Here is a 57,671-nt window from a genome sequence, read left to right as displayed (position 1 = left end):
CGAGGGACAGCTCCGGGTCTGCGGCAAGGACGTCGCCAACATGACGGCAGCCGAACTGCGCAGCTCTGTCGGTGTGGTGTTCCAGGAGCCTGCCCTGTTTTCGGGCACGGTGCGGGAAAACATTGCTTATGCAAAGCCCGACGCCACGGATCAGGAGATCGAGGACGTGGCCAAGCGCGCCTTCGCCCATGACTTCATCATGCACTTCAAGGACGGGTACGACACTCTCATTGGAGAGCGCGGCCTGCGCCTTTCCGGTGGTCAAAAGCAGCGCATCGCCGTTGCCCGAGCCATGCTTAAAGACGCTCCGGTGCTGATCCTCGACGAAGCTACCTCCGCGCTTGATACCAAGGCCGAGCGCGTGGTGCAGGCCGGGCTGAATGAGCTGATGGTCGGACGCACCACCATCGTTATCGCCCACCGCCTGTCCACAATTGCCGACGTTGACAAGATCGTCACACTAGACAAGGGACATGTCTGCGAAGTCGGCTCCCCCGCGGAACTTGCGACCAGTGGTGGCATCTACAACGAGCTGCTGCAACTCACCAGCTCCTCCTCCGCCGCCGACCGGGCACGGTTGAAGCGCTTCGGTTTCAGTGACTTTGCGTCTGAAGACGACGACACGGAGGAGTAGCCTGGGAGAATGACTGAATTCCCCCCTAACATCACCGAGTTCACTACCTTCGACGGCGCACGTGTTGGCGTCGGCACCGAAGAAGCACAAGCCGCAGAACAACAGGTACGCGACAACGACAGTAACTACGTTTTCCACAGCTGGTCGGCGCAGGAAAAGATCAACCCGCAGCCGCTTAGCTATGCCGAAGGCCCGTGGATTTACGATTACCAAGGCAACGGCTACCTGGATCTGGGCAGCCAGCTCGTGAGCGCCAACCTGGGTCACGCGCACCCGAAGTTGGTAGAGGCACTTCAGCACCAGGCCAGCCGTATCACCAACCAGAACCCCGCGTTCTCGAATGATGTGCGCAGTGAACTGGCTAAGGAGATCGTGGAGCAGGCGCAGGGCGAGTTCTCCCACGTGTTCTTCACTAATGGTGGCGCCGACGCCATCGAGCACGCCATCCGCATGGCTCGTCTTACCACCGGCAAGTCCAAGATCCTGACGGCTTACCGCAGCTACCACGGCGCCACCGGCTCCGCGATTATGGCCACCGGCGAAGCGCGCCGCCACGGCAACCCCACGACCGACGGCGACGTGAAGCACTTCTGGGGTCCATTCCTGTACCGCAGCGCCTTCTACTCCACCACACAGGAGGAAGAATGCGCTCGTGCTCTTCAATCGCTGGAAGAGACGCTGGTCTACGAGGACAACGTAGCTGCAGTTTTGATCGAGTCCGTTGTGGGCTCTAGTGGCATCATCGTCCCGCCGGAGGGCTTCCTGCAGGGCGTGCGCGAGATCTGCGACCGCCACGGCGCGCTGTACATCGCGGACGAGGTCATGGTCGGCTTTGGCCGTACCGGCAAGATGTTCGCCTACGAGCACGGCGGCCCGGATCTGCAGCCGGATCTTGTTACCTTCGCCAAGGGCGTGAACTCCGGCATGGCACCGCTTGGTGGCGTGATGATGAACGAGGCCGTTTACCAGCGTTTTGCAGAAAAGCCCTACCCGGGCGGGCTGACCTATTCTGGCCACCCACTGGCGGCGGCTCCTGGCCTGGCCGCGCAGAAGGTGTACCGCGAGGAGAAAATCTTCGAGCAGATCGCCGACCTAGGCGAGCGCGTTATCGCCCCGGCCATGGAAAAGATCGCGGAAAACCACCCAAGCGTGGGCAATGTCCGCGGCAAGGGCTTCTTCTGGGCCATCGAGTTCGTCAGCGACCAAGAGGCCAAGACCCCGATGGGTGCCGAGGCTATGGGTGCATTCGGCGCGGAGCTCAAGAAGGCTGGCATCTGGCCGATGGTTTCCGGGCACCGCCTTCACTTCGCGCCTCCGCTGGTTACCACCGAGGAGCAGCTGGACTGGGCGCTGGAGGTTGTCGATCGTGCTGCGTCCGTCGTTGACCAGGCGCTATAAGCACCCCATCACTTCTGCCCCTGACTTTAAAGGGGCATAGCAAAAGTCCCGGCTGAAAGTTTTTCAGCCGGGACTTTAGGCTTTTAGCCTTTAGCTTTTTACTTCTGAGCGTCGCCCAGAACCTTGTTGACAGCGTCCGAAGCCTTGTCCTTCAGCTCGTTGGCCTTGTCCTTGATGTCGGACTTGGTCTGATCCGCACGACCCTCGTTGGCCAGGTCGTTGTTGTCGGTAGCCTCGCCAGCAGCCTCCTTGGCCTTGCCTGCGGCGCCTTCTGCCTTGTTCTTCAGATCGTCGATAGACATATGTTGACCTTTCCTTTCGTCTGGTTTCGCTTGGCTAGGTAGGGCGAAATTTGTAGCCCTTATTTACCTATCAAGCGCTGTGCGATTAATTGTACTCGTAAAAGCCCTTGCCCGACTTGCGTCCGGTGTGGCCCGCGGTGACCATACGACGCAGCAGCGGCGGGCAGGCGTAGCTCGGGTCGCCGAACTCCTTGTACATGACGTCAGCGATGAAGGCGCAGGTATCCAAGCCCACCATGTCGGCCAGGGTCAGCGGGCCCATCGGGTGGTTGGCGCCCAGCTTCATGCCGGTATCGATATCCTCCGGGGTTGCCACACCGTTTTCCACCATGCGCACGGCGGAAAGCATGTACGGAACCAGCAGGAAGTTCACGATGAAGCCAGAACGGTCCTTCGCGCGGATGGCCTGCTTGCCCAGCTTCTCGGTGGCGTAGGTCTGCGCGATCTCAACAGCGTCCTCGTCGGTGGTCAGCGCAGGGATGACCTCCACCAGTGGCAGCACCGGAACGGGGTTGAAGAAGTGCAGACCCAGTACGCGGCCCGGGTTCTTGGTGGCACTGGCGATCGTCTGGATCGGCAGAGAGGACGTGTTGGAGCACAGTGGTGCCTTCTTGTCCTCGACGATCTCGTCCAGCTTTGCGAAGACATCCTTCTTGATGTCTTCGTTTTCAATGATCGCTTCCATGACCAGCTCGCGGTCTGCGAAGTCCTCTAGCTTGGTGGTAAAGGTCAGGCGGCTCAGCGCAGCGTCACGATCCTCCTCGGATAGCTTGCCACGGCTCACAGCCTTCTCCAGGGACTTTTCGATGCGTGCCTTACCCGCATCGGCAAACTCCTGCTTAGCCTCCCACACCAGCACGTCGCTGCCGGCCTTGGCGGCAACCTCTGCAATGCCAGATCCCATCAGACCTGCACCGATAACACCTACACGCTGAACCATGGTCACTCCTTTTTTATAGGCTTATTCGTACTTGATCCAGCCTACCGATGTTGCTCGTACGGATGTGCCCAATACCATTCCTCGGCTCTGTTCTTATTGCCTACTGCCTATTGACGCCCTTATCCTCCGCTGCGTCATCGTCAGCAACTGGCTCTTCCGTGATCAACTCGCCTTCCTGGTCGTACATCGGGCGGGCGGGAGAGCTTTCCGCATCGTGATCTACATCGCCCACAACTCCCAGGTCACCTTCAATACGCACATTGCCAGGGATAATGAGGTTTCCTTCCGCATCATATTCGAAGCGTGCATGCTCCTTACCCTCGTTGTCGTAACCAGGAGCAGGACGCGACTCGTGCTCGGCCAGCTTCTCCGCCGAGTCAGTCTTACCCCACTGGCGTGACGGCGGTTCGGGGCGTGCCGCGGCATCGTCATTCATGCCTTTAACGAGCGAGTACATCATGACGAAGTTAAAGAGTACGAATGGGAAGCCAATGATGATAACGGTCTGCTGGAGCGCATCGATTCCCGCATCGGGCGCCATGATCAGGATGGAGCCTGCGACTGCACCGATCATGATGCACCACAGCAGTCGGTAGATCAGCGGAGTCTTGCCCTCTTCACCGGCAGCGAACATGTCGTTGATCAGTGCTGCAGAGTCGATGGAAGTGACGAAGAAGATGGTGATCACGAAGAGCGCCAGGATACTGGTGGCCAGCGTCCACGGGAAGTGTTCCAAGAAGACAAACAATGCCGTAGCTGGGTCGCCCTGTTCCACAATGGGGTTGGTCAGTACGCCCGGCTCCTTCTTTTCAATATCCAGACCCGAGTAACCGAAGACAGCGAACCAAAGAATCGTGAAGGCCGTCGGAAGCAGCAAAACGCCACCGATGAACTCGCGGACAGTGCGACCACGGGAGATGCGGGCAACGAACATGCCCACGAACGGGGACCAGCAAATCGTCCATGCCCAGTAGAAGACCGTCCACTTACCCTGCCAGCCAGGGTTCACCTGCTGAGAATCGGACCAGAACATGATCTTCGGCAGATATTCCGCATACAGGCTGGTGGCATCCATAGTGCCGCGCAAAAGCAGCAGCGTCGGGCCGGTCAAAAGCACAAAAGCCATCAGCAGAGTCGCAGCGAGAATATTGATATTCGACAGCCACTTAATGCCCTTGGACAGACCGGTGGATACTGAGATTGACGACGCCACAACAATGACCACCAGAATAAGAATCTGTACCCATGCGACAGTCTGTGCGCCGAAAACCTTGGACAGGCCAGAGTTGATCTGCAACGTACCGAGGCCGACCGACACCGCAATGCCGAAAACGGTGCCGATGATAGACAGGGCGTCGATTAGCTTTCCGGGCCAAGAGTAGATACGGACGCCGAGGATCGGTGCGAAGATACTGGATACACGCGGCGGTAGGTGACGCTTGTAGATGAAATACCCCAGGGCAAGGCCGGGCAGGGCGAAGATAACCCACATGTGCAGGCCAAAGTGATACAGAGTGAAGCCCATCGCCTCACCGATAGCTTCGGAGCTCATCGGTTCAGCATCCTGCATGGGCACGTTGACAACGTGGTTCATGGGTTCAGCCACACCGTAGAACATCAGCACAGCACCGAGGCCACCGGCGAAGAGCATGGCGAACCACGAGAGGGTTCGGAAGGCTGGTTCTTCTCCCTCAACGCCAAGTCTCATGCGACCGAAGCGCGAAACGAACAGCACCATGAGGAAGATGAAAGCCAGCGAGATGCTGCCGATGTAGAGCCAGTTGAAGTTTTCCAACAACCAGTTCGACCCCGTCGACAGGCTCGCAGCAGCCTTGTCCTTGAAGATGATGGCGTAGGCCACGAAGCCCACGATGAAGCCACAGGCGACCCAGAAGATCAGTGGATCAACTTTGACCTTTTCTGCATTCGCCACTTTGGCTGCGTCGGAATCCTTGCTTGTGCTGCCTGCCGAACCTGCAGCCGTAGAAGTAGACTTTGCGCCTTCCATTGCGGGATCACACCCCATTTTCTTTTCTGTCGTATGTAGAGGAAGCTCGAGCCTCAACCCTAGCGTCTTGACCAGACTCATTTGCTCGCAACGTACCTTTAACCGGAAAGAGAGGCCTTCAAAGAGCGTTTTTATGCTCTCGAGCCTGTCGGCGAAACAATAAACAATGCGTAGAGAGCTTGCAGATCACACACAGGTAGTTTCCAGGAAGGCTGTTTAGATTAGTTACCAGCGGTCGACAGAAAGGATCCAAATACGAACGGTCATTCTCCTCTTGAAACGTCAGCAAGAAACCCCCAGGTTGTAAGTTCGCCTGGGGGTTTCTTGTGTTCGTTTTTGCCGATCGTTTGCCAGTTACTAGACGGGCTGGAGCTAGCTCGGGATTCCCGAAGGCTCGATGGGATTCTCGCTGAGGCTGCTCATCAGATCCTCGAGGTCACTTAAATTGTCGTCCAGCATGTCCTCAAATTCCGAAAGATCAGTGCCGTACGTCGGACTGTATTCGGTCGGCAACGGAAGGTTAGGCGCCGATGTCTTCTGCTCTGGCGAATCGGAGTCACCGTTGTCGCCCTCCCCTGTCGTGTTCGTGGGCTGGGACTCCGATGTGCTTGGCTTTTTCTCTCCCCCTTCATCGTCGCCGGAGACTGCGTTATAAATCAGCACACCGCCAACCACGAGGGCGATGAGGACTAAGAGGCCGATCACGATTTTGGCTACGCCACCGTTGCCGCCCTGTGGGTTGGGGTTGCCCTGTCCATAAGGCTGGCCAAATGGCTGCGCAGCCGGGCCAAATCCCTGCTGGCCTGGCTGCCCGTAGGCACTCTGTCCGTAACCTTGCTGACCATAACCCTGCTGGCCATAGCCTTGCTGGCCATAGCCTTGCTGGCCGTAACTCTGCTGGCCACTGCCGACCTGGGGGTTATATCCCTGGTTACCGTAAGGATCATTTCCAAATGTATTGCCCGGCGCGCCTGCCTGGGCACTCCCCTGTGCCCCAGCGCCATTCTGCGTGCCGAACGAACCTGCGTACTGGCCACCCTGCCCATTGTTGGTTCCAGAGGATCCAAACACCTGAGTGCTCTGGTCATCCTGGCGCCGATACTGCGGCGGCTCAGGCGCATTTGCCCCGTTGCTATCTGCGGCACTGCCACCGTTGGGCGCAGAGTACGGAGATGCGTTTGCTGCGCCCATGTATTCGGTACGGTCATTCGGGTTGTTCCCGTTCGTTCCGCCACCGCCACTATTAAAAGGATTGTTGTCCTGTGGTGCCATTCTTCTTAAAAACCTTTCGTCAACCGTTTGCGATCAGCCCGAGACAAGAGCTCTCTCAGGCCGATCTATACGGCCTCTAGGCTTCGAGCCTTAAGACTAGCGTAGGTAACGCGCCGCTGCGCGAGTATCTGCGTTCTGTACTGCACGGTCGCCCCAGGAGAAAGAAGCGACGGTATAGCCATTACCGAACGATGCTGAGGCCAGGGTCTGCGGACCGTAATCGGACCATCCCCATTTTGTGCCATTGACGCCCGGCAGGTGCACCGTGCCCCAGTTTTGGCGAGTGCCATCTGCTGCTACCGGGCTGGCGGTGCGCATCCAGTGCAGTACCAAAGATCGCGGGTGGCGGATGCGAAGCTTGTGGAGGAAGTTCGCGGTATCAGTAGCAGACGTGTAGGAATTACCCCAGTGTGCGGCCGCTCGGGTATTACGTAGGCCGTATTCACGGGCGATAGTGCTAATTGCTCGAGGGTACTTCCGGTTGATCTTGGAAGCAGCTCCATCATCGGAGAAGCGGATCATACGCTCAGCCAGGTAGCGATCCGAGTTGCTGTGGTCGCCGTAGCGCAGTACGTAGTCAGCCATATACAGCTTCACAATAGATAGGCCCGGTCGTGCCTGGTCTGCGTTCGGAGTCTTTGCGATGCCGTTGTTAGTGACAACAGCCAATGAGGTGCGAGCTGGAACGTTGTGGATCGTGCGCACCTGGTAACCGCGGTTCGGGCCTGGCGCGGGGCGGTGCGGAGCTGGTGCCGGGCGGTGCGGAGCCGAGGAACCTGGGATCTGATTGGCCGACATGCCCAGCTTGTTCAGGGCATCTTCCACAGCCTGCGGAACCGGCGGCAGCTTTGGCGCCGGTGGAAGCGGCGGCAGAGCCGGCATCTGAGAACCCGCGGGCGGGCCAGCGGGGGCAGCGTTAGCTGGAGCGGCGATTCCTGCCATGCTCACGGTTGCCGTGAGGGCGGCGGTAGCAACGCCTTTAGTCAGGTGAGAGCGAGAATCCTTGGCCGCATGCCGTGGCCGATAGGTGTACTGGGAAAAGTTGAACGTCATAACCTCTAGTCCCGATTGTTCGTTTCGTCGTGCGCTGACGAGTGGGCGTCATAAAAATCCACCTAGGACACCTAGGCGAGAAAACACAATATGAATATACATAAGCGACGACTTATGCACGGGTTAAAGGCTATGCGTCGCGGTAAAGCAGCTCCATTACCTGCTCGTAGGGGGCGGGCTGCAGATTCCATGCATCGACGCCAACGTCAACCTGCCCAGGGCCAGTAATTGGAGCAGCGGAATGCAGATGCCCGTGAATTACATATGGCACATCGAGTCGTAGATAGTCGTAGCGGGATTCCATCCCCTCGTGATCCTGGCCGGGGCGCGGGAAATGGCACAACCAGGCAACCTCGGTGTCTGCCTTCTTGGCAAGATCCTCGTTGTCCGCCACTCCGTCGCCGTCCGGGTCCCATGGCACCACACACTGATAGGGCTGAACAGAATCGAACACCTCAAGGAACCTCCGCTGACGTCGGGCACTGTTGGCATGCAGCGGATGGCACGTGTCGTGATTGCCCGCGATGAGGTGAGCAGTTATGTCCAGGTCAGCAAAAGCGTCCCGTAGCAGGTCTAGCGCCCTTTCCTCCTGCGGACCCCACCCGGAGGAAATATCTCCGAGCACCCACAGCGTATCGCCAGAGCGCAATGCCGCCGTGAGATTGGCGAGGATCGTGTCGTCGTGCCGGGCGACTTCTTCCTCTTTCTCGCCGAAGCCACGCAGCCCAGCGACGAACGGATGGCCAAGGTGTAGGTCGCTGGTAAACCAAGTGCGGGGTTGGCTCATGGTCACTCCTTCGGGGGCTGTGCAAGGTCTCGGTATCTGTGTGTAACCACTGTAACCCGTCCGCTTGCTTGCCTCTTATAGCCACCAATACCAGCAAATTTCATATTTTGAGACTTCTATCCCATATAGTGAATGCATGACGGTCGAAGAGAAGCAGAGAAGCAACACAACCAACTCATCCGAGGAACGCTCCGCAACCATTGCCGTATGGGCCTTCCCCGCGTTTATCTTGATCGGCGCAGGCCTAGCACTGGCCAGCCCGGGCACCTTCACTCCCCTGGCAGCGCACATCTCCACGATGATCGCCATCATCATGCTGTGCATGGGACTGACCCTGAGGCTGCCTGACTTCGCGCTGGTTGCGAAACGTCCCATGCCAATCGTCATCGGCGTGATCGCCCAGTTCGTCATCATGCCGCTGGGTGCTGTGGCCGTAGCCAAGCTGCTGGGGCTGAACCCAATGCTGGCGATTGGCCTGCTGATGCTGGGATCCGTACCCGGCGGCACCACCTCCAACGTGGTCTCCTATCTAGCTAAGGGCGATGTTGCACTGTCCGTGACCATGACCTCCGTCTCCACTATCCTGTCCCCGCTGGTCACCCCGGTTATCATGCTGCTACTCGCGGGTGAGGAAACTCCGGTGGATGGCAAGTCCATGGCGTGGAGTCTGGTTCAGACCGTGCTGCTGCCCGTCATCGGCGGCCTGGTCATCCGTGTGATTTTCGATCGCATCGTCACGTTTCTGCTGCCGGTTCTGCCGTGGTTGTCCATTGTCGCTATCGGCGGAGTCGTCTTCCCTGCCGTCGCTAAGTCTTCGGACACCCTGATGAACATCGGCGTCACCGTGCTTGTCGCCGTCATCATCCACAACCTCATCGGCTATGTCCTGGGCTACTTCGCTGCCCGCGCCACCGGCGAATCCCCCGCTGTCTGCCGCACCACCGCCATCGAGGTCGCCACTCAGTCTGCAGGCTTGGCCTCCGGAATGTCGGGGAAGTATTGGAGCCCGGAAGCCGCCATCCCCGGCGCTGTCGCCGCCGTGTGGCACAACATTTCCGGCGCACTATTTGCTTTCCTCATGCGCCGCTTGGCCAAAAACTAGGCCCCTCACTCTCCCCTGAGCCCCTACCATGGGGCTCATGCGTATTTTCGGCTTCGATTCCTTTGGCGGCTCCGAGGTTACTCGTTTCCTCGATGTCGCCGACTACACCTGGCAGCCCGGCAGCGTTTTGATCCGCCCCACCGCAATTAGCCTCAATCCCGGCGATATTAAAGTGCGTAATGGCCAACGCCAGGGCTCCTTCCCCGTCACCTTCCCCATGGCCATGGGCCGTGAGGCCGCGGGCACAGTCATAGAAGCCGACCCCTCCACCGATTTTTCGCCGGGCGATCGCGTCTTTGGGTCTGCTTTCTCCGGCACTGGCACTGCCAGTGATTCTCTTGTTCTTTTGGACGCCACCTCGACCGCAGCTATCCCCAGCGGTGTAGAGTCCGCCGACGCGGCCTGCCTGCCCGCGGCTGCTGGAACCGCCTACGATGCCCTGGCCGAGCTTCACGAATTGGGTACCTGGCCGGACGAGGGAGCTCGCCTTCTGGTAATTGGCGCAGGCGGTGGCGTGGGCACGCACGCCCTTCAACTGGCGCAACATTTCGACATCGAGGTCATCGGCATCGCCAGCGCCCGCAAGAAGATGTTGGTGGAGCGTCTGGGCGCGCGTTTTATGGATACCGCAGAGCTGGGCAAGACCGGTTCCCACGTCACCGTCCCGCCAGTGGACGGCATTCTGGACCTGGTCGGTGGCGATGTCCTGGAAGGGCTGGCGCATCTTGCGCCGGAGGGCGCGATACGCAGCGCCGCGGACAAGCAGCTTGCTGCCCGTCTAGGCGGAAGCGGCATCACTCGGATTCGTACCGAGGAACGCTTCGCGGAACTCGCCCGCCTGGTAGCCGAAGGCGCGATACGTCCCGTGATCGGCAAAGAGCTACCTTTCAGTGCCGCAGCCGAAGCCTACGAGGAGGTCGAGTCAGGCCACGCACTAGGAAAGGTCGTACTGACGGTGGACGACTAGCGGAAGCGCTCGGCTTCCAAGAAATCCCCCCCCCCCACCACCCAACAATTCTGGCGACAGCTAAGCGGGGGTCAGTGTGCCCACGGCGGTGATAAGCACGAACTCCGCAATCCATATCCACAGCCAAGGGCGTTTCGGCAACAGAGGCAACTCTTCGGCCTGAGCCGGCCGGGCGAAAGCGGACTTTGTTGCAGGGTCGAAGGATTCCCACACCTCTCGGTAGTTCCCTTCCGTAGCGGCCCATTCCCGCACCGCCTCCGTATCGCGTTTGTTCGCATACATCCAGTACAGCGCCGGGCCAGCGAATATGAGGAAGTACAGCACAGCGAGAAGTACTTGTAGGCTCCCACTGGCGTCCTCCAAGGAGCCGAAGAGGATCCCGAAGAGCATCATCACTCCCAGGATCAAAGCCAGCCACGCCGCAATCTTCTTTGCAGCGTTCGGACGGTACCTTGACAACCGAATACGACGAGCTTCCAGGTCCTGCTCATCAGAAGTACGCGCAACCTGCCCATCGTGTGGATCAGCATCCGGCATCCAGCCAGCGAGGTAATCCTTGTTCTCCCGGCTACCCCGGCTATCCCACTCGCCATAGCGCTGCGGCTCTTTGTAACTCATGCAATTAAGTGTAAGCACCGCTCCGGACATCCCACAGCTCATCGTTCGATTACGGGGTTTACACTGTGAATGTCTTCATTCGCAGCCTCAGACAAGGAAAACCACCACCGCAGTGAATCAAACCAGCCCCAGCAAGCAACCCACCCCGCTAAACCCAAAGCCCCCACAGAACCCCGCGGAATTCCCCATCCCCCATCGCCCAAGTGCGTGGGAGCTGTTTACCACCTTCAACTCGAAGGCGGCGGGCTGGGCGGGCGGCGTGCGAGCCGCACTTTCGCTGCTGATACCCGGCACGATCGCCTGGTCACTAGGGTTAAGCGATGCAATGCTGCTGGTCGCTGGCGGTGCATTTACCGTGATCTACGGCGGTAATCTGCCCTATCGCACACGCCTAAAGGTGATGCTTTTCTCCGCCACGCTGCTAGCTGCCTGCCCCACCATCGCTGCTTGGCTGGGCAAGATGATGTGGGAGCACCTAGATTCCGGTGGCTCGCACTGGTGGCTGATGATCGCGGGCCTGTACTGCACCTTCCTTTCGGGCGTGTTCACCTACACTCAGAACGCACTGCGCATGCCACCACCGGGCGGATTCTTCATTGTCATGGTCTCCGGCGGCGCAACGATGATTGCCCGCAGCGACCTAAACCCCCTGGCCATTGGCGGCTGGAGTTTGTTTGGTGCGTTCGTCGCCGTGATCGTGGGCATGTTCCCTGCCCTATTCAATCCTCACGGCCCAGAGCAGCAGGCCATCCGTACGCTCAACAGCGCGGTGGCGGATTTCGACCAGGACCCGACCCCTGGCAACTACTACCTTGCCCGCACTTCCCTTTCCGAGGCCTGGTCGGCACTGATGGGCGCGGGCATTGTCTCCGCGGGCAAGGTGATCCGGGAATCACAGCGTGACCTGGTGGTACAAGTCCAACGTGCCCGTCAACAGCTCATGGCCATCAGCGCCCGGACCGGCTACGTAGATACGGACGAAGACTTCTCCGATACCAACGGCATGGTCGACCCCACCCGCATCGCCATCCCACACCACCAGCCATCTGTGAAATACCGCTTCGGCCGGTCGCTAAACATCCATAGCCAAGCAGAGCTCAGCATGGAAAAGGTTGTGCTCGCCAGCCTCACCTCCTGCGCCGCCACAATCTGGCTGGGGCTAGACCGCCCTGACTGGGGTGTAATCACTGCCCTATTGATCCTGCAATGGGGACCCGAGAAGGTCCCCGGCACCATCCGCGGACTGCATCGCCTGCTCGGCTCCGTGCTGGGCATTGGGCTGTTCTCCATCGCCCACGCCTTCCACATCGACGGCCTATTGCTGCTCTTCCTGCTGGCCATCTGCCAATTCGCCGCCGAGTTCTTCATTGCCAAGAACTATGCCTTCACCGTCATCTTCACCACCCCCATGGCACTGATGATGGGCAACTCAATGGAACGCCCGCTCGGCGACGTGGTCGTCGATCGCCTCGCCGAAGTGTGCGTTGCGGTTATCTGCTCGTTTATCTTCCTGTGGCTCTGGCGCACTACATCTGACGCCCACTATCACCGCCGCCTGGTAGGCCATTGCGAAGCGGCAATGGGTGCTCTGCTGGGCGCGTTGCTGATCACCCCGCCAGATCGCGCGCTCTACGCACGCCGTGATCTGCAATTCGAGCTGCTCAGCGAACGCAAGCACATGATGAAGATGATTAACAACAACTCCACCTATGCGCGGCAATTGTGGGCTAAGCACAACCAGCTACAGCTCACCGGGTACACCCTGTTGGATTATTGCAATGCGCATGGGGACGAAGATCTCTCCCTCAACGAGCTGAACCGCCTGGCCGCGGCGGTACGGCAGCTGGACTGAGCCTAGTCGGCGTCGGTAGACAGCGCAGCAACGAAGGCCTCCTGCGGCACAGAGACCGAACCGATGGCCTTCATGCGCTTCTTGCCTTCCTTTTGCTTTTCCAGCAGCTTGCGCTTACGCGACACATCGCCGCCATAGCACTTGGACAGCACGTCCTTGCGCAGGGCACGGATGTTCTCGCGGGCGATAATCTTGGAACCGATGGCGGCCTGCACCGGCACTTCAAACTGCTGGCGCGGGATCAGTTCCTTCAGCTTCACCGTCATCTTGTTGCCGTACCAGTGCGCGTTGTCGCGGTGCACGATTGCGCTGAACGCATCCACGGGGTCGCCTTGCAGCAGGATGTCCACCTTCACCAGGTCGGCCAGCTGCTCGCCGGCTTCTTCATAGTTCAGCGAGGCATAGCCCTTCGTGCGGGACTTCAGCTGGTCAAAGAAATCAAAGATAATCTCGCCCAGCGGCATGGTGTAACGCAGCTCCACGCGGTCCTCGGACAGGTAGTCCATGCCGCCCATTTGGCCGCGCTTCGACTGACACAGTTCCATGGTGGAGCCCAAGAACTCCGAGGGCACGATCACGGTCATCTTCACGATCGGCTCATATACCTCGCGCATCTTGCCACCCGGCCAATCCGAGGGGTTGCGAACGTACACTTCCTTGCCGTCTTCCTTCACCACGCGGTAGACCACTGACGGCGCAGTGGAGATCAGATCCAGGCCGAACTCGCGTTCCAGGCGTGTGCGGGTGATTTCCATGTGCAGCAGCCCGAGGAAGCCACAGCGGAAACCAAATCCCAGGGCTACCGACGTCTCTGGTTCAAAGGTTAGGGATGCATCGTTGAGCTGCAGTTTTTCGATGGCTTCGCGCAGATCCGGGTACTGATCGGCGCTGATCGGGAACAGACCGGAGTACACCATCGGGGTTGGCTCCTGGTAACCCTTCAGCGGCACCTCGGCACCGTTGGTGGCCCAGGTAATCGTGTCACCGACCTTGGACTGACGGACGTCCTTCACACCAGTGATGATGTAACCGACCTCGCCCACGCCCAGGCCCTTGGTCTTCGTCGGCTCCGGGGAAACCACGCCGATCTCTAGCGTCTCGTGGGTCGCGCCAGTGCTCATCATCTGGATTTTCTGGCGCGATTCCAGCCGACCGTCCATCATGCGTACATACGTCACCACACCGCGGTAGATGTCGTACACACTGTCGAAGATCATGGCACGGGCCGGGGCATCGGCATCACCCACTGGCGGTGGCACCAGCTCACATACCTTGTCCAGGAGCTCCGGCACGCCCTCGCCAGTCTTGCCGGATACGCGCAGCACTTCTTCTGGCTCGCAGCCGATGATGTGGGCAAGTTCCAGGGAGTACTTTTCTGGATCTGCTGCTGGCAGGTCAATCTTGTTCAGAACCGGAATGATTTCCAGATCGTTTTCCATCGCCAGGTACAGGTTCGCCAGCGTCTGTGCCTCGATACCCTGGGCCGCATCGACCAGCAGGATGCATCCCTCACACGCTTCGAGGGCGCGGGAGACCTCGTAGGTAAAGTCCACGTGGCCGGGCGTATCGATCAGGTGCATCACTAGCTCTTCGCCCGCGTGCGCACCGGTTTTCGGCACCCACGGCAGGCGTACGTTCTGTGCCTTGATAGTGATGCCACGCTCGCGCTCAATATCCATGTTGTCCAGGTACTGGTCGCGCATATCGCGATCTTCGACCACGCCGGACATCTGCAGGATACGGTCGGCCAGGGTCGACTTGCCATGGTCGATGTGGGCAATGATGCAGAAGTTACGAATCCTCTCGGGATCCGTAAACGTCTGTGTGGCGTAATTCTTCTGCTTGGCTGCCATTTGCCCTCCTCTTTCGCTTACGCGTAACCCTACTATGTATCCACCCAGAAGTAGCAGACGGGGTTTAGCTGCCACCTGGCTACCTGGAAGTGTTTTGTTGGGGTAATCTTTTATCCATGTCTGGTTCGGAAGCAAGTGATGTGGAAGTGACGCCCCCACGTGGGAAATCACACAACCTCTTCGGAGCCATCAAAGGATTCTTCCAACAGTTTTATATTCACCACTTCACGCGCAAAAAGGCGCTGAAACGCGGCATCGGGGAGCTCAACACTCACCTGGGCATGGGCGGGAAGTTCGCAGCGGCGATGAATTCCCGCGAAGAGACCATCAAAACCCCCAGCCGTGACCTTGCCCGTGCAGTGACTTATGTCCCCGATATGGACGGTCAGGCCGACGCAGGCGAAGTCGTCTGGGCAAATATCCGACCGAAGAAGGGCATGATCCCGGAGTTGCGTGCGGTGCTAGTGGTGGGGCGCAACCACCACCGTCTACTCACCCTTCTGATTTCCTCCCGGGACGACCACGGCAACCACGCCAACTGGATCCCCGTTGGCACCGGTCCGTGGAGCTCGGATGCCGATAGGGATAGCTGGGTTCGTATGGATAAGGTGCTGGAAGTGCCGGAAACCCTGATCCAACGCCGGGGCATTCCACTGCCCGCCCGCCGCTTTGAACGTGTCGCCAATGAGCTGCGGCAAGTTTATGGCTGGAGCTAGCGGGCGGAATTTTGTTTTTTCCAATCACCTGCTGCTAACATTTTTCGAGTTCACGGTGCTATCCAGAGCAACTCTGCTACTGGGCGCCTAGCGTCTGCACTGCAGGCCACGCCGCATCCCGCAGGACCTTGGGTGGGATGTTAGAGATCGCGAGGCCGTTGAGGGAGCCTGCCTCCCTGATGAACAGGATATTTTTTACCGAAGACTTTTTGAAAGAAGAGGCACGCCACCATGGCAAACATCAAGCAGCAGAAGAAGCGCGTTCTCACCAACGAGATCGCTCGCAAGCGCAACCAGGCTATCCGCTCCCGCCTGCGCACCGAGACTCGTAAGTTCAACGCCGCCGTTGAGGCTGGCGACAAGGAGGCCGCAGAGGCACAGCTGCGCGTCGCCTCCCGCTTCTACGACAAGGCTGTCACCAAGGGCACCATCCACCGCAACAACGCGGCTAACAAGAAGTCCGGCATGGCCGCTCGCTTCAACAAGATGGCTTAAGGATCCTTTTTAAGGGTTCCTACCCGCTCTTTGCGTAAAAATTACCCGCACCTTCCACACGGGGTTGAGATGTTGCGTCACAAAGCTGCAACAGCAACCACCTTGCCTGGGTGCGGGTTTTCGCTATGCCCTAAGCTAGTGATTTAGCTATCCAGGATTGTGAGCCTTAAGTTTTAGTTTTCGAAGGAGTTCGACAAAGGGATGAAGGATCGCTTCCGCTCAGCCCTGCTCGGCACCGCTTTGGGCGATGCATGGGGCTACCCGTACCAAAACCCACCGCAGCCGGATCGCACCCCGCTGCCGGAGCAGCTGGTTATCAGCGACGATACGCAAATGACGCTGGCTCTCTGCGCCGCGATGCTGGACATCGACCGGGACAACCTGGATCGTGAGGAAGGCATGCAGGCCATCGGTCAGCAGTTCATCAACTATCACGCCGACCCGGACTACGATCGCTCCCCCGGCGCTTCGACGACCGAATCGCTGGATCGTCTAAGCCAACTCGGTGCCGAGCACTGGGACGATGTGGCTTCGCACTCCGGAGGCGCAGGTGCCGTGATGCGTGTGGCCGCCAGCGCACTGCTAGCCCCGTCGGATCAGGGCGTCGGCTGGTCGGTGCTCCAGGGCGTGATTACCCATGATTCGGGTGTGGCTCGCGCTGCGTGTGCAGTAATGGCCTGCCTGATGTCTGCCCGAAAGGGCACCAATCTCTTGGACGTGGCCGGGGGTCTGGCCGGTGATGAAAACTTCGACAACGACAATCTGCTGACAAACGAGGAAAAATCCGACATCCTCAAAGATCTGGATACGGCACTTATTACGGATCTGACCGGTCCTGATGTGCCACTGAGCGAGTTGATTTCCCGCGTGGATGCTGTGTGTGAGCATCTGCATCCGTTCCTGGAGCAGGGAGATTTTGAGGAGCTGTACCGGCACCGCAGGAAGTTTGTGCAAATCCTCGGCCAGGGGTGGGACGCAGGTTCCTGCACGGCTTCTGCCCTGCTGCTGACGCAGTTGTACTTGGATCACCGAGAACAGTACGCCCCGCATGATTTCCTGCATGTGGCAGTTAACTGGCCGGGAAACCGCAATACCCGCACGTCGCTGACTGGTGCGCTAATCGGCTCCCACCTGGAAGGCGGAGTGGACGACTGGGAGAGTTCGCGCGAGTACCATTTTGAAACCCGCTATCATGACGCGGTTCACTGTGGCTTGTGGAAGGGCTTTAACCTGCGCTAATCCCCAGGCACACCTGCGCTAACGTCGCCCTGCAATGTGTGCGATCTGGCGCACGGCGTCCTCCACGGCATAGTCGGGGTCGGCGCTATGGCCTTTCACACCTGCATCCAGGTTTGCTGTGATTTGCACCGCCTGGGCGATCATGGGGGTGGTCCAGCGCCGCGCAGTGCGGATAGTCTTGTCCAACTTCCACGGTGCCATGCCAAACTTCGCCGCATCGCGGCGGGAGTTAATATTTCCGACACCCGCTACCTTCGCAATATCCGCCACGGCGGAGCTTAGCGCGCTCGCAAGAAGGACCGGAGCCACTCCCAACTGAAGCGCCCGGCGCGCCAAAGCCACGGCGGCTCGGACGTTTCCGGCAATGGCATAATCGGCAACCTCAAACCCACTGACCTCGGCTTTCCCTTGGTAGTACCGCTTCACTGCGGTTGCATCGACCTGCCCGTCGGTATCAGCGATGAGCTGGCTGATGGCGCTGGCCAACTGCCGCAGGTCACTTCCAACCACGTCCAGCAAAAGTTCACATGTTTCGCGGGTCACGCGCGCACCCTGAGAGCGGAATTCCTGGTCGATAAATGCCAGCTGCTCGCGGCCTTTTAGCTCCCCGGCTTGGAATACCACGGCACCAAGCTTCGGCCAGCTGTCCACGAGTTTCTTGTTGCGTCCCTTGCCGGTGTGCACGATGATCAACACCACGCCATCTGCCGGGTCTTTAATGGCCTGCTCAAGCAGTCCGATGATCTCCTTACCCGTGTCTTCTACGCCGGTGACCACCACGATGCGGTCTTCGGCGAACAGGCTGGGGCTGAGCAGTTCAGCCAGCTCAGGGGCACTGAGTTCCGAGGCTTTACGCATCTCTACTGGTAAGTTCGGATCCCCGCTGGCTGCCCGTGCCTGTTCTACAATGCCTTGCCTGCGCCGTTCGGCGAGGAAGTCGTCGCCCCCGACGATCATGTTGATGGGTGCGGGGTGCTCAGGGGCGGGCGCAGCGGCGGGCACATTCATAGTTTCGATCTTGCCAGATCCCCGCCCATGGATCCCTAACGGATCTCTAGGTTGTCTTTGCATGGGTAGTGCACCGGTACCCCATTGGGCATAAAACTTGGTCTGTCGTGGGGTTTGCCACACTGCGTTACTATCACCGCGACCTTTCCTGTCCCGCCGGCTCTCCCCACTGCCACCTCTATTTCTTGCTGTTGCCGCAGTGCCTGCGCATCATCGCGCACCCGAATCACGATTTTGTCGCGGAGTTCTATCGGCCCACTTACAAGCGCTGCGGGTGTTTCTGGCTTTTCTAGCTTTAGGACGCCTCCTCGTCCCCATGCCCCCAATATCACTAGGCCCCATAGCACCGTTGCCCAGCACCACCGAAGTCTGCGCCAGTGCCGAAAGAAACGCACGCTGAGCAACAGCAATGCAAGCAATCCGGTAGCCACACCTGCCCACGTCCATCCACCTGGGGTGGCGAGCATCGGGACACTGGAGCCAATGCTTGCCACCCGTAGAATCCAGGCTGCACAAGGCACGGCTGGGGCAATGATGATCGTGGCCAACGGTGCCGTCACCGGCGGGTAGATCGCGGCCACGAGCGCGGCCGCCAGACCCAGCACAGTAATGATGGGAACCGCCGCTGTCACCGCCAAATTGCATGCCACGGCTACCAGCGAAACTTTGCCTGTCATGTGAATGATGATCGGTATGGTCACAAGATCCGCAGCGATGGCCACCAACACCATGCGCACCAGCATTGCCTGCAACTGTGTGGGATGGCCGTTTATGGATAACCACGGAATCAGTGTCATCCGTGTCAGTACGGCTTTTGACCACCATGGCAACACCACAACAATTCCCGCCGTCGCTGCACCAGACAGCACGAAGGCATAGCTGATTGACATCTCCGGAAAGATCACCATCAGCAGAATCACCGCCGCGCAGAGAGAGGCGATCACATCCGTCCACCGGGCGGAGGCTACGGCGCACAGCCCAACACTGCCCATAATGGCAGCCCGCAGAACACTTGCTTCCGGCCCGACCAGCAGTACGAAAGCCACCAGGGCCACCCCAGCTACCGCCAGCCGAGTAAGCCGTCCCGCTTTGCATGCCGTTGCTAGAACCAGGGCTGCGCCAGTAACCACTGCGACATTGGAGCCAGAGACCGCGCTGAGGTGACTTAGCCCAGTGACGGTGAATTGATTACGCAATGTGGAATCTTGCATGCTGACATCCCCCATCACCATGCCAGGCAGAATCTTTCCGGTATCCCACGGCAAATCAGCGCACAATCCATGAAAGCTGGAGCGCAACCAGCTGGTGATGCGCCACAGTCCTTCCGGACCAGTGATATTCTCCGGTGCACGCGTGGCCGAGAGCGTGAGGGGAAGCATCTCCGCGCCTTGGCTGGGACGTGCGGTGGCTGCGATGTCGAAGCTCATTCCGGGTTGCAGCTCAGTGAAACCGCTGAGTGTTCCGTTACCCGCCTCAGCCAAATCCGGGCGTAGGAAGAGCGGCACCTCGCCTAGGCCATGCACGTTCACGGGAACCATCACCGTTCCCTCCGCCACCTGTTTCGGTAATCCGGCCACAGTCACGCTCTCCCGCACACTGCCTGTGCCTGTGGAGAGGTTTCGCAGTTGCAGTTGGGCGTCAATAAGTAGGATCCGCAACCACGTACCCAGCCCGACGGTGCTGGCGGTGGCACCGACAACAGCAACGCTTCGCGGGAGCATCCGCCACAGTCGCCCGCGCAGGCTCCGGCGAAGGTAAAGCCACCCTGCAACGCTCATGACCGTGACTACGCTGCCAAACACGAGAGGCCAAGAGCTGCGGGTCAGGATGATCGCGGCAGCCATCAGCCAGCATGCAAGGGCAACCGGCACGAGCCGCAAATCCATACCCCGGGCTTTGGTGACCGCCTCCGGAGTGAATGGCTCTGGAGTAGCTGACCTCGACGGAAACGCCTCCGTGCCTGCGGATCCCTGGGATCGACGGAACGCCGGGGATGTCGACTTTCTAGAGGGTAACGGCATCGCGCATTGCCTCGAACTTCGCAGGTCCGATCCCTCGAACCTCTAAAAGCTGCTCCACGCTGGTAAAAGGGCCATTGGAATCACGCCAGGCGATAATGGCCTCAGCTGTTGCTGGGCCGATACCACTGATTGTTTCCAGCTGTGTGGAATCTGCGGTGTTGAGGTTCACCTTGCCCTCCGCGCCCTCTGTGCCACCTCTGCCTCCCGAGTTCCCCGTATTACCGGCGCTAGCGCCCTTCGCCCCGGCGCCTCCCTGTGCGGAGACGGCTCCGCCTGCATAGACCACTCGCGAACCGCGATCATCCACCACGATCTGCATACCATCGCCGACGGGTTCAGCGAGGTTGATGCCTAACACCACCGACTTTGGCAGTCCTCCACCGGCGGCCTCAATCGCTTCCCCTACGCGCGTGCTGGACTTCAACCTGAGCAGGCCAGGACGGCGCACCATCCCCTGCACGCTGACTACAACATCCTGTTCGTGGCCCTTGTCATCTGCTCCAGCTCCCCCAGCGCTTCCTTGGCCATCGCCCATGCCACCGGGGACATGTTCCGACTGTTCAACACCTTGTAGCACAGGGGCGGGTGAGGTTCCTGAAGCGCCAACAGCCGGCCCACTAGTGCCTGCAAGAAGTTCGGTTCCGCTCGCTTCCGACGCACCATTCTCACCCCCGCGCTGGCAGGCGAACAGCGTTACACAAATCAGCACCGCCACTACAACGAGCCCGATCAGTGCCCGGGAGGCTCTTCCGCCAATGACTGCATGGGTGTCCAAATCGACATTGGAGAGTTCATGCTCAGGCATTGGCTGGGCCAACGCTTCAGCGCGTGCGCGTACTTTTTCTACGGAACTCTGCCGCATTCGTCGTGTAGACATGCGCCGAGCACACCATACGAGTTAGGCATCGTGGCCTTGCATGACAGCTTGCCAACAGCAAAAGCCCAGAGAGCTGTGGAAAACGTGCAGCCTGTGGAAAACAGTGACCGACGCACTACGCTTTCGCTAAGGGGTCAGTCCGCTTTCTTCTTGTCTGTGCTCTTCTTGTCAGTGTTCGTCTTGTCTGTCGGCTCGTTAGCCTCAGCAGACTCAGTTAGTTCGGCCTTTCCCTGCATGGTCGCCGCCACCCCCAGTGCGCCTTGCCCCACGTGCAACTGCAGCACTTCGGGGATGTTAACAATACGCACCTCTACCTGCGGTAACGACTTCCAGGTCTCTACGCGAACCTGCCTGCGCAGACCATGCGGGCGCGGCTCTGGTTGCTCAGTTGGTGCCTTGAGCTGGTTGAGATCCTCCACCATCTCCCCGATCCGCGCCGATAGATCCACGGCCTGCTCCTCGGCATCGCTATGGTGCACGGCGATGTGAACGGCCCGAGGGTTCCCACTGGCCTGTACTGCCTCGTCTATCACTAGTCGGCGAACGAAATTCACCACCCGATCCATGGCCTTGGCCTGGGTGCGGGTTTTAGCCGCCAACGTCAATTTTCCCTCGGCCAGCTGCAGGATCGGCTTAATCGCGAGCGTAGAGGTCAGGAGCGCCTGCCCCACCGATAGTCGTCCACCTTTGCGGAGCACGTCCAATTGATGGACGTATAACCACAGCGAAGAATTCTGCAGTGACTCCTCGGCCACCGCCACCACAGCATCCAGATCCGCCCCCTGTTGCGCAGCCTCGGCGGCATTTAAAGCGGCAAAGCCCAACACCATGCCGATATTCTTCGTATCCAGAACCCGTACCTGGCCGTCGAACACTCCTGCAGCAACGCAAGCATTGGCATAGGTTGCGGAAAGTTGCTTGGAAAGGTGCAGCGCCAGCACGCCTTCATCCCCGCCGCGCTCCAAAAGCCGGGCATAGCTCGCGGTCAGCTCCAAGGAGCTGAGACTCGAGGTGGTTTGTTCTTCACCCTCGCCCTCAACATGAAGGTCCAGGACCGTTATGCCGGCCTTTTTAGCTACATCCTCCGGCAGACAGCAAGAGGAATCAGTGACGATCTGGACGGTCACTTCCTACCTACCTTCGCTGGAATCGCGTGCAGAGGAGGTGGTGGCGTCGCTACCCAAAGAGTTAGAAGAACCACCTGGCAGCGCCCCCTCATCCGGGCTTGCGTCGGTGGCTACGCCAAGGTTCCACCCCTCCAGATGCCACTGCGGAAGCACCCACCAGTCCTCACGGGTGGAAGCAACCAGAGGCACCGTTGAACCGTCGACGGCCACCGGAGTAGTGCCCTTGGCCTCGCCGGTAAAACGCGGGCGAGCCAGCAACTGTGACCAGCAAGCATTTCCCAGGCCGGTGAATACCGGGTAGTAACGCACCGGCAGATCCAGCAGGCGTGCGGTCAAAGCACCGATCGTCCCACCATGGGCAACGATCATCACATCGCCTTCATCAAACGTGTCTGTAGCCATGATCTCCTCGATCACGGCATTTGCTCGCTCCGCAACCTCCAAGCGCGTCTCGCCTCCCGGCGGTGCCCACTGTGGATCATGGCGCCAATAAGCCCGTTGCCCTGGAAACTCACGGTCAACGTCCTCGCGCGAGGCGCCCTGCCATTGCCCCAGATCCGTCTCCCGCAAACGCACGTCGGTCGTAACCTCGCAACCGAAAGGCTCAGCAAGGATCAGCGCCGTATCGTAGGCGCGGCGCAAGTCGCTGGAGATGACCCGCGCAATCCGCTTGTCCCCTAGCATCTGCGCCGTCACCTTGGCCTGCTGTACTCCCACTTGAGAAAGATCGGTGTCCAGCTGTCCCTGCATACGCCCCGTGGCGTTATATTCCGTCTGCCCGTGACGGACCAAGTAGACCCTGCGCTCACGCATGAACGGCCTGGCGCTTAGAGCTCGTCCGCGTCCGGGGCAGGCCCAGCCAACGGAAGGTCGTCAATGCTAGTGGCTTCCAGCACGTCCACGTCTACGTCGGCATCCCAGTTGCCGCCGCGATCCAGCTGCTCCACGCCTTCCACCTCGATCTGTGGGGCGTCTCGCCACAGACGATCCAGTGCGTAGAATTCGCGCTCTTGCTTGCGCTGCACATGCACTACGACATTGCCATAATCCAACAACACCCAATGCCCTTCGCCGCGACCTTCGCGGCGAGTCGGCTTTGGCCCGTCCTGGCCCACTTCGTACTCCACCTCGTCGACGATGGAGTTAACCATGCGCTCATTATCGCCACTGACGATGACGAATACGTCGGTGATGGCCAAGCGATCCGAGACATCGAGAACCAGGATGTCCTCCCCCAGCTTCTCAGCCGCTGCGCGCGCCGCCACTCCGGCGAGCGCGATAGATTCTGCGGTGGCAGTCAAAAAATCAGCCCTTCATCATTGGTTAAAAACAAATCCAGTTTAGCAACCCACCAGCTATTCGCTGGAAACGTACATGCCGTGCTTGGCGATGTACTGCACCACGCCATCGGGCACCAAGTACCACACTGGGCGTCCACTGGTAGCCCGCTCCCGCACGTCGGTGGAGCTAATGGCCATCGCAGGAATCTCGACCAAGGACAGGCGCCCCGCCGATACTTCCTTCGACAGCGGGTCATCGCTATCGTCATCACCCTTGGGTAGTTCGTAGCCGGGGCGAGTCACTCCCACGAAGTGCGCTAGGTCGAAGATCTTCTCCCAGTCCCGCCATGTGACGATCTTCTGCAGCGCATCTGCACCGGTAATAAAGAACAGCTCGGCTTCGGGGTATTGGGCGCGAATATCAGCAAGGGTGTCCACGGTGTACGTATCCCCACCACGGTCGATATCCACACGGGATACCAGGAAGCGCGGGTTGGAGGCCGTCGCAATGACGGTCATGAGGTATCGGTCCTCGGCCGCAGATACCCGCTTGTGCCTTTTCTGCCATGGCTGTCCGGTCGGTACAAAAACCACCACATCCAGGTCGAAAAGGTCCGCAACCTCGCTACCAGCAACCAGGTGCCCATTGTGGATCGGGTCGAACGTGCCACCCATGATGCCGACCCGGGTGGGCTGTGTGGTGGTCTTTTGCACTGTTGTTTCTACCTTCTCAACTTCCTTCACCAGGTCTTTTTCTTTCCGTTCGGAAGATTCTAATCTGGAGGGGTACGGGCGAACGATTGCCCAAAATTATAGGTCAAAGCGCAAGGAGTGTCCGATCTAGCGATGAGAACCAATCCTTGGGTTCCGAACCAGCACGGCGCGTGGGCAATGCTTTTCCTTCCTATTGTCACGGGGCTAATCACCGCTGACGTCATTGCACCGTCCTATGGCAATCCCGTCCAGTGGTTGGCGCTAACTTTCATGCCACTGGCCTGGATCTTCGGGTACTTCACCTATTTCGCCTTTGGTTTGTGGTTCAAGACTCGCAACCCGACGCGACGTCGTGCTTATCTGTGGCCGACTCTGACCTACGGCGCGCTGACGGCAACGTTCGCCACAATCGTTCTCTATCTGCAGCCACGGCTGCTGTGGTGGACAGTTGCCTTCGTGCCGTTGATCGCCATTGCCCTCATGGAGGTTTTTCGACGGCGCCCCCGCAGCCTCATGTCCGGCATAGCCACCACGATCGCGAGCGCATTGATGTACATCGTTGCCGTCTCCGCCAGTGGCTTTTCCATCTTGCCGTGGTTCTTCAGCGAAGCTCCAGTGGCGGTCTGGGTAACCACATTGACCATTGGCCTTTATTTCACTGGCACGATCTTCTACGTCAAGACGATCATCCGCGAGCGCGATAATGCCCCCTTCGAGCGCATTTCCCTGCGCTATCACCGCATCGCGTTGCTGGTCACGCTGATCACGGCCACCGCAGCGGCGTTGGACGGTGGTTATACGGCCAGTGCACCGCTGATGATCCTGCTCATGGCCGCAGCTACCCTACGCGCCAAGCTTGTGCCGCCGATCGCGAAGGCTAACCCCCGCGACTGGACGCCTAAGAAGGTTGGCATGTGGGAGGTTCCGCTGTGTCTGGTTCTGGCTCTCGGTGCGAGCCTGACGCTCGTGGTGTAGCTGTCTTTTTTGTGACGCCCACTTCTCAAACGGAAAAGTAGGCGTCACAACCAGACGGCTATGGGCGTACCTGGCCTTCGCCGTTGATGATCCACTTGGTGCTCGTGAGTTCCGGCAGCCCCATCGGACCACGGGCGTGCAGCTTTTGAGTGGAAATGCCGATCTCCGCGCCGAAGCCGAACATCTCTCCATCCGTCCAGGCGGTAGAAGTGTTGATAGAAACAGCAGCTGCGTCGACGTACTGCTCGAAGTAACAGGTGGTCTTGTAATCGCGGGCAGCAATGCCCTCCGTGTGGCTGGTACCGAAGCGATTGATGTGCGTTACGGCTTCCTTTACACCATCGACGATGGCAACGGCGATATCGAAGCTGAGGTATTCGTCGGTCCAGTCGCTATCCTCGGCCTGAACAACATCGTTGATCAGCGGATCCAGCTGCTTCTTCTCGCCGTGTAGGGTTACGCCTGCCTTCTGCAGCTCTTCCAGAACATAGATCTTATCCGGATCTGGCAGGGCGGAATCCAGCAGCAGAACCTCGGTGGCGTTGCACACGGAGCAGCGACGGGTCTTGCCGTTGATGACGAGCTTCGTCGCCTCCTCGATATCCGCCGAGGAGTCGATGTAAAAGTGGCAGTTTCCGGTGCCGGTTTCAATGGTCGGGACGGTCGCACCCAGCACAACCGCGTTAATTAGCCCGGCTCCACCGCGCGGGATGACGAGGTCCACCAGTCCACGGGCGGTAATGAGATCCTGCACCGAATCGTGAGTATCGCACGGCAGCAGCTGCACCAGCTCGCGAGGCAGGTCGTGGGACTCGGCTACGTCCTGGAGGATCTGCACCAGCTTCTGATTGGTGTGGCGGGCAGACTTGGAGCCGCGCAGCAGTGGCACGTTTCCGGACTTGATAGCCAGACCAAAAGCATCGACGGTGACGTTCGGGCGAGCTTCGTACACCATTCCCATCACGCCCAGTGGTACGCGCACCTGCTTCATGCGCAAACCGTTGGGGCGAGTGTGGCCGCGAACAATCTCGCCCACCGGGTCGGACAAGCCGATGACCTGTCGCAATCCGCCGGCGATGCCGGCGATACGCTCGGTATCCAGAGCCAGACGATCCAGCAGTGAGTCGGCAAAGCCGCGCTCCTTGCCGGCTTCGATGTCCTTCTCGTTGGCGGCGATGATATCCGCCGCGTTGGCCTCCAGCGCGTCAGCAGCTGCGGCCAGCAGATCGTTCTTCTGCTGGGTATTGAGCAGCAGCTGGGAGCTAACCTCCTTGGCCTTCTTGGCCTTGGCTAGAACTTCGTCACGTTCTGCCTGACGTTCCGGGGAAAGGGTGTTCTCTTTAGCGTCGTTGGAGTTTGTCATACCAACCCATGCTAGCGAACTAGCCCTTGAGCTGCGCTCGGTTCGAATAATGGGACATGTAGTCGGCGTGTACCACCGGCCTGCGTGCGAACTCCGGCAGGTCGGACGTCGACTGGCCGATCAAGTCGTGCAGCATGGCGGAATCGTAGGCAACTTCGCCACGGCCAACGATCTTGCCGTCCGGGCCGACCAGATCCACCACATCCCGCTGCGAAAAGTCACCGTCGACCTTGGTAATTCCCACGGAAAGCAGGGATTTGTGGCGCTCTGTTACGGCACGTACCGCACCGGCATCCAGGTGCAGCTGGCCATGGGAATCCGCTGCGTAGAGCACCCAGAATTTCCAGGCACTCAGGCGATCCTGATCCGGCCAGAAGCAAGTTCCAACCTCTGCAGTATCCAGTGCGGCACCGATGTTTTCCGTCGAGGTCAGCAACACAGGCACGCCTGCGCGGGAAGCAAGGCGAGCTGCAGATACCTTCGCGGCCATGCCGCCGGTTCCCAGTCGCCCACCATCGCCAGCCGCTACGCCTTTAAGATCCTTGGAAGTCCTCACTTCAGCGATAAACTGCGCGCCTGGCTCCGCCGGGTTGCGATCATAAAGGCCATCCACATCGGATAGCAGAACGCAGGCATCCGCGAAGGCCAGGTGGCTCACGAGTGCAGCCAGGCGGTCGTTATCGCCGAAGCGCATTTCGGACGTCGCAACCGTATCGTTCTCGTTGACAATCGGCACAGCCTTGAGCTGGCGCAAGCGGTCAATGGTGCGCTGGGCATTTCGGGCACGGTCGCGCTCTGCGGCGTCGGAAGCAGTAAGAAGAACCTGGCCGATAGTTCGGCCGTAACGGGCGAAGCTTCGCGCCCATTCCTGAGCCAACAGCACTTGGCCGACGGATGCGGCTGCCTGTTTTGTAGCCAAGTCGGTGGGGCGTTGTGAGAGTTCCAGCGGCCCCATTCCGCAGGCCACCGCGCCAGAGGATACGACGATGACGTCCGTATCGCGCGCCATTCGCGCTTCCAGTGCATCGGCGATCATGTCGATCTGATTCGGGTCAACCCGACCCTCATCATCGGTCAGCGAGGAGGAGCCAATCTTTACCACGAGGCGGCGGGCATGAGCGATGTCGCTACGGACATCGGAATTGTGACCCATCGCCGGGTCATCTTCATCGGCCTCCGGCTCGGGAAACTCGATCGACGTCGCAGGAACCACCGGCCCCGGTTCGTGCACCGGCCTCTGGCCGTAGGTGGGCACAGGCGCCACGGGTTCGGGGGTCACCTCCCCCGGTCCGGCGTAGCTAAACGCGGACTGGGCTGAACTGAACTCTTTTTCGGCTTCAAAGTCGGAATCGGAGGATGACATACAACCCAGTATGCCAGCCCCCGCTCGCACCTTGTGCGGATTAGCGCAAGGCGACTACCCCTGCCAACGCTCGCGCTCTGCGACTTCCCCATCACCAAAATCATTCTCATCGATGAGGCCACGACGGGCCTGGGAAGCACGCTTGCGCTCTTCCGGAGTAGCGCGGGTGGTCTGCTCAAGGCGTGCATCGGTGCCGCGCCCACTGCGCATAACGTCCACACCTGCGGCGGTCTGCGGATCCCATTCGAACGTAATCTCGCCGATCGTGACCTCACTGCCGGCATCGGCGCCAGCCTTGTAGAGTTCCTGCTCCACTCCTGCCTTCGCCAAACGGTCAGCCAGGTAGCCCACGGCTTCGTCGTTTTCAAAGTCGGTTTGGCGGATCCACCGTTCAATTTTCTCGCCGCGCACAATGTAGGCATCTTCGGCGGATGGATCGACTTCGACCTCGAACTCGGCAAAGCGTCCACCGCTGCGCTTTCGCAGGCCCTTCGGAGTAATGACCTGCGCCGGCTTCTCCTCCACGGGATGCGCCTTGCGGTGGGCCTTCACAATATCCATCAGCGCATACTTCAGTGCATCAAGTCCTTGATGCGCAACGGTGGAAATGCGGAAGATCGGCCAACCGAACTCTTTAAGCTCTTCTTCCTGAAGGTCGGCCATGTCCGAAGCATCTGGCACGTCCATCTTGTTGAGGATGATGACGCGGGGACGCTCACGCAGGTCACCCAGCCCGGAGTCGCTCGCCAGCTCCTCCTGATAGTTCGCCAGTTCTTTTTCCAGCGCCTTGATGTCAGCTACGGGATTGCGGTCTGCTTCGAGCGAGGCGGCGTCGACAACATGAGCCAGAACAGCGGTGCGCTCGATGTGGCGCAAGAAGTCCAGCCCCAGTCCCTTGCCTTCGCTGGCGCCGGGGATAAGGCCCGGAACGTCGGCGATGGTGAAAACCTCGTGGCCGAGGTTCACCACACCCAGGTTGGGAACCAGTGTCGTAAATGGGTAGTCCGCGATTTTCGGCTTGGCTGCGGAGAGCACGGAAATCAGTGAACTCTTACCCGCCGAGGGAAAACCCACCAGTCCGACGTCGGCCATGGACTTAAGCTCTAGGGTGATGTCTTTGGTCTCGCCGGGCTCGCCGAGTAGCGCGAATCCTGGGGCTTTTCTGCTTTTGGACGCCAACGCCGCGTTTCCCAGTCCACCGTGCCCACCCGCGGCGACGATCATCCGCGTTCCCCTGCCAGTCAGGTCCGCAATTGCCTCACCGTTTGAGTTCAGTACGACTGTTCCTTCGGGAACCTGAAGCACAAGATCTTCACCGCGGGCGCCGTGGCGGTGATCACCGGCGCCGTTGTTTCCGCGCGGAGCCTTGATATGCGGGTGGAAGTGAAAGTCCAGAAGGGTATGGACTTGTGGAGAGACTTCCAAAATGATGTCCCCACCGTGGCCACCGTTGCCTCCATCGGGGCCTCCAAGGGGTACGAACTTTTCACGGTGAACGGAGGCACAGCCGTGGCCACCGTCACCGGCCTGCAGGTGCAGCACTACGCGATCAACGAATTGTGGCATGACGTTCCTTTCACCCCAATTGAATCTTCGAGCTCCGAGTCTATAGGGGATTTCAACATCAACCTAAAGAACAGCTTCCGCGGCTCTTTATTTTTCCTTGCCACGATCATGATTTATAGTTAGCCTACCCTTGCATTCAGTAAGGGTTGGCTAACTTTATGTTCTTGTTGGCCTACTCACCCCCACGTAAAGGACTCACTATGCGTTTTTCTCCTCTGCGCAAGCTCTGCGCAGGAGTCATTGGAGCTACCCTCGCACTGGGACTCGCAGCCTGCGGTGCGTCAGGAGTAGTTGATTCTAACTCTGACGCGAATGGAGCTGGTGGATCAGTCACGGTCACTGACGTCACTGGCCGCCAGGTCAGCTTCGACCACAAACCAGAAAGAATCCTTCTCGCAGAAGGCCGCGGCCTGTTCGCCACCTCCATCCTCAATAAGGAGGATCCCATGGAAAAAGTCGTGGCGATCGGCTCCGACCTGCACAAGGCTGCCCCCTCCTATGAGGAGAAACTTGCTGCAACACATAAAGATTTAAAGGATCTACCGACGGTGGGCAATATCGCACAGGGCGACGTGAGCGTAGAAAGTCTGCTATCCCACAAACCAGATGTCACCGTGCTCACCCTGGATCACAAGAAAGCTGCCGAAGAATCCGGCCTGCTGACAAAAATGGACCAGGCCGGCTTGAAGTATGTGTTCACCGACTTCCGCCAAAAGCCACTGGAGAACACCACGAAGACTATGGATCTCTACGGTCAGCTCTTTGGCAAGGAAGACAAGGCCAAGGAATTCAACGACTTCTACAGCGCCAAGGTCAAGGACATCACTGACCGCGCCAGCGCCGCGAAGAACAAACCAAAGACACTGGTGTGGCAGGCGGCAGGAATGAAGGATTGCTGCGCCACAGTGAAGGAATCCAACCTCGGCGACCTCGTGAACGCCGCCGGTGGCGAAAACCTGGGCGACAGCCTGCTGGAGTCCGAATCTGGTGACCTGACCGCAGAGAAGGTCATTTCTGAACAGCCCGAGCAGATCATCGCCACCGGCGGCGCCTGGGCTAAGGACCCGGAGAAGCCGGAGGTCCTCCCCCACGTGGAGCTCGGCTACAAAGCTAAGCCCAACGTCTCCGAGAAGACGCTCCAAGGTCTTCTGGAAACTCCAGGCTTCACAGCTCTAAAGGCTCCTAAGGAAGGCAAGCTACGCGGGGTTTATCACCAGTTCTACGATTCCCCGCTGAACGTGTTCGCTCTCGAGCAGTTCGCCAAGTGGCTCCAGCCGGAGACCTTCAAGGATCTCGATCCACAGCGCGACTTTGCTGACTTCCACAAGAAGTGGCTCCCGTTTGAGTATTCCGGAACGTTCTTCACGTCAATCAAGAACTAACGCCATGTCTCACCTAGTTACCTCAGAAGAAAAATCGGCAGCGCAAGCCATCCAAGCCACCGATTCGTCAGACATAACCCCGGTTGCAAATGCAAACGACGATGCGGAATCCGGCGCTGCCCCCGCAGCCAGCGAGGTTATTCAGCACTATCGCCGTCAGTCACGGCGCAAGATTCTAGCGATCGTCGCATTGACGATCGCAGCGCTCGTGGCTTTTGCCATCGCCACCATTGTTGGCCCTATCGACCTCAGCCTCTCCGAGCTATGGAATGGGCTTTTTAATCCCGATGGCGTAGACGAAACCACCCGCACAGTGCTGTGGAACCTACGACTGCCAGCTGCCGTTATGGCAGTGCTCATCGGAGCTTCACTGTCACTTTCTGGGGCACATATGCAGACCATTCTGGATAACCCCCTTGCCGAGCCGTTCACCCTGGGAATCTCCGCGGCGGCAGCTTTTGGTGGTGCAGCATCGATCGTTCTGGGCTGGACCGTACTGGCAAACCCGCAATTCAACCTCGCCGCCGTGGCGTGGGTAACTTCGCTGATCGCGGTCTTCGTCGTAGCTGGCGCCGCCGTCTGGCGCGGAGCCAGCGCCGAATCGATGATCCTCTTAGGCATTGCCCTTGTTTTCCTGTTCCAGGCACTGCTCTCCTTAATGCAGTACCGCGCGACCACTGAGGCTTTGCAGCAGATCGTTTTTTGGACAATGGGCTCTTTGCAGCGCGCTACTTGGACCTCTAACGCGATCATCCTGGGATCCCTGGCAATTGCAATCCCGTTCACAATCTTTAACTCGTGGAAGCTCACCGCATTGCGGTTGGGCGACGACCGAGCGGCTGCACTGGGAATCAACGTCCAGCGCCTGCGCGTCTCCACCCTGGTCGTGTCTTCACTGTTGGCAGCCAGCGCGGTGGCTTTTGCTGGCGTGATCGGCTTCATCGGCCTGGTTGGCCCACACGTAGCACGCATGCTTGTAGGCGAGGATCAGCGTTACTTCGCTCCTGCCTCTATGGCCGCCGGTGCTCTACTGCTGGCAGCCGCCCACGCAGTCTCCATTACGATCGTTCCGGGTGTTGCCGTACCGATCGGGATCATCACTTCCCTGGTTGGCGTGCCCTTCTTCCTCGTGCTGATCTTTGCTCGCCGACGCACTCTCTGGGGGTCTTAATTCATGCTCACTCTCGACGACATTCATGTCCGTTATGGCAAACGCCCTGTGCTGAAGGGAGTATCGGCTTCCGGCTTCGAGCCGGGAACGATTACGGGCCTCTTGGGGCCTAACGCCGCGGGCAAGTCCACCCTGGTGAAAACGATCGCAGGGATACAGAAGGCGTCACAAGGCACCTGCAGCATCACCGTCGACGGCAAAGAACTCACTGGCGGCGCGCGGCGCGAGGCGATCGGCTATGTGCCGCAGGACTTGCTGTCCAGCGCTACCCTGACGGCTTTCGAGTCGATCCTCGTGGCCACTCGCCGTTCGTCGCGCGCGTTTGCACACAGCGGCGCTGGAAGCAGCTCTGCCGCTCGTGCCCAGGAGCTCGCAGCCTCGGTGATGGAGCGCCTCGGCATTACACACCTGGCATCACGCCATGTTCATGAGCTCTCTGGCGGTCAGCGGCAGCTGGTTGCCGTCGGGCAGATGCTGGTGCGTGAGCCAGAGGTGCTTCTTCTTGACGAGCCAACGTCCGCATTGGATCTGCGGCACCAGGTGGAGCTGTTGAAGCTCATCCGCCGTGAAGTAAGCCAGAATGATTCCGTGGCTCTGATTGCGATTCACGACCTCAACCTCGCCGCACGCTACTGTGATCGTCTAATCGTGCTCCACCAGGGACGTCTCATGGCGCAGGGCCGGCCTTCCGAGGTGCTTACCCCAGGTTTGCTAGAGGAAGTATACGGGCTGCGGGCGAAGGTGCTGGATGATGACAGCACGCCCGTCATTTGCCCCGTCGAAGAGTAATACCGCCCTGCCTAGCGGCTCCCCATACCTAACCCTCAAACGCCCCGGTTACCGGGGCGTTTTCATTACACTCTTCATTTCTCAACGGCCTGATTGTAGATACAAAAAGTCCAGTGCACGCATCTTGTGCGTCCACTGGACTTCTTTGGCGTTATAAGGCTTTTGCCTTAGGCGCGTCAGGTCTAGGCCTCGACTGCCTCGTTCTCGACGATGTTCACCACGCGACGACGACGCTTGGTAGCGAACTGTACGGCGCCGGCCTTCAGAGCGAACAGAGTGTCGTCGCCACCGCGACCGACGTTCTCACCCGGGTGGAAAGAGGTACCACGCTGACGGATCAGGATCTCGCCGGCCTTGACCTGCTGGCCGCCGAAGCGCTTTACACCGAGACGCTTGGACTCGGAGTCACGGCCGTTGTTGGAGCTAGATGCACCCTTCTTGTGTGCCATTTGTCTCTCCCTCCTTAAGGAAGATTATTGAAGTGTCTCGGTAGTTTACTTGATACCGGTGACCTTCAGAACCGTGAGGGTCTGACGGTGGCCGAAACGGCGCTTGTAACCGGTCTTATTGCGGTAGTGCATACCACGGATCTTCGGTCCGCGGACGTGCTCTACGATCTCAGCGTTGACGTTGACAGATGCCAGCTTGTCACCGGTGGTGACGTTTGCGCCATCGACGACGAGAACCGGGGTGAGAGCCACGGACGAACCCGGCTCACCCTCGATCTTCTCGACCTTGACGAGGTCACCTTCGGCAACCTTGTACTGCTTTCCGCCGGTCTTGACGATCGCGTACATGTAGGGCTACCCCTTTAATTTCTCTTATCGGCTCAGGCAGCCTCCTTCTTAAGCCGAAGGCCATCGTGCACGCGATGGATCCCTTCACCCTTAAAGGAAGCATCCTGACTGTTACTTTTGCTTAGCTGCGTCCGTTCCCCCGAAAATCGGAGCACACCATGCGAACGCACCAAGCTGGATAGCGAGTACATTCGCATAGTCCCCGACGACGCGCGCGTTAAAGCTGGTCACCGGCGGAACGAACAGCGACTGGTTAAGACTACCCGGTCAGAGGGGTAAAAACCAAATCCCTTTGCTTTCGCTCGAAACTAATTCTTCTTCCGCACCACTCGACGGCGGCGCCCCCGCGAACGGGTGTTCTTCGAGGCACTTTCGGTGCTTTCTTTCTCGACGCCGAAGTCCTCCGGCCGTGGAGCAACATCAGACTTAGAGTTGCCACGTGTCCGGCGCTTACGGCGTGGAGATTCGTCGAACTCGCGCTTGGCTTCCTCATAGTTGGAAGGCCGGCTAGCGGATTTGTCGGCGTCATCCACAGAAGAACGAGCAGCGCGATCAGCACGAGCTACGCGGGCGTTCTGGGCAGTTGCCTGGCGCGAGCGCACTACACGACGACGGCGGCGACGACTCGACGCAGATGCACGGTCGGTAGTCCCACTGTCCTTTGCTGAACTTTCACTGGCCGAGCTATCAGGCGCAGCATTGTGCGCAGAGTTAGGCGCGGTGTTAGGCGCAGCATTGTCGGCAGCCGAAGGCTCGTCTGGATCCGCCTGGGCAGAACGCTTCCGAGCACCAGCCACAATGCTCTCAATATCGCCGGTGCTTCCAGTACGACCAGCGCTTCGAGGCTGGCCACGGCGAACTACGCGACGGCGTACTCGCCGGCGAGTGCTCTGCGAGACGGTCTCACGCTGATCCTGTGACTCCTGCGACTCTTGAGCTTCTTGCGGAACCTGCTGCTCGTGGTGTTCCTGCTGCTCACGCTGCTTGCGATTCTGTCGATCTTGCTTCTGCTGCTTTTTCGCGTTGTCTTGGTGCTTGTCCTGGTGATTGTCCGGGTGCTTTCCTTGCTGCCTGTTTTGCTGCTTGTCCTGGTGTTTGTCTTGTTGCTTACCTTGGTTCTTGGCCTGTTGGCGCTCCTTGCGGTGCCCGTGATCCCGGCGCGGCTCCGGATCCTTCTGCTCCACAGGATCCGGGTGCATGATGAACCCGCGACCATCACAGGCCTCACATGGGGTAGCGAACGTCTCCAGCAGGCCGGTGCCCAGACGCTTACGGGTCAGCTGCACCAGCCCCAGCGACGTCACCTCCCCCAGCTTGTGACGAGTACGGTCGCGTCCCAGGAACTCAGACAAGCGACGCAGCACCAGATCCTGGTTTTGCTGCAGGAGCATGTCGATGAAGTCCACCACGATCATGCCGCCGATGTCGCGCAGGCGCAGCTGGCGCACAATTTCCTCTGCCGCCTCCAAGTTGTTCTCGGTGACGGTGGCCTCCAGATTTCCGCCCGAACCGACGAACGATCCCGTGTTGACGTCAATGACCGTCATCGCCTCGGTGTGGTCGATTACCAGATAGCCGCCCGACGGCAGCCACACCTTGCGGGCCATTGCCTTCTCCAGCTGCTGATCCAGGTCCAGCGGTGCGAAGGCGTCCTGACCGTCATGCTGCCCACGGTTCCACTTGTGAACTCGCTCCATCAGCTCCGGGGAAGTTCGTCCCAGATAGTCGCGCACGGCCTTCCAAGACTTGTCGCCGTCGATGACGAGCTCGGAGAAGTCTGCATTGAAGACATCGCGTACCACTTGGATAAGCATGTTCGGCTCTTCATAGAGCGTCACAGGCTTCGCGCCCTTGGACTCGCGCTCCTTATTCTCCAGGTTGCGGATTTCCTCCCAGCGCTTCTGCAAACGCTGAACGTCCTCAGTGATCTGCTCTTCGGTCGCATTTTCCGCAGCAGTGCGGATGATCGCGCCACCATCACCGGCGATAACCTCACCCAAAATGTCCTTGAGGCGCTTGCGCTCGCCAACAGGCAGCTTGCGCGAAATTCCAGCAGTGGTACCCGCTGGGAAGAACACCAGGTAGCGGCCCGCAAAACTAATGCGGTTGGTCAGACGTGCACCCTTATGCCCGATCGGGTCCTTCAGCACCTGGACCAGAATCTGGTCTCCCGGACGCAGAGCTTGATCGATCTTGCGGTTCTTGGAATGCAGGTGCGGCGAGCGCCAATCCATCTCGCCCGCATACAGCACGGCGTTGCGCCCCGTACCAATATCCACGAAGGCCGCTTCCATGCTGCCCAGTACGTTTTGCACACGACCGAGGTACACATTGCCGATCAACGACTGGTGTGTAGCATCCGCCACGAAGTGTTCAACCAGCTGGCCGTCTTCTACCACGCCGACCTGCGTCATCATGCCCTTGTGGTCGGTGCGCTGCGAATCGCGGACGATCATCGTGCGCTCGACCGACTCGCGTCGTGCCAGGAATTCCGCCCGGGTGATGGCCTTGTAGTTCTTGTCACGGTTCTTCGCGCGCCAGCGTCGCTGCGACTCAAGACGCGTGGAGCCCTTGAGCTTCACCGGCTCATCCACCATGTCCTCGGTGGAGCGCTCGGCGGGGTGCAGATCCTCAGGTGCAGTGACCTTTGCTACCTCTTCGGCCTTGTTTTGCTTCTTGCCGTCTCGCTTCGCATGGTTCTTGTTTTTCGACGCCCGCATCTCCGCTTGGCGCACGCTTCCCACGCGACGAACGACGCGCCGGACTCGACGGCGACGAGTCGGCTGCTCGGTATTCTCTGCGGACACTGGCGCCTTATCGTCGCCTTCGGGCACTGGCGCCTTAGCGTCTCCTACGGACACCTCAGGCTCTACCTGCTCAGGCTCCGCAGTCTTCGCCGGCTCCTCCGCCTTTCTCTGCGTCGACTTCTTCACTACGCGCTTGGCAGTGCGCTTTGCCGTGCGCTTCGCGGGGCGCTTGGACGACTTCTTTCCTGCGTCTTCATCGCGGTTTTCCGACTTATCTTCAGCCGCTGCATTAGCAGCAACCACCGCCGCTGCTTCCGGCGCGGTATCCGCCACAGCCTCAGGGCTTTCCTGCTGAACGGGGTTAGGCTTCTCAACTGCCTTTTCAGCTGGCTTATTTACAGACTTCTTCGTGGTCCTCTTAGCGGTCTTCTTCGTGCTCTTCTTTGCAGGCTTCTGCTCAGCGACCTCTTCCGCCTGCTTTTCGGTCGACTTTTTGGCGACCTTCTTCGCAACCGACTTTTTTGCAGTCTTCTTGGCGGTTTTCTTGGCTGCGTCCTTGGTAGCTTTTTTGGCCGTGGTCTTCTTGGCAGGTTCCTTCGGCTCTTCGGAGGCTTCAGAAACCTCCGTTTCCGCAACCTTCTCATCCGGCTGAGAGGACTGTCCGCTGGAGCTAAGGGCGTCCAGAACAGAAAAGACCTGCGCCTTCGTCAACGTCGAAGCGGTCTTTTTCCCCTCAATACCGTGATCCGCAAGTACAGCCAGGAAGTCCGTCGCCCGGATCCCCAACTGCTTAGCAACGGTGTGGACGCGAACCTTCTCCCCCACACTTTCTCGATCAATTTTCGCAGCCTGCGCTGCAATTTCCGGGCTAGTAGTCGCCACGAAATCTCCTTATAAAGTCTTCAAAGTTTGCCTGATCGTTGTGCCGCATCGTCGTTGTGGGCATTCGATCCGTCCCTATTGTCTCACATCCACCCGCTCATGCAGTGAACAAGCACGAGCGAAGCAAAGCCGGACTGTTACGCTTTACGCTATGGCCACCCCCGCACAGCCTTCCGTACCTTTCGACAGCACAGTACTTCTAGACGTTGCCAGCAGCACTCGCCCAAGCAAGGGTGCGCAATTGGCCGTGGCAGTCGCATTCGGCATCATGATGTTTATTCTGTGCTCACCCATTTCCGGCCCGCTACCAGCGCTGGGTATCGCGGTGTCTGCTATCGTCGCCGGAATTCTTTGGTGGCGCTATCTGCGACGCAACGGCCTCCGCGGCAACGACTACTCCCCTCTGAAGACCGACGCCGAAGCCGCCCGCACCCCGTTCAGCTGGAAGGAGGAAGGCCGCCTCGTTCTACTCCTTGCTCTCTTTTTCGGTGCAGCGCAGTTCGCACCACTTTTTTCCGACCGCAGCGGGCTGGCCTATGCCGGAGTTGTCGCGCTCCTCACCGTGGGGTTGACGTACTGGATCATTACTTTTGACGCCTGGCGCCCGGCCCGCTACACCATCCCAGAGAAGCTAGACCAGGGAATTCGGATCGAAAAGCCCGCCGAATGGTTGCAGGCGTTCCTGTACTGCCGCCGCTGTGTGCCCGGTGGGCTGCAGATCCTCAGCGATACGCTGAAAGGCGAACTCGCGCACTACGGTTGGACTGCTAACGACGTAGACGCTGCACTAAACAAGCTAGTTAAGCAGGGCAACGCAGTAAAGATCCGCGAACTTCGCTCGACCGATGGGACGCAAAATTGGCTAACGCTGACCGAGGAAGGTTCGCAGAAGTTTCAAAAGCGCTACCAGGCAAGCTAAAACAATCTACCCTGTGACCCTTAACTCTTACGAATAAAAGAAACCGCGGATGCGATTGCGTCCGCGGTTTCTTTGCAAGTTGCTTTTACAGGTTCGGGAACCAGATGCCAATCTCACGCTCGGCGGATTCCGGAGAGTCAGAGCCGTGAACAACGTTCTCCGCAACAGAGAGTGCGAAGTCGCCGCGGATGGTGCCAGGGGTGGCCTTGGACACTGGATCGGTGCCGCCTGCCAGCTGACGCCAAGCTTCGATGGCGCGCTCGCCCTCGACGATGCCTGCTACCAGCGGAGCAGAGGTGATGAAGTCCACCAGCTCGCCGAAGAAAGGCTTATCGGAGTGCTCGGCGTAGTGCTTCTCCGCGGTCTCACGATCAGCGGTACGCAGGTCCAGCTCCACAAGCTTCAGACCCTTCTTTTCGATGCGAGAGATAATTTCGCCCACGTGGCCATTCTTAACACCATCGGGCTTGATCAGAATCAGAGTGCGTTCAGTCATGTCAGCAATTCTACACATGGCCACCCCGTGTGCAGTGCGACACCTGCAGCGTTAAACACGACTGCGCACCTGATCCATCAGCGCGTACGCACGGTCACCCGGGCACGCCGTTGCGGTAGATACGTCACCCCAGTCACGATGGCCCGTAATGGTTCGGCGCGTCAGATTCAGGCGGGCGGCGTTGTTTACATAACGCACACTGCCACGCGGATCCAGACGCAAGCCACGGCACAGGTGCCCCAGAACCCGCACGAGAGAATTGATGGCAGCGGGGGTCGGGGTTTGCGTCATAAAGTTACCGAGCAAGCAGACACCAATGTTTCCATCATTCGCGTTGTACACGTGACCTGCGGTGACCGACATTGGCGTTCCGCCCAAGCTACCCGGTTGGAATACAGCCTGGCCATCCATACCGGTGGAACGCCCTTGGAACACGGTGCCATCGGGGGCGATCAGCAGGTGATAACCGATGTCGCCCCAGCCACGGCCGCCGTTAGCGCTGGAGGCGTGGAAACCATAGATACTGCGGACATTCGCAGCGTAATCACCGTTGGCCGGGGTGGCCATTGCGGTGTGGTGCACGGTAATCAACTGTGCGCGAGTGAAGCGGGGCGTCCACCCCATCAGCGCTTCATTCGCACCCCACTCGCGGCGAGAAACCACACGCAGGCCATCAATGACATTCGCTCCACCACCGGCAGGCGCACCCGGAGCAGGCAATCCCGGAACTGCCAAACCACTGGAGGCAAGAATGCCAGCGATGGTTCCCGCCAAGGCTAGTGAACCTGCTACCCCCGCAGCGCCAGTTTCCAAGCTGCTCTGCAGCTCCGCCGGATTAGAGGGCAGATTCATCGGCGCAGCATAAGGTGCAATTCCAGCGCCAAAGATCTGCTCCTCCTGCCCCTTGGGGGCTTCCACAATGTGTAGATGCAAGCGCGTTGCGGGGTCATTTGCCTCACCGGGCAGCCACACGGCGGTAGCACCCTCCGGCAGCTCCACGGGATCGGACTTCAGCGCAGAATCATCTTCGCGGTCGTGCGCCTCGGCATGTACAAAGCGATCCTCGGTGCGCCCACCGGCGAACTCGAAGCGCAGGGTTGCCTGAGCCCCCTCAGGCGCAGCAGGTGGAAAGGTGATCGTGAGGTACCCGGTACCGCCGGGAAGCTTGCCTTTTTGGTTGACGCCGATTCCCGTCCCCGTGAAAGCTTCTGGCTCACTTGGGGTCGGTACTTCGGCGGGGTGGGTGTTATCGGCGGAGGAAAAGACCCCCATGTTGTTGCGGTTAGCGAAGAGGAAAGTGCCACCAACTGCGGCACCTAGGGCGGTGGAAGAGCGGAAGAATGCACGGCGCGTCAACGTCATGCCCGCATAATAAACCACATTCGGGGGTAGTGGACACCTTACCCCCTTCTAAGGGTATTCCCAGGTGAGTGTTGCGGATGTTAAAGGTGTTGCAAATGTGGCGTCATGAAGATCAGTCCGCGGGGGTAGCCGGACGTCGCACATTTCCTTCTTCGTCGAGGTGCTGCGAAGGCAGCAAACCACGCTGCATACGACGCATCAGGTTCGAACGTAGGTGGTAGATGTACCACCAGCACAGGGCAAAGATCACGCCCATGGCGCCCATCGCCGGGTGCACGATAAAGCCCGCAACAGCCAACACCTGCAACCCAATATTCAACCAGTCCGCCCACTTAAGCTTCTGCAGGAAAGCCGCGACGATCATGGCCACTCCCAAGCCGATCACGTAGACCATATTGAACGTCGTGGCCGAGGCACCAGCATCTACACGGGTAATTACGGTAAGCACCAGCAGGATCACGATGGCTTCCATGATGTGAGTGCCGGCCATGACTCCTCGCAGCCCCTTCAGCGGATCGTTGGCCGGCGCCTGGCCGGGACCAAGTGGGCCGTACTCACCCTGCTCATCAGCCTTATTGCGCTTGTGAGAGTTCTGTGCCACGGTTTCTGCAGCTCCTTGCTCGCTCTTCTTTTGACGCACTCATATTTGTCTTAAGCCGTCAGCCCTATTAGACCCAATTAGACCCAGCAAGACCTAATCGGAACTCGGCAGCGCCGCGTCGAACGCCTTAGGCTGGCTCTTTGCCAAATAGCGTGCGCGCCTCGCCAGCGGTCACCACCGAGCCAGTGATCAGTACGCCTGCACCAGACAGCACGCCATCTTCGTCATCCTCGGCCAGTTGCGTAGCCAGCTCCACGGCACCCGGCAGGTTGGTAGCTACGTGCACACGCTCCTCGCCGAAAGCGTCACGCGCATACTCCGCCAACACTTCCACAGGCAACGCGCGCGGAGAGTTCACCTCGGTCACCACAACCTCGTCCATCACAGGTTCGAGTGCAGCGAGGATGCCCCGGGCGTCCTTGTCCCCTAGCACACCCACCACGCCGATCAGTTTGCGAAATTCAAAGTCGCGGTCGATCGCCGCCGCCAGCGCTTTCGCGCCGTGGGGGTTGTGCGAGGCGTCAATAAATACACTCGGGGTGGAACGCACCCGCTCAAGACGGCCGGGCGAGGCGACGGAAGCGAAACCTTTTCGCACCGTATCCACGTCTAGCTGACGCTTCGCACCGGCGCCGAAGAAAGCCTCCACTGCCGCCAGCGCTACGGCAGCATTGCGCGCCTGATGTTCACCAGACAGTGGCAGGAAAATGTCCTCGTACTCGCCAGCCAATCCGCGAATCGTCAGACTCTGACCGCCTACGGCAATGCGGCTGGATACCACACCGAATTCGCTGCCAGCGCGGGCTACTGCAGAATCCTTCGCTACGGCTTCTTCCAAAACCACGCGCATCGCTTCGGGCTCCTGCTCCGCAACAATGGTCACGTTATCCGGCGGGGTCAGCAGGTCATCAGCATCCCACCGGGTCTTAATGATGCCGGCCTTCTCACCTGCAATCTGCTCCAGGGTGTCACCCAGGTAATCCGTGTGATCCAAGCCGATGGGCGTAATCACCGCGACATCGGAGTTCACCACGTTGGTCGCATCCCAGCGTCCACCCATGCCGGTTTCGATAATGGCCACGTCCACCGGAGCATCGGCGAAGGCCGCATAGGCCATGGCCACGAGCACCTCGAACTTGCTCATCTGCGGACCGCCTTCGGCTTGGCTTTTCGCATCCACCATCTCCACCATCGGCTGGATGTCACGCCACGTGTCCACGTAGTCGCGCGGGTGCATCGGTCGGCCGTCAATGGCGATGCGCTCAGTCACGATCTGCAGATGCGGGCTGGTGGTGCGCCCGGTTCGGCGGTGGAACGCCCGCATCAGAGACTCGATCATCCGCACCACGGAAGTCTTGCCATTCGTCCCGGCCACATGGATCGCAGGGAACGTCCGCTCGGGGTGGCCAAGCAGATCCATCAGCAACTCCACGCGCTCCAGCGTCGGGTCGATCTTCGTCTCGGGCCAACGCTGGTTCAGCTCCGCATCGACCTCTGCCAAAGCCGCAAGGTCGTCGGGGGTGATAGGCCTTTCTGGGGTTGACGCCTCCTCAGCCTCATCGGCGCCCAGATGGTCGAGGGGCAGAGCCAGACCGGCCTCGTCGAGGGTCACCTCATCTGGGTAGTTTTCCCCAGTTGTCTCTTCGGTCATGCCTGTGGAAGGCCTTCCAGTCGGGTGGTAATGCGATCGAACTCTTCCTGCGCCACACGCTGGCGCTCGCGGATGCCTTCGACGACCTTCTCCGGCGCCTTGGAAAGGAAGTTCTCATTGCCCAGCTTCTTCGCTGCGTTGTCGAGTTCCTTCTGTGCAGCCGCCAGATCCTTCTCCAGGCGCTTGCGCTCGGCAGCCACGTCGACGGTGCCGGAGGTATCCAGCTGTACCGCAATGGTCGCCTGAGACAGGCGCACCTCAATGGAGGCAGTCTCCGCGAATCCCTCAGCAGGGGTCTCCAGGCGCACCAGGGAACGCACGGCTTCTTCAAAGTCGACCAAGTCGGCAGCGGCGAAGTCCAGCGCAGCAGGTACCTTCTGGGAGGGCTTCACGCCCTGATCGCTGCGGAAACGACGCAGCTCCGTGACCAGCTTGTCGACGTCTGCCATGCGGCGCACTGCATCGGCATCCGTCTCTACGCCCCCATTGGTCAGATCAGCGCCTGGCCACTCGGCGGTGACCAGGGAATCGGAGTAGCCCTCTTCCCCATCGGTCAGCGCCTTCCACAGCGTTTCGGTCACGAAAGGCATGGCGGGGTGCAGCAGACGCAGTACCGCATCCAGTACTCGTCCCAGCACGATCTGAGTATTAATGCCGCGCTGCACTTGTTCTTCCGTAGCGCTATCCCAATCGCGCGGGATCTGCACCTTTGCGATTTCCAGGTACCAGTCACAGAACTCGCCCCAAGCAAAACGGTAAAGGTTCTCGTTGGCCAGAGAGAACTCGTAGCGATCCAGTGCATCGTCGACCAGCTGGCGTACTTCCTCCAGGCGGTCCAAAATCCAGCGGTCGGCATCCGTCAGGGTCTCGCGGGCAGGCAGCTCGCCGACGTGCGCGCCGTTCATCAACGCGAACTTCGTGGCGTTGTACAACTTGGTGGCAAAGTTACGGGAAGACTGTGCCGCATCCTCGCCCACCGGCAGATCAGAGCCCGGGTTAGCACCACGAGCCAGGGTAAAGCGCAGCGCATCCGCACCGTAATCGCGTACCCAATCCATCGGGTCAATGCCGTTACCCAAGGACTTGGACATCTTACGGCCATGCTCGTCACGTACCAGGCCGTGCAGGAAAATATCCTTAAACGGAATCTGCGGGCGTCCCTCGTTGCCCGTGCCCAGCACCTCAGTACTGTGCTTGGAAGCGAAGGTGGCGAACATCATCATGCGCGCAACCCAGAAGAACAGAATGTCGTAGCCCGTCACCAGCACGCTGGTGGGATAGAACTTCTCCAGCTCCGGGGTCTTATCCGGCCAACCCATCGTGGAGAACGGCCACAGGGCGGAGCTGAACCACGTGTCCAGCACGTCCTCATCCTGACGCCATCCCTCGCCCGTCGGAGCTTCGTCATCCGGACCACAGCACACGATCTCGCCGTTCGGCCCGTACCAGATCGGGATGCGGTGGCCCCACCACAGCTGGCGAGAAATACACCAGTCGTGCATGTCATCCACCCAGTCGAACCAGCGTGGTTCCTGGGAGGCTGGGTGAATTACCGAATCGCCAGACCGGATTGCATCGCCGGACATCTTTGCCAGCTCGTCCACCTTGACGAACCACTGCTCGGACAGGCGCGGTTCCACAGCTTCCTTGGATCGCTCGGAGTGCCCCACACTGTGCACATAGGGAAACTTACGTGCCACGATGCGCCCCTGCTCTTCAAGTGCCAGGCGAATCTTCTCTCGCGCTTCATAGCGTTCCATGCCGTCGAACTCGGTGCCCGTGCCCGCAATGTGACCAGTTTCGTCCATAATCACCGGCATCGGCAGGTCGTGGCGCTGCCCCATCGCAAAGTCATTCGGGTCATGTGCCGGGGTGATCTTCACAGCACCGGTACCGAACTCGGGATCCACGTAATCGTCGGCCACCACGATCATCTGGCGATCCGGCAGGAACGGGTGCGGCAGGCTCTTGCCCACCAGATCCGCATAGCGCTCATCCTCTGGATGCACGGCTACGGCCACGTCACCCAGCATTGTTTCCACACGCGTCGTCGCAACAATCACGTGTGGTTCGGCATCGTCCAGAGAGCCATAGCGGATGCTAACCAGCTCACCCTCGTCCTCGGAGTACACGACCTCAATGTCAGAGATTGCGGTCTGTAGCACAGGAGACCAGTTCACCATGCGGTTCGCACGGTAGATCAAGCCGGCGTCAAAAAGCTCCTTAAACATGGTCTGCACGGCGCGGGAGAGGCCATCATCCAACGTGAAGCGCTCGCGGGACCAGTCCACGGAATCACCAATGGCACGCATCTGGCGCTGGATCACGCCACCGTACTGTTCCTTCCACTCCCAGACCTTGTCGATAAAGTCCTCGCGACCGTAGTCGAAGCGATCCTTACCCTCAGATTCCTTGAGGTTAGCCTCCACCTTGGTCTGAGTAGCGATACCTGCATGGTCGGAACCCGGGAGCCAGAGAACTTCAAAGCCCTGCATGCGCTTACGGCGGGCCATCGCATCCATTAGCGTGTGGTCCAGCGCGTGGCCCATGTGCAGCTGGCCAGTCACGTTTGGCGGTGGCAGCACAATGCTGAACGGGGGCTTATCGCTGGCAGGGTCGGCCTTGAAGTAGCCGGAATCCACCCACCCCTGGTACAGGTTTTCCTCTACCGCGGCGGGGTCCCATGCCGCAGGTAGCTGTGCCGAGCGGTCAGCACCAAACGTGTTAGAGCCATTTGCCTTAGAACTGGAGTCACTCACGCTAGCCAAGTCTAGTAGACGGCTCGGACACGTCGTACACCCCGCCTACATCTCGAGCGCCGCCCGCAACACTCCCGCCGCTTCGTCCAGCGCTCGCCCCGCATTGCGCCATACGCCCGTAGAATTCACGAAAGGGTGGATCAAGCCGGGGTGGCGTCGGAAAGAAACCAGCACACCTGCCTTCCGCAGCTTCTCCGCGTAGGCCGCACCTTCGTCACGCAGCGGGTCGAACCCAGCGACGGCAACATAGGCGGGAGCCAGACCGCTCACATCGTCAGCCAGCAGCGGAGAAACATCCGGATCCCTACGCTGTGCCTCGTCAGTCAGATATTGATCGCGATACCACTGCATATGCGCATGAGTAAGGAAGTACCCCTTGGCGAACTCGCGATGACTAGGGGTATCGAGTGTCGAAAGGTCCGTCACCGGCACAAAAAGCAGTTGCGCCCGCGGCTGCTCCATCCCTTCCCGCTTGCGGCGCAGGCACACCACTGCGGCGAGGTTGCCTCCTGCCGAATCGCCGCCGACGGCCACCCTTTTCTTATTGACGCCCTTAACCTCCCCCACCATCGCCGCTTCAACCACGGCACAGCAGTCGTCGGGCGCGGCGGGGAAAGGATGTTCCGGAGCCAGACGGTAGTCAACGGAGAGCACAGCCACGCGGGCTCGTTCACAAAGCCAGCGGCACGTGGAATCGTGGGAATCGAGGGAACCGACGACCCAGCCGCCACCGTGGAAGTACACCAGGGTGGGCAGTTCCACTTCCGGTGAGGCCGCGCCGGTGGGTCGATAGTGGCGGACTCGCACACCGCGGATATGTTCCTCCACAACCGAGCCGACGGAGGGCACATGCCCGCCACCCAGGTAGGCGGAACTCTCCACGACCTCGCGGGTCTTGTCTACTGGTTGCTTGGAGTAGTCATCGGGGTGGATCAGGTTAAGGGTCAGGATCGACGCACGGACATCAGCATCCAGGCGATCACCCTCGGAGTTGGTGCGAGTGCCCAGCACCCGCAGAATTGGTTCCGGAATCCCCGGCAGCAGCCACCCGGCGCGGGCGGTGAGCTGGCTGAACAGAGACTGTTGGAGGAGCTGGGAGTGGACCGGCGCGGGGCGGTCGGTGTGGTCGGTGGGATCAGTGCGGTAAGTGGGGGCTGTCATGCCTAACATAAAACCACCCGACCAACAGGCCGGGTGGCAATATGCGCAAAAAAGTTTGGTTCGTGAAACTACAGCAGGCCAGCAGCCTCTACCGCAGCCTTTTCTTCCTGCAGCTCCTTCACGTTCGCGTCGATGCGCTCCTGCTGAGCCGGGCTGATCTCCAGACCCTGCACGATTTCCCACTCACCGTTAACGGAACGGCAAGGGAAGGAGAACACGAGGCCTTCTGGAATGCCGTAGGAACCGTCGGAAGGCAGTGCGACAGAAACCCAGTCGCCCTCAGGAGTGCCGTTCACCCAATCGCGCATGTGATCCAGTGCGCCGTTAGCAGCAGAGGCTGCGGAGGAGCGTCCGCGTACCTCGATGATCTCCGCACCGCGCTTGGCTACGCGCGGAATGAACTCTTCATCGACCCAGGACTCGTCCAGCTTGTCAGCAATCTTCTCGCCGTTCAGGGTCAGCTCGGCCACGTCGGGGAACTGGGTGGCGGAGTGGTTACCCCACACGATCATGTTCTTCAGGTCACGTACGGCCACTTCTAGCTTCTCCGCTACCTGCGCCAGACCACGGTTGTGATCGAGGCGGGTGAGGGCAGTCACGCGGCGTGGGTCCAGCCCCTTCGCATGAGCGGCAACAATGGCGGCGTTGGTGTTCGCCGGGTTACCAACCACGATCACGCGCACATCATCGGCTGCGTGCTCGGCGATGGCTTTGCCTTGTGGGCCGAAGATCTTGCCGTTAGCAGCCAGAAGGTCAGCGCGCTCCTCGCCCTTCTGGCGTGGCTTGGCGCCCACCAGGAACACCGCGTTAGCTCCCTTGAAGCCTTCGTTGATATCCGAAGTGATGGTGACCTCGCCCAATAGCGGGTAGGCGCAATCCGACAGTTCCAGGGCTACCCCACGAGCTGCCTGCACACCGCTCTCGGTCTCCAACAAACGCAGGTTAACCACGCGATCGCCGAATACTTCACCTTTGGCGATACGGAAGAGCAGGGAGTAGCCGATCTGGCCGCCGGCACCCGTAACGGTGACAGTGACGGCGTTCTGGTTATTGGTGGTCACGCGGGGCTCCTTAAGAGTGTTTTTGAAGATGTTCTCTAATCCCTTCCCACTGTAATAACCCACCCGGACAGCTGCAGGACTCGTTCTACTCGGCCCTGTAGAAGCACCGCGAACCACCCCCGCACGTGCCAGTTTTCGGTACACGTCGCTGCAATTTCACCCCCTTCACAGATAAACTATTCAGGTGCAAAACAAGCCCCACCTCCCCGCCTCTGCGGCCTGGTATGGACTCGGCGACAAGCAGTACATCCAGGCCATGAACGCCACCGTAAACATCGCTGTGCGGGTCGGTGCTGCCTTTACTCCCCAGCACTTGGCCACCATTGCGCAGGCAGCCCGCCTGTCGCCAACGTGTGAGTTGCTCAGTTCCCCCGATCGCCTTTTCGAAGAAGCGCTACGCTATGCACATTCTTCCATCTGGCCAGTGCCGCTCAATGGCTACGACAATCCGGAGATGGATCGCTCTCCCGTTCGTGAAATGCGAAACCTGGTCGGCGCGACGTACACCCGGTTTGCCACTCACCCCAATGCGGTGCGCCTCATTGTCGCGGAGAACCTGCTAGGTGATCCGCAGCTCGTACACCGCGTCGGCGTATTGGAGGATTCCCCTGTCGTGCTGCACATCGATCGTGTGCTCATGCGTGGCCACGATATCGGCGCCTTCCGCAGTGGAGTGTCCGCGGAAGATACTTATGTACTGATCACTTCGCTATGTTCTTTCGCCGTCACCCAAGGGGCGACCTTCCACGCTCTCTACGGCATGGATTCCAACACTGCCGATAATGAGGCTGGACTGCAAAGGCTTACCTGTGACGCGGTTATTGCCTTCCTCACCACCACGATGCCAACGACCCAGGGCACGTCCTACACCCACGCGTCCCATTCTTCGGTGCTCGGTTCTTCCGTTGCCGCGTCCCTGTACCGCGATTGGCGGGACGAGGATGGGGAGGGCGATGACGCCCCCTCAGCGTCATCGGACCTCTATCACGACTAGGCGCTCTTCTTATCCCGCTTCGCCACTTCTTCATGGCTCAGCCGCGTCGGCTCTGCCTCGCCTCGTGCGCAAGCGCCGGTGATGATGACCTCACCGGTTTCTTCATCCTCTGGGATGCTGAACATAGTCGGCAGCAACAGAGTCTCCATGATGGAGCGCAAGCCACGGGCTCCGGTTTCGCGGGCTAGAGCCTTCTGTGCGATCTCCTGGAGTGCGTCCTCCTCAAAAGTCAGGCGCACTCCATCCATCTCGAACAGACGCTGGTACTGGCGTACCAGGGAGTTCTTCGGCTCGGTCAGGACGCGAACCAAAGCTTCCTCGTCCAGGTGGCCGACGTGGGTCAGCACCGGCAGACGACCAATCAGTTCAGGGATCAGGCCGAACTTCACCAAGTCCTCCGGCTCCACAAATTGGAACGGATTCGGGTCTTCCTCAGACTTTGCGCTGATCTCCGCACCGAAGCCCAGTCCCTTCCTGCCGCGACGCTCGGCAATGACGTTCTCCAGCCCGGAGAATGCTCCAGCAACGATGAACAGCACGTTCTTGGTATCGAACTGGATGAACTCTTGGTTCGGGTGCTTGCGCCCACCCTGTGGTGGTACAGCGGCAACAGTGCCTTCCAAAATCTTCAGCAGCGCCTGCTGCACTCCCTCGCCCGAAACATCTCGGGTGATGGACGGGTTCTCCGACTTGCGGGAGATCTTGTCTACCTCGTCGACGTAGATGATGCCACGCTGTGCCTTTGCTACATCAAAATCAGCGGCCTGCAAAAGCTTCAGCAGAATGTTTTCTACGTCTTCACCGACATAGCCAGCTTCGGTCAAACTGGTGGCGTCGGCAATGGCGAAAGGCACATCGAGCATGCGGGCGAGCGACTGCGCCAGATAGGTCTTGCCCGAGCCAGTAGGCCCCAGCATGAGAATGTTGGACTTCGCTAGCTCCACCTCGTCGTCAGAGCGACGCGCCGCAGCGTTGGACTCTTCCACCTGGATGCGCTTGTAGTGGTTGTACACAGCCACAGCCAGGGTGCGCTTGGCTTCGTCCTGGCCGATCACATAGTTATCGAGGAACTCTGCGATGGCGGCAGGCTTCGGCAGCTTTGCCGACCCCTCAGTGGGGTCGACTGCAAGCAGTTCCTCTTCGATGATCTCGTTACAAAGCTCGATACATTCATCGCAAATGTATACACCAGGGCCGGCAATCAGCTTGCGAACCTGTTTTTGGCTCTTTCCACAAAAAGAGCACTTCAGGAGCTCTGCGCTTTCAGGCATGTGGGTTATCAGGCTTTCTTGGATAGGGGAACTTGGGGGACAGCTAGGTTAGCACCCTCATAGGCCTTCAACTCTACAGCGCCACGCCGGATTCCCCGAGTAACCCGCGACTCCGCGGGTCACGTCGTCCCCTATCCCAATTCACTTCAGCGCGATCTACTTCTGCGCCGAGAGCTTACGGTAGTCGAAAACCTGATCGACGATGCCGTATTCCTTGGCCTCCTCGGCCGTCAGGATTTTGTCGCGGTCGGTATCAATGCGCACCTGCTCGGCGGACTTGCCAGTGTGACGAGCCAGCGTTTCCTCCATGAGCTTACGCATACGCTCGATTTCCTTAGCCTGGATCTCCAGGTCGGAAACCTGACCCTGTACCCCACCGGTGGCGGGCTGGTGAATCAGCACACGGGCGTTGGGCAGAGCCGCGCGCTTGCCGGGGGTACCGGCTGCCAACAGCACTGCAGCTGCACTGGCAGCCTGGCCAAGGCATACGGTCTGCACGTCCGGACGGACGTACTGCATAGTGTCGTAGATCGCCATCAGGCTGGTGAAAGAACCGCCGGGAGAATTGATGTACATCGTGATATCCCGATCGGGGTCAAGCCCCTCCAGTACCAACAGCTGCGCCATGATGTCGTTAGCGGAAGCATCGTCGACCTGAGTACCCAGGAAGATAATGCGTTCCTCGAACAGCTTGTTATAGGGGTTGGATTCCTTCGCGCCGTAGCTGGAGTGCTCCACGAACGACGGCAGGATGTATCGCATTTCTGGCATCTGCATCTCTGACATGTCTTAGCTCTCCTTCGCAGAGGTGATGACGTGGTCGACGAAACCGTATTCCTTAGCCTGCTCCGCGGTGAACCAGCGGTCACGGTCGGAATCCTTGGTGATCTGTTCCACCGTCTGGCCGGTGAACTCCGCAATCAGCTCCGCCATTTCGCGCTTGGTGTAAGCGAACTGCTCCGCCTGGATGGCGATGTCGGCTGCGGTGCCACCCACGCCTGCGGAAGGCTGGTGCATCATAATGCGAGCGTGCGGCAGAGCATAGCGCTTACCCTTCGTACCTGCGGAGAGCAGGAACTGCCCCATCGACGCCGCCAGGCCCATCCCGTAGGTAGCGATGTCGCACGGCGCGTACTTCATCGTGTCGTAAATTGCCATGCCCGCGGTGACGGAACCACCCGGGGAGTTGATGTACAGGCTGATGTCGCGCGTCGGATCCTCTGCGGACAGCAGCAGAATCTGGGCGCACAACTCGTTGGCGATGTCGTCATCAACCTGGCTGCCCAGGAAGATAATGCGCTCGCGCAGCAGGCGCTCGTAAACCGAGTCTCTGTGATTGGGGTTTTCCGAACTCAACTTCGCTCCTTGCAGAAAGTATGACGAAAGTTCACTTTTGTATGCGCCCCAGCCTAGTCACACCCATGGGCAAAACGGGTGTCCTGGCGGGGTTGTTCGCTGTCAGCGCACGGCAGGCCGCGGGTCGCCAACCGCAGAATAAAGAAAACCGCCGGAACCTCAGAGAGGTCCGGCGGGAAAGGAAACTATTTAGTCTTCCTTCTTCTCCGCTGCCTTCTTGGTGGTCTTCTTGGCAGTGGACTTCTTGGTGGTCGACTTCTTAGCCGTGCCCTTCTTGGCAGTGGACTTCTTGGTGGTCGACTTCTTAGCCGTGCTCTTCTTGGTGGTCGACTTCTTAGCCGTGCTCTTCTTGGCAGTGGACTTCTTGGTGGTCGACTTCTTGGCAGGAGCCTTCTTCGGCTTCTCTTCAGCCTCCTCAGCCTTCTCGGCATCAGCCTTGTCAGCCTCTACATCACCGAAGTACTCCTTCGGATCCACGTCAGCGCCGTCGGTATCCTTCACGGTGGTCTTGGCAATGTTCAGCGCCAAAGCCTTGCCACGGCGAACATCAGCAAACAAGCTGCCCAGCTGGCCTGCCTGCTGTAGCTGCATAATGAACTGGTTCGGATCCATGCCGTACTGGTTTGCAGTGAAGGCGATGTGATCCATCAGCTCTTCCTGTGAAACCTCTGGCTGCTCAACATCAGCAACGGCATCCAGGAAGAGCTGGGTACGTACGGAATCCTCGGCAGAGCTGCGAGCGTCCTCTTCGAACTTCTCGCGGGTCATATCCTGGGCGGCGAGCATGGACTCGAAGACCTTCTCATCGCCACCGAACTGCTGAATGATCTGCTGAATCTGAGCGTCGACCTGATCCTTAACAACAGCCTCAGGCAACTCGAACTCGGTCTTCTCCAGCGCTGCGGCCAGAACCTTATCGCGGATCTCGCCAGCCTGGGTGTTCTTCAGCTGTTGCTCGACCTGTCCCTTTAGGGACTCCTTGAGCTCTTCCAAAGTGTCGAACTCGCTGGCCAGCTGCGCGAAGTCATCGTCCAGCTCCGGCAGTTCGCGCTCCTTAACGGAATCGACCTTGACGGTAACCTCTGCCTCTTCGTCGGCGTGCTCGCCAGCGACCAGCTTGGAGGTGAAGGTGGACTCTTCGCCAGCCTTCATACCAACCAGGGCATCATCCAGTCCCTCGATCAGAGAATCGTTACCAACCTCGTGGGACAGTCCCTCGGTAGTTGCCTCGTCAACAGCCTCGCCATCGATGGTGGCGGACAAGTCGATAGAGACGAAGTCGCCCTTCTTCACGGCACGATCAGCCGGCTTCAGGGTGCCGAAGCGAGCCTGTAGGTTCTTCAGCTCCGCATCGATGGCCTCGTCATCAGCCTTCAGCGGCGCAACCTCAACGGAGATGTCAGAGAAGTCCGGAACCTCAATCTCCGGGCGAACATCAACCTCAGCAGTGAAGGTAACGTGCTTGCCATCCTCCAGCTCGGCGATCTCGATCTCCGGCTGGCCGAGAGCCTTCACGTCGTTCTCCTCGACAGCCTGGCTGTAGCGAGAAGGCAGCATCTCGTTGATGACCTGATCCAGGACAACACCACGGCCCAGGCGAGCTTCCAGAATCTTCGCCGGAACCTTGCCCTTGCGGAAGCCAGGCATGTTTACCTGCTGCGCGAGGGTGGCGTAGGCCTTGTCGAACTCTGGCTTAAGCTCCTCGAATGGAACCTCAATCGTGAGCTTGGTGCGGGTGGCGCTCAGCTTTTCTACAGAGCTCTTCACGAATGCACACTCCTGTGTATTGATAGCTTCTTGGGCGCCACGGTCGTCATTCGTCTCGCAGCACCTATACGGTCGGTGCCCAATTTTATAGAACCAATGGCGAGCGCAACACGCGGGGGTCAGTTTTCCGCCCTCCCCAGCCGAACCTCCAACCAAAACCCCAGCCGAAATCTCTACGGAAAACTCAACAGATCAAAAGCTCGCAATTCCCCCAGCCATACAGCTCGCGAGCACCATTCCGCCACTTCACGGCACCGAGCCGGAAGGTGGCGTCACCAACAAAAAGGGTGAAAATAAAAAATGTCGGGATAACAGGATTTGAACCTGCGACCCCTCGCTCCCAAAGCGAGTGCGCTACCAAACTGCGCCATATCCCGATTCTGAACATCCCACGGAGACGGCACCTATAGGCGCACGCACACACGCGAACGTTGCGCCCGTTACTTTACTGTCTACAGACCGAGAAATACAAAACGGCAGCTCCCCTGTCATCGCGACCATGCGCAATGAAAAGAGAACTGCCGAAATTTTGGAGGGAATGACGGGAATCGAACCCGCGTCTTCAGCTTGGAAGGCTGAGGTATTAGCCACTATACGACATTCCCATTGCGAACTCGCCTGCGAAGTTTACAAGAAATCTGCCACGCAGATCTACTCCGCCAGCGGGTTTCCGCTTCGTCAAGTGATGTTACACCATACCCCCCACTGCCCTGCAAAATCATTTGAAAATATGGCCTTCAACCTGCGTTGTTGCGGGGGTATGCAGGTGTAGAAGAACAACATTTCCAATTGTGGGCAGCATCCTAGCGGAGTAAATTCTAGTTTTATGGAACCAATTATTGTGGACAAGAAAACCGGCACGGAGCTCTGGACCGCATCACAGTGCGCTGAGTTTTCCGGGACCGCACGTGGCACCTTTACCAGCTACGCAGGACGTGGCCGCGCACCGCAGCCAGCGACCAAGTACCACGGACTCACGCTGTGGGATTCCAACATTGTGAAGGAATGGCAAGCAAAACGCGGTGGCGCACCGATCGAATCGGACGCCACCGCGAATAATTAAAAGTCCAGTTTGTTACTAGTTTTCTGGCAGCGCAGGAGCCTCACCCGTGCGCTCGTACTCAGCCAGGATGTCGATGCGGCGCTGATGGCGCTCGGCCTCCGACCACGGCTGGGAAACAAAAGCATCCACAATCGCCAGCGCCTCCTCCTCGGAGTGCATGCGACCGCCCAGCCCGATGAGCTGGGCGTTGTTGTGTTCACGGGCTAGTTTGGCGGTCTCCACGGACCAGGCGAGGGCGCAGCGAGCCCCCGGAACCTTGTTCGCGGCGATCTGCTCGCCATTTCCAGAGCCGCCGAGCACGATGCCCAAAGAGCCCTCATCTTCCACCACGGACTTTGCCGCTGCGATGCAGAAGGCCGGGTAGTCATCGTTGGCGTCGTAGGTGTGGGCGCCACAGTCCACAACCTCAAAGCCCTTGGAGTTCAAGTGATCCTTAATCACGTTCTTCATCTCAAAACCGGCATGATCTGCACCTAGGTAAATACGCATGGTGCCCAGTTTAGCCGGTCAAGACGTGCGGGCTGCGCCTTAGCACTGCACCTGCACTACACCAGCGTCGCACGAGCGCTACTACAGCACTACTCCGCTACCGGCGATTCGGTGCGGGAACGCTTCAGCTCAAAGAAGTGCGGATTTGCTGCCAAGGTCACGGATGCGTCGAACAGCTTGCCAGCCTCTTCGCCACGCGGGATGCGGGTGATCACCGGACCGAAGAAGGCCACATTACCCAGCTGCACCACCGGAGTACCTACTTCATCGCCCACCAACTCAATGGCTTTGTCCTGCGACTCGCGCAGCTGTGCCTCGTACGAGCCCTCCTCGTCGGCACTTAGGTGTCCGTACTTCGCCAGGTCTGCGGGCAGCTCAGCTTCCTCCAGAGATTCGGCAATAAGCTCGTCGTAGCCATGCGGATCGGTCGCGTCCGCACGCTGTTCATTGTGGATCTTGGTGCCCATTGCGGTGTACCAGGCAGAGAGCTTCTCCGGGTGGTTCTGCCAGATTGCTGTAGCCACGCGCGCCGGCGCCCAAGCAGCGTCCATTTTCTCGCGGTAGTCCGGATCCAGATCGCGCCCCTCGTTCAGTACGGAAAGGCTCATCGGCTGGAATTTGACCTCCACGTCGCGCACCTCCTGTACCTCAAGCAGCCAGCGGCTAGTTACCCAGGCAAAGGGGCAAATCGCGTCGAAGAACATGGTCACGGTCTGTGTTTGTGTTTCAGTCATGTCACCCACTCTAACCATCTAGCGCCATCACGCGCCGGAGTTGTCCGGGCTGCCTACTAGGGTGGTTTGCATGAGTTCCATTAACCTAACCCGTACTGAAGCCGAGCACCGCGCAAGCCTCATCAGCGATGTTCACTACACCATCCAACTCGACCTCACCGGCGGCGAGCAGCCCGATAACAAGCACTTTCGCTCGCTGACGCGCATCAGCTTCACTTCTGACGCCGGGTCTACCTTCCTCGACCTGCGCGCTGACTCGCTGCTGCGGGCAGAGCTCGATGGCGAAGCGCTCGGTGGTTTTACCTATGACGCCGCAGCGGGGATTCCGCTGGAAGGCCTGTCCAGCGGCCAGCACGAGGTAGTAGTAGAAGCGGAGATCCCCTACTCCAGCACGGGCCAGGGCCTGCACCGCTTCTTCGACCCCAGCGATAACCAGGCCTATATGTACACCCAGTTTGAAACGGCGGATGCCAAGCGGGTCTTCGCTTGCTTCGACCAGCCGGATATCAAGGCGACGTATGACGTGGAGCTGACCACTCCCGCCGAGTGGACTGTGGTGACGAACAATGAGATTGCTGTGGAGGAGGTTGAGGGCGTCCAAAACAAGCAGCACAGGGCTAGTGTGGACTACCTGTTGTCTACCTACCTCATTGCGTTCTGCGTTGGACCGTGGCACGTGGTGCGCGACGAGTGGCGCGGCACGATCACTGAGCACCCGGAGACCGTAGAAGCGTTGAGCAACAATCCGCTGGGTGAGAACCTCCAGACCAGCGGGGAAATTCGAGTACCTCTCGCGCTATTCTGCCGTCAGTCGCTGGCGGAGTATCTGGATGCCGATGAGCTTTTTGAGGTGACGAAGCAAGGCTTCGACTACTACGCAGATAAGTTCGGCATTGGCTACCCGTTCTACAAGTACGATCAAATTTTCTGCCCGGAGTACAACATGGGCGCGATGGAAAATGCGGGTGCGGTGACGATCCGCGACGAGTACATCTTCCGCTCCGCGGCCAGCCATTACCAGTACGAGCGCCGTGCGGATACGATCCTGCACGAGCTGGCGCACATGTGGTTCGGCGACTTGGTGACGATGAAGTGGTGGGATGACCTGTGGTTGAACGAATCCTTCGCTACTTGGTCTGCAGCCATGAGTCAGGCCGGCGCGACGAAGTACGACACGGCGTGGGTGACCTTCAACAGCAAGGAAAAAGCCTGGGCATATGCGCAGGATCAGCTTTCCTCTACCCACCCAGTGTTCTCCGATGCAGGCGATATTGAGACGGTGGAGGCCAACTTCGACGGCATCACCTATGCCAAGGGTGCCAGTGTGCTGAAGCAGCTGGCGGCGTACGTGGGGCTGGAAGAGTTCTTTGCGGGCATCCGCGCGCACTTCGCCTCTCACGCCTGGGGTAATGCGACGTTTGCGGATCTACTGGGGGCTTTGGAAAAGGCGTCGGGCCGTGACTTGTCCGATTGGTCGAATCAGTGGCTACGCACCACGGGCATTAATACTCTCACCCCGGCCTTCGACGTGGCCGACGGATCCTACAGCTCCTTCGCTGTAGAACAGTCGGGCGCACAGCCCGGCGCGGGTGAGACTCGTACTCACCGCATTGCGGTAGGTATCTACAACTTTGATGACGCTGGCGCTTTACAACGCACCAAGCGGGTGGAGTTGGATATTTCCGGCGAGCGCACCGAAGTGCCGGAGCTGGTTGGCGTCACTGCCGGTGACATGGTGCTGGTTAATGACGACGACCTGGCCTACGGCAACATGGCGCTGGATGAGGCGTCACTGACCACAGCGATCGGAGGCGAGGAAGTGCCGAACATTGCCCGCATTGCCGATCCGATGGCACGCGCTCTGGTGTGGTCTGCTGCCTGGCAGATGACGCGCAATGCGAATATGCGGGCACGTGACTTTATCCGCCTGGTCGCCGGTGGCGCGGTGGAGGAAACGGAGCTGGCAGTGTTGGAGCAAATCCTGGCTCAGGCACGCTCGGCAGCTGAGAACTATGCGGCCGCAGGTTGGACGGATGAAGGCTGGGCGCAACTGCGCGAGGCTTTCCTGGCTGCGGCGCACAAGACTAGCGGCCCGGCGCAATTGGCATTTGTCCGCGCGTTCGTGGGCTGTGTGCACTCCGCAGAGTCGGCTTCTGTTCTGCGCGCACTGCTGGGCGAAACTGGCGCATCGGAAGACAATGACGAAACGATCCCTGGGCTCAACGTGGACCAGGATCTGCGTTGGGCAGTCATCATTGCGCTTACCGCTGCTGCCCGCGCCACTGGAGAATCCACTGCACAGGTAGAGGCGCGCATCGCCGCCGAAGAGTCCAAGGACAACTCCTCCAGTGGTGCAGCATTGGCGCTGCAGGCCCGCTCCTCCATACCGGATGAGCAGACTAAGCAGCAGGTCTGGCGTGCGTTGACCGTGGAAGCGCCACAGCAGAGCAACCTGAGCCTGCGCCACCGCAACGCGGGCCTTGTGCACGTCGGCCACGGCGACCTGCTGCAGCAGTTCAGCGAGGATTACATCGCCCACGCCGTGGAGTACTGGAAGTCACTGAACTCGGAGATGGCGCTGCGCACCCTGGAGGGAATCTACCCCACTTGGGATCACAGCGAATCCACGGATGCCGCCATTGCCGAACTCATGCAGGCGGAGGACACCCCGAGTGGTCTCCGCCGCGTG

The 57,671-nt window shown here is 59.4% G+C and carries 50 protein-coding genes and 2 tRNA genes (2 of these 52 cut by a window edge); 16 read left to right on the top strand and 36 right to left on the bottom strand.

The features are described 5' to 3' along the window. Together AC06DS_RS06045 and AC06DS_RS06040 are read left to right on the top strand one after the other, a co-directional pair. On the top strand, positions 1 to 634 hold the end of the coding sequence (locus tag AC06DS_RS06045; protein ID WP_477100217.1) for an ABC transporter ATP-binding protein. It extends 1,274 nt beyond the left edge of the window; only the last 634 of its 1,908 coding nucleotides appear in the window; its start codon lies off the left edge, out of view; its stop codon occupies positions 632 to 634. A gap of 9 nt (positions 635 to 643) precedes the next feature. Continuing rightward, a complete protein-coding gene (locus AC06DS_RS06040; RefSeq protein ID WP_477100216.1) occupies positions 644 to 2,032 on the top strand; it encodes an aminotransferase class III-fold pyridoxal phosphate-dependent enzyme in 1,389 nt (462 codons plus the stop codon). A gap of 98 nt (positions 2,033 to 2,130) precedes the next feature. On the opposite strand, the gene AC06DS_RS06035 is transcribed toward AC06DS_RS06040, so the two are convergent. The 6 genes from AC06DS_RS06035 to AC06DS_RS06010 all read right to left on the bottom strand — a co-directional run bounded on the left by AC06DS_RS06035 (position 2,131) and on the right by AC06DS_RS06010 (position 8,394). Then, positions 2,131 to 2,328, bottom strand: coding sequence for a CsbD family protein (locus tag AC06DS_RS06035; protein WP_448307478.1), 198 nt, complete (start codon positions 2,326 to 2,328; stop codon positions 2,131 to 2,133). A gap of 91 nt (positions 2,329 to 2,419) precedes the next feature. Beyond that, a complete protein-coding gene (locus tag AC06DS_RS06030; RefSeq protein ID WP_293791398.1) occupies positions 2,420 to 3,274 on the bottom strand; it encodes a 3-hydroxybutyryl-CoA dehydrogenase in 855 nt (284 codons plus the stop codon). Between the two features lie 100 nt (positions 3,275 to 3,374). Then, positions 3,375 to 5,282 carry a BCCT family transporter gene (locus tag AC06DS_RS06025; protein ID WP_477100215.1) on the bottom strand — a complete coding sequence of 636 codons (1,908 nt, stop codon included), beginning with the start codon at positions 5,280 to 5,282 and terminating at the stop codon, positions 3,375 to 3,377. A gap of 372 nt (positions 5,283 to 5,654) precedes the next feature. Further along, positions 5,655 to 6,554, bottom strand: a complete 900-nt coding sequence (locus AC06DS_RS06020) for a hypothetical protein (protein WP_477100214.1) — start codon at positions 6,552 to 6,554, stop codon at positions 5,655 to 5,657. A gap of 96 nt (positions 6,555 to 6,650) precedes the next feature. Continuing rightward, entirely contained in the window at positions 6,651 to 7,607 is a 957-nt protein-coding gene (locus tag AC06DS_RS06015; RefSeq protein WP_477100213.1) for a hypothetical protein, read from the bottom strand. Between the two features lie 130 nt (positions 7,608 to 7,737). After that, positions 7,738 to 8,394: a metallophosphoesterase gene (locus tag AC06DS_RS06010; protein ID WP_477100212.1), complete on the bottom strand. Its 657-nt coding sequence runs from the start codon at positions 8,392 to 8,394 to the stop codon at positions 7,738 to 7,740. 136 nt (positions 8,395 to 8,530) lie between these two features. On the opposite strand from AC06DS_RS06010, the gene AC06DS_RS06005 reads away from it, so the two are divergent. Further along, complete coding sequence (locus AC06DS_RS06005; RefSeq protein WP_477100211.1) at positions 8,531 to 9,496, top strand: bile acid:sodium symporter family protein; 966 nt, start codon at positions 8,531 to 8,533, stop codon at positions 9,494 to 9,496. Between the two features lie 37 nt (positions 9,497 to 9,533). Beyond that, positions 9,534 to 10,463, top strand: coding sequence for an NADP-dependent oxidoreductase (locus tag AC06DS_RS06000; protein WP_477100210.1), 930 nt, complete (start codon positions 9,534 to 9,536; stop codon positions 10,461 to 10,463). Between the two features lie 60 nt (positions 10,464 to 10,523). Here the strand turns inward: AC06DS_RS06000 and AC06DS_RS05995 are convergent, their stop codons facing one another. Next, on the bottom strand, positions 10,524 to 11,081 hold the full coding sequence (locus AC06DS_RS05995) for a hypothetical protein (RefSeq protein WP_477100209.1): 558 nt from the start codon (positions 11,079 to 11,081) through the stop codon (positions 10,524 to 10,526). A gap of 112 nt (positions 11,082 to 11,193) precedes the next feature. Between AC06DS_RS05995 and AC06DS_RS05990 the strand changes: the two genes are divergently transcribed. Continuing rightward, the gene (locus AC06DS_RS05990) at positions 11,194 to 12,933 is read left to right on the top strand and encodes an FUSC family protein (RefSeq protein WP_477100208.1); all 1,740 of its coding nucleotides are present in this window, start codon (positions 11,194 to 11,196) and stop codon (positions 12,931 to 12,933) included. A 2-nt stretch (positions 12,934 to 12,935) separates the two neighbouring features. On the opposite strand, the gene lepA is transcribed toward AC06DS_RS05990, so the two are convergent. Then, a complete protein-coding gene (gene lepA, locus AC06DS_RS05985) occupies positions 12,936 to 14,786 on the bottom strand; it encodes a translation elongation factor 4 (RefSeq protein WP_293791407.1) in 1,851 nt (616 codons plus the stop codon). Between the two features lie 116 nt (positions 14,787 to 14,902). On the opposite strand from lepA, the gene AC06DS_RS05980 reads away from it, so the two are divergent. The 3 genes from AC06DS_RS05980 to AC06DS_RS05970 all read left to right on the top strand — a co-directional run bounded on the left by AC06DS_RS05980 (position 14,903) and on the right by AC06DS_RS05970 (position 17,236). Further along, positions 14,903 to 15,502 carry a type II toxin-antitoxin system PemK/MazF family toxin gene (locus AC06DS_RS05980; RefSeq protein ID WP_477100207.1) on the top strand — a complete coding sequence of 200 codons (600 nt, stop codon included), beginning with the start codon at positions 14,903 to 14,905 and terminating at the stop codon, positions 15,500 to 15,502. A gap of 231 nt (positions 15,503 to 15,733) precedes the next feature. After that, positions 15,734 to 15,997, top strand: coding sequence for a 30S ribosomal protein S20 (gene rpsT / locus AC06DS_RS05975; RefSeq protein WP_005296442.1), 264 nt, complete (start codon positions 15,734 to 15,736; stop codon positions 15,995 to 15,997). A 201-nt stretch (positions 15,998 to 16,198) separates the two neighbouring features. Beyond that, positions 16,199 to 17,236, top strand: coding sequence for an ADP-ribosylglycohydrolase family protein (locus AC06DS_RS05970; RefSeq protein ID WP_477100206.1), 1,038 nt, complete (start codon positions 16,199 to 16,201; stop codon positions 17,234 to 17,236). Between the two features lie 18 nt (positions 17,237 to 17,254). Here the strand turns inward: AC06DS_RS05970 and holA are convergent, their stop codons facing one another. From holA to nadD, 7 genes are all read right to left on the bottom strand, one after another. Next, positions 17,255 to 18,244: a DNA polymerase III subunit delta gene (gene holA / locus AC06DS_RS05965; protein WP_448307331.1), complete on the bottom strand. Its 990-nt coding sequence runs from the start codon at positions 18,242 to 18,244 to the stop codon at positions 17,255 to 17,257. A 35-nt stretch (positions 18,245 to 18,279) separates the two neighbouring features. Beyond that, complete coding sequence (locus AC06DS_RS05960; RefSeq protein ID WP_477100205.1) at positions 18,280 to 20,130, bottom strand: ComEC/Rec2 family competence protein; 1,851 nt, start codon at positions 20,128 to 20,130, stop codon at positions 18,280 to 18,282. A gap of 118 nt (positions 20,131 to 20,248) precedes the next feature. Next, complete coding sequence (locus AC06DS_RS05955) at positions 20,249 to 21,142, bottom strand: ComEA family DNA-binding protein (RefSeq protein WP_477100204.1); 894 nt, start codon at positions 21,140 to 21,142, stop codon at positions 20,249 to 20,251. A 134-nt stretch (positions 21,143 to 21,276) separates the two neighbouring features. Beyond that, complete coding sequence (locus AC06DS_RS05950; protein WP_476728360.1) at positions 21,277 to 22,269, bottom strand: DegV family protein; 993 nt, start codon at positions 22,267 to 22,269, stop codon at positions 21,277 to 21,279. A 3-nt stretch (positions 22,270 to 22,272) separates the two neighbouring features. After that, a complete protein-coding gene (locus AC06DS_RS05945; protein ID WP_477100203.1) occupies positions 22,273 to 23,082 on the bottom strand; it encodes a histidine phosphatase family protein in 810 nt (269 codons plus the stop codon). Between the two features lie 14 nt (positions 23,083 to 23,096). Next, entirely contained in the window at positions 23,097 to 23,570 is a 474-nt protein-coding gene (gene rsfS, locus AC06DS_RS05940; RefSeq protein WP_293791415.1) for a ribosome silencing factor, read from the bottom strand. 54 nt (positions 23,571 to 23,624) lie between these two features. Further along, positions 23,625 to 24,224: a nicotinate-nucleotide adenylyltransferase gene (gene nadD, locus AC06DS_RS05935; RefSeq protein ID WP_477101188.1), complete on the bottom strand. Its 600-nt coding sequence runs from the start codon at positions 24,222 to 24,224 to the stop codon at positions 23,625 to 23,627. A gap of 171 nt (positions 24,225 to 24,395) precedes the next feature. Between nadD and AC06DS_RS05930 the strand changes: the two genes are divergently transcribed. Next, entirely contained in the window at positions 24,396 to 25,238 is an 843-nt protein-coding gene (locus AC06DS_RS05930) for a YwiC-like family protein (RefSeq protein WP_293791416.1), read from the top strand. Between the two features lie 58 nt (positions 25,239 to 25,296). Here AC06DS_RS05930 and AC06DS_RS05925 read toward each other — a convergent pair whose 3' ends face one another. The 3 genes from AC06DS_RS05925 to obgE are packed head-to-tail and all read right to left on the bottom strand — an operon-like array spanning position 25,297 to position 29,530. Then, positions 25,297 to 26,601: a glutamate-5-semialdehyde dehydrogenase gene (locus AC06DS_RS05925; RefSeq protein WP_477100202.1), complete on the bottom strand. Its 1,305-nt coding sequence runs from the start codon at positions 26,599 to 26,601 to the stop codon at positions 25,297 to 25,299. Positions 26,602 to 26,620: 19 nt separating this feature from the next. Continuing rightward, positions 26,621 to 27,964, bottom strand: coding sequence for a glutamate 5-kinase (gene proB / locus AC06DS_RS05920; RefSeq protein ID WP_293791418.1), 1,344 nt, complete (start codon positions 27,962 to 27,964; stop codon positions 26,621 to 26,623). Between the two features lie 54 nt (positions 27,965 to 28,018). After that, positions 28,019 to 29,530, bottom strand: coding sequence for a GTPase ObgE (obgE, locus tag AC06DS_RS05915; protein WP_477100201.1), 1,512 nt, complete (start codon positions 29,528 to 29,530; stop codon positions 28,019 to 28,021). A gap of 200 nt (positions 29,531 to 29,730) precedes the next feature. Here obgE and AC06DS_RS05910 point away from each other — a divergent pair, with 200 nt between their 5' ends. Genes AC06DS_RS05910 through AC06DS_RS05900 form a run of 3 tightly spaced genes read left to right on the top strand, consistent with a single transcriptional unit; the run spans position 29,731 to position 32,872 of the window. Beyond that, complete coding sequence (locus AC06DS_RS05910) at positions 29,731 to 30,912, top strand: ABC transporter substrate-binding protein (RefSeq protein ID WP_477100200.1); 1,182 nt, start codon at positions 29,731 to 29,733, stop codon at positions 30,910 to 30,912. A 4-nt stretch (positions 30,913 to 30,916) separates the two neighbouring features. Continuing rightward, the gene (locus AC06DS_RS05905) at positions 30,917 to 32,083 is read left to right on the top strand and encodes a FecCD family ABC transporter permease (RefSeq protein ID WP_477100199.1); all 1,167 of its coding nucleotides are present in this window, start codon (positions 30,917 to 30,919) and stop codon (positions 32,081 to 32,083) included. A gap of 3 nt (positions 32,084 to 32,086) precedes the next feature. Beyond that, positions 32,087 to 32,872 carry an ABC transporter ATP-binding protein gene (locus AC06DS_RS05900; protein ID WP_477100198.1) on the top strand — a complete coding sequence of 262 codons (786 nt, stop codon included), beginning with the start codon at positions 32,087 to 32,089 and terminating at the stop codon, positions 32,870 to 32,872. A gap of 182 nt (positions 32,873 to 33,054) precedes the next feature. Here AC06DS_RS05900 and rpmA read toward each other — a convergent pair whose 3' ends face one another. The 3 genes from rpmA to AC06DS_RS05885 form a co-directional block, all read right to left on the bottom strand. After that, on the bottom strand, positions 33,055 to 33,321 hold the full coding sequence (gene rpmA / locus AC06DS_RS05895) for a 50S ribosomal protein L27 (protein ID WP_005296479.1): 267 nt from the start codon (positions 33,319 to 33,321) through the stop codon (positions 33,055 to 33,057). Positions 33,322 to 33,366: 45 nt separating this feature from the next. Further along, positions 33,367 to 33,669 (bottom strand): 50S ribosomal protein L21, encoded by a 303-nt coding sequence (rplU, locus tag AC06DS_RS05890; protein WP_273353719.1) that lies wholly within the window; start codon positions 33,667 to 33,669, stop codon positions 33,367 to 33,369. Positions 33,670 to 33,977: 308 nt separating this feature from the next. Beyond that, complete coding sequence (locus AC06DS_RS05885; RefSeq protein WP_477100197.1) at positions 33,978 to 37,298, bottom strand: Rne/Rng family ribonuclease; 3,321 nt, start codon at positions 37,296 to 37,298, stop codon at positions 33,978 to 33,980. 151 nt (positions 37,299 to 37,449) lie between these two features. Between AC06DS_RS05885 and AC06DS_RS05880 the strand changes: the two genes are divergently transcribed. Next, entirely contained in the window at positions 37,450 to 38,217 is a 768-nt protein-coding gene (locus tag AC06DS_RS05880) for a hypothetical protein (protein ID WP_477100196.1), read from the top strand. Positions 38,218 to 38,302: 85 nt separating this feature from the next. Here AC06DS_RS05880 and ndk read toward each other — a convergent pair whose 3' ends face one another. From ndk to AC06DS_RS05845, 7 genes are all read right to left on the bottom strand, one after another. Beyond that, positions 38,303 to 38,713, bottom strand: a complete 411-nt coding sequence (gene ndk / locus AC06DS_RS05875) for a nucleoside-diphosphate kinase (protein WP_293791427.1) — start codon at positions 38,711 to 38,713, stop codon at positions 38,303 to 38,305. Positions 38,714 to 38,764: 51 nt separating this feature from the next. After that, entirely contained in the window at positions 38,765 to 40,075 is a 1,311-nt protein-coding gene (locus AC06DS_RS05870) for a peptidoglycan recognition protein family protein (RefSeq protein WP_477100195.1), read from the bottom strand. A 112-nt stretch (positions 40,076 to 40,187) separates the two neighbouring features. Then, on the bottom strand, positions 40,188 to 40,676 hold the full coding sequence (locus AC06DS_RS05865) for a DUF4233 domain-containing protein (protein ID WP_434824887.1): 489 nt from the start codon (positions 40,674 to 40,676) through the stop codon (positions 40,188 to 40,190). 127 nt (positions 40,677 to 40,803) lie between these two features. Continuing rightward, complete coding sequence (gene folC / locus AC06DS_RS05860; protein ID WP_477100194.1) at positions 40,804 to 42,327, bottom strand: bifunctional tetrahydrofolate synthase/dihydrofolate synthase; 1,524 nt, start codon at positions 42,325 to 42,327, stop codon at positions 40,804 to 40,806. Then, complete coding sequence (locus AC06DS_RS05855) at positions 42,324 to 45,095, bottom strand: valine--tRNA ligase (protein WP_477100193.1); 2,772 nt, start codon at positions 45,093 to 45,095, stop codon at positions 42,324 to 42,326. Before AC06DS_RS05855 ends, folC begins: the two co-directional genes overlap by 4 nt. A gap of 36 nt (positions 45,096 to 45,131) precedes the next feature. Continuing rightward, positions 45,132 to 46,247, bottom strand: a complete 1,116-nt coding sequence (locus tag AC06DS_RS05850; RefSeq protein ID WP_477100192.1) for an alpha/beta hydrolase — start codon at positions 46,245 to 46,247, stop codon at positions 45,132 to 45,134. 68 nt (positions 46,248 to 46,315) lie between these two features. Then, on the bottom strand, positions 46,316 to 47,308 hold the full coding sequence (locus tag AC06DS_RS05845; RefSeq protein ID WP_477100191.1) for a malate dehydrogenase: 993 nt from the start codon (positions 47,306 to 47,308) through the stop codon (positions 46,316 to 46,318). Positions 47,309 to 47,492: 184 nt separating this feature from the next. Here AC06DS_RS05845 and AC06DS_RS05840 point away from each other — a divergent pair, with 184 nt between their 5' ends. Beyond that, positions 47,493 to 48,302, top strand: coding sequence for a hypothetical protein (locus AC06DS_RS05840; RefSeq protein WP_477100190.1), 810 nt, complete (start codon positions 47,493 to 47,495; stop codon positions 48,300 to 48,302). Here AC06DS_RS05840 and clpX read toward each other — a convergent pair. From clpX to AC06DS_RS05810, 6 genes are all read right to left on the bottom strand, one after another. Further along, positions 48,299 to 49,573, bottom strand: a complete 1,275-nt coding sequence (clpX, locus tag AC06DS_RS05835) for an ATP-dependent Clp protease ATP-binding subunit ClpX (RefSeq protein WP_473964089.1) — start codon at positions 49,571 to 49,573, stop codon at positions 48,299 to 48,301. The two genes, AC06DS_RS05840 and clpX, sit on opposite strands and share 4 nt — an antisense overlap. 156 nt (positions 49,574 to 49,729) lie before the next feature. Beyond that, positions 49,730 to 50,359 (bottom strand): ATP-dependent Clp protease proteolytic subunit, encoded by a 630-nt coding sequence (locus tag AC06DS_RS05830; RefSeq protein WP_005296507.1) that lies wholly within the window; start codon positions 50,357 to 50,359, stop codon positions 49,730 to 49,732. 3 nt (positions 50,360 to 50,362) lie between these two features. Beyond that, a complete protein-coding gene (locus AC06DS_RS05825) occupies positions 50,363 to 50,929 on the bottom strand; it encodes an ATP-dependent Clp protease proteolytic subunit (protein ID WP_293791439.1) in 567 nt (188 codons plus the stop codon). Positions 50,930 to 51,118: 189 nt separating this feature from the next. Beyond that, positions 51,119 to 52,696, bottom strand: a complete 1,578-nt coding sequence (gene tig, locus AC06DS_RS05820) for a trigger factor (RefSeq protein ID WP_477100189.1) — start codon at positions 52,694 to 52,696, stop codon at positions 51,119 to 51,121. Between the two features lie 303 nt (positions 52,697 to 52,999). After that, positions 53,000 to 53,073: transfer RNA gene (locus tag AC06DS_RS05815), tRNA-Pro, on the bottom strand. Positions 53,074 to 53,226: 153 nt separating this feature from the next. Next, positions 53,227 to 53,301: transfer RNA gene (locus tag AC06DS_RS05810), tRNA-Gly, on the bottom strand. Between the two features lie 221 nt (positions 53,302 to 53,522). Between AC06DS_RS05810 and AC06DS_RS05805 the strand changes: the two genes are divergently transcribed. Further along, the gene (locus AC06DS_RS05805; RefSeq protein WP_448307371.1) at positions 53,523 to 53,759 is read left to right on the top strand and encodes a hypothetical protein; all 237 of its coding nucleotides are present in this window, start codon (positions 53,523 to 53,525) and stop codon (positions 53,757 to 53,759) included. Between the two features lie 15 nt (positions 53,760 to 53,774). Here the strand turns inward: AC06DS_RS05805 and AC06DS_RS05800 are convergent, their stop codons facing one another. Beyond that, positions 53,775 to 54,248 (bottom strand): ribose-5-phosphate isomerase, encoded by a 474-nt coding sequence (locus AC06DS_RS05800; protein WP_293791442.1) that lies wholly within the window; start codon positions 54,246 to 54,248, stop codon positions 53,775 to 53,777. 89 nt (positions 54,249 to 54,337) lie between these two features. Continuing rightward, positions 54,338 to 55,000 carry a mycothiol-dependent nitroreductase Rv2466c family protein gene (locus AC06DS_RS05795; protein WP_476728446.1) on the bottom strand — a complete coding sequence of 221 codons (663 nt, stop codon included), beginning with the start codon at positions 54,998 to 55,000 and terminating at the stop codon, positions 54,338 to 54,340. Positions 55,001 to 55,052: 52 nt separating this feature from the next. On the opposite strand from AC06DS_RS05795, the gene pepN reads away from it, so the two are divergent. Continuing rightward, positions 55,053 to 57,671, top strand: partial view of an aminopeptidase N gene (gene pepN, locus AC06DS_RS05790; RefSeq protein ID WP_477100188.1) — the 5' portion only. The gene runs 69 nt beyond the window's last position; the window shows 2,619 of its 2,688 coding nt (coding positions 1-2,619); its start codon is at positions 55,053 to 55,055; the stop codon falls past the right edge of the window.

Source organism: Corynebacterium sp. TUM25015, from assembly GCF_056393505.1.
Note: the sequence above shows the minus strand (reverse complement) of the source record. Positions and strands in the feature narration are given on the sequence as shown.

Coding starts and splice junctions, on each gene's coding strand:
- clpX (WP_473964089.1), bottom strand. CDS start 49,573: ATGCCTGAAAGCGCAGAGCTCCTGAAGTGCTCTTTTTGTGGAAAGAGC.
- AC06DS_RS05795 (WP_476728446.1), bottom strand. CDS start 55,000: ATGGTTAGAGTGGGTGACATGACTGAAACACAAACACAGACCGTGACC.
- AC06DS_RS06020 (WP_477100214.1), bottom strand. CDS start 6,554: ATGGCACCACAGGACAACAATCCTTTTAATAGTGGCGGTGGCGGAACG.
- AC06DS_RS05900 (WP_477100198.1), top strand. CDS start 32,087: ATGCTCACTCTCGACGACATTCATGTCCGTTATGGCAAACGCCCTGTG.
- AC06DS_RS06030 (WP_293791398.1), bottom strand. CDS start 3,274: ATGGTTCAGCGTGTAGGTGTTATCGGTGCAGGTCTGATGGGATCTGGC.
- AC06DS_RS06010 (WP_477100212.1), bottom strand. CDS start 8,394: ATGAGCCAACCCCGCACTTGGTTTACCAGCGACCTACACCTTGGCCAT.
- AC06DS_RS06005 (WP_477100211.1), top strand. CDS start 8,531: ATGACGGTCGAAGAGAAGCAGAGAAGCAACACAACCAACTCATCCGAG.
- AC06DS_RS05850 (WP_477100192.1), bottom strand. CDS start 46,247: ATGACAGCCCCCACTTACCGCACTGATCCCACCGACCACACCGACCGC.
- AC06DS_RS05870 (WP_477100195.1), bottom strand. CDS start 40,075: ATGACGTTGACGCGCCGTGCATTCTTCCGCTCTTCCACCGCCCTAGGT.
- AC06DS_RS05925 (WP_477100202.1), bottom strand. CDS start 26,601: ATGACAAACTCCAACGACGCTAAAGAGAACACCCTTTCCCCGGAACGT.
- AC06DS_RS05955 (WP_477100204.1), bottom strand. CDS start 21,142: ATGTCTACACGACGAATGCGGCAGAGTTCCGTAGAAAAAGTACGCGCA.
- AC06DS_RS05910 (WP_477100200.1), top strand. CDS start 29,731: ATGCGTTTTTCTCCTCTGCGCAAGCTCTGCGCAGGAGTCATTGGAGCT.
- AC06DS_RS05800 (WP_293791442.1), bottom strand. CDS start 54,248: ATGCGTATTTACCTAGGTGCAGATCATGCCGGTTTTGAGATGAAGAAC.
- proB (WP_293791418.1), bottom strand. CDS start 27,964: ATGTCATCCTCCGATTCCGACTTTGAAGCCGAAAAAGAGTTCAGTTCA.
- rplU (WP_273353719.1), bottom strand. CDS start 33,669: ATGTACGCGATCGTCAAGACCGGCGGAAAGCAGTACAAGGTTGCCGAA.
- AC06DS_RS05805 (WP_448307371.1), top strand. CDS start 53,523: ATGGAACCAATTATTGTGGACAAGAAAACCGGCACGGAGCTCTGGACC.
- AC06DS_RS05905 (WP_477100199.1), top strand. CDS start 30,917: ATGTCTCACCTAGTTACCTCAGAAGAAAAATCGGCAGCGCAAGCCATC.
- ndk (WP_293791427.1), bottom strand. CDS start 38,713: ATGACTGAACGCACTCTGATTCTGATCAAGCCCGATGGTGTTAAGAAT.
- lepA (WP_293791407.1), bottom strand. CDS start 14,786: ATGGCAGCCAAGCAGAAGAATTACGCCACACAGACGTTTACGGATCCC.
- AC06DS_RS05830 (WP_005296507.1), bottom strand. CDS start 50,359: ATGTCAGAGATGCAGATGCCAGAAATGCGATACATCCTGCCGTCGTTC.
- AC06DS_RS05960 (WP_477100205.1), bottom strand. CDS start 20,130: ATGGATTTGCGGCTCGTGCCGGTTGCCCTTGCATGCTGGCTGATGGCT.
- AC06DS_RS05930 (WP_293791416.1), top strand. CDS start 24,396: ATGAGAACCAATCCTTGGGTTCCGAACCAGCACGGCGCGTGGGCAATG.
- AC06DS_RS05980 (WP_477100207.1), top strand. CDS start 14,903: ATGTCTGGTTCGGAAGCAAGTGATGTGGAAGTGACGCCCCCACGTGGG.
- rpmA (WP_005296479.1), bottom strand. CDS start 33,321: ATGGCACACAAGAAGGGTGCATCTAGCTCCAACAACGGCCGTGACTCC.
- AC06DS_RS06015 (WP_477100213.1), bottom strand. CDS start 7,607: ATGACGTTCAACTTTTCCCAGTACACCTATCGGCCACGGCATGCGGCC.
- AC06DS_RS05945 (WP_477100203.1), bottom strand. CDS start 23,082: ATGCGTGAGCGCAGGGTCTACTTGGTCCGTCACGGGCAGACGGAATAT.
- rpsT (WP_005296442.1), top strand. CDS start 15,734: ATGGCAAACATCAAGCAGCAGAAGAAGCGCGTTCTCACCAACGAGATC.
- holA (WP_448307331.1), bottom strand. CDS start 18,244: ATGAATGTGCCCGCCGCTGCGCCCGCCCCTGAGCACCCCGCACCCATC.
- AC06DS_RS06000 (WP_477100210.1), top strand. CDS start 9,534: ATGCGTATTTTCGGCTTCGATTCCTTTGGCGGCTCCGAGGTTACTCGT.
- AC06DS_RS06040 (WP_477100216.1), top strand. CDS start 644: ATGACTGAATTCCCCCCTAACATCACCGAGTTCACTACCTTCGACGGC.
- AC06DS_RS05970 (WP_477100206.1), top strand. CDS start 16,199: ATGAAGGATCGCTTCCGCTCAGCCCTGCTCGGCACCGCTTTGGGCGAT.
- obgE (WP_477100201.1), bottom strand. CDS start 29,530: ATGCCACAATTCGTTGATCGCGTAGTGCTGCACCTGCAGGCCGGTGAC.
- AC06DS_RS05880 (WP_477100196.1), top strand. CDS start 37,450: ATGGCCACCCCCGCACAGCCTTCCGTACCTTTCGACAGCACAGTACTT.
- nadD (WP_477101188.1), bottom strand. CDS start 24,224: ATGGGTGGCACGTTCGACCCGATCCACAATGGGCACCTGGTTGCTGGT.
- AC06DS_RS05995 (WP_477100209.1), bottom strand. CDS start 11,081: ATGAGTTACAAAGAGCCGCAGCGCTATGGCGAGTGGGATAGCCGGGGT.
- folC (WP_477100194.1), bottom strand. CDS start 42,327: ATGACCGAAGAGACAACTGGGGAAAACTACCCAGATGAGGTGACCCTC.
- AC06DS_RS06025 (WP_477100215.1), bottom strand. CDS start 5,282: ATGGAAGGCGCAAAGTCTACTTCTACGGCTGCAGGTTCGGCAGGCAGC.